The organism is Paenibacillus terricola (assembly GCF_014779765.1).
GTDB lineage: Bacteria > Bacillota > Bacilli > Paenibacillales > Paenibacillaceae > Paenibacillus_T > Paenibacillus_T terricola.
The window spans coordinates 53827-111497 of the sequence record NZ_JACXZA010000008.1; the positions used below are offsets into that span (position 1 = coordinate 53827).

Below are 57671 nucleotides of genomic sequence, written 5' to 3' on the forward strand. Positions count from 1 at the left end.
GTCCAGTAGTATAACGTCGAGTTCATAGATGGTCGTTAACAACATCCGTGTCATTGCAATGGCACGGATGTTGCCTCGACGCTTTTTCAAGCTCTGCCTTACGGGATTGTAGATTACATAGTACTTTTATCGCCTTTAGCGAAAGGAATGGGTATAAGAATGAAAAAAATAAAACTAATTGCCTGTGATATTGATGGCGTTCTATTAGTAGATACGTTTAGTCCTGTTCTTCATATTCTATCGAAGAAATACGGAGTTGAGTATACGGCTGAATTAGAAAGCAATACATTTTCTCAAAGAAGAGAGGATGCAGCAGCTTACGCGATACGTTACTTAGGACTTCCTGAAGAAACGTCCACTAAGGAACTGTTAAATGAGTTCTTTAATGAGAGAAAAAACTTTATCCAGGACGATGAAGATCCCATTATTCCAGGCGTTACAGAGTTTCTGGAAATGTTGAACAGCTTGGATGTGAAGGTAGTTTGCTATGGCGGATTAGAAGAAAACATGATTGATACAAGATTTAGACCGTATTTGAAATATTTTGATCAATATATTTGCACAAATTCTTTTAGACCCGGTCTTAAAGAAATCACGAAAGAAATATATGACCTAGATTTTTCTGAAGTTTTGTTCATCGATGATGTTAATCGTGTGGCTGAAGAAGCCAAAAAACATCAGATTCCATTCATTGGGGTGCCTGCTCGGCATTCGTGGGGTTTTCAAGAGAAAGAGATGAAGAAAACAGGTGTTAAATATCTTGTTCATTCCGTTAAAGAAATAACAAAAGATTATTTGGAAAATATCGATTCGGATAAGGCGATTTGGTAAAGGAGATAAAATCATTTATGCACAACTTCTACTTCGTGCGTCATGGTGAGACGCTTGCTAATGTTGAAAATAAAATTCAAGGGCAATCCGATGCATCTCTTACCGAAAACGGAAAAGATATGATTGAAAATTTAGCTCTAGAGTTGAAAAGCAGAGACCTCCAATTTGATTTAGTTTACTCTAGTAATCAAAAAAGAGCGATTGAAACAAAAGACATCATCCTAAAAACTTTAGCTAACGAAAGTATCGTTTTTCATGCGGATGCAGGGCTCAGGGAATGGGAATTTGGTACATTCGATGGACAAGATATTGAGGAAACCTTTAGTAATTTGAAGAAATTAAAGCTTCAGAATTTAACGGATGGAGAGCCATCGGAGCTGACTTTGAAAGAAGTGGCAAATGTCATTTTTAACATGGATAAGTCTGGTCAAGCAGAATCTTGGGAAGTTTTAAAAGATAGAGTATGGTCCAGTTTTTCTTCTATAGTTTCAAAGGCAACCGCATCTGGCGCTAAAAATGTTTTAATTGTTAGTCATGGTCTAACGATCTCAACGTTACTCTACATAATCGATAAAGATAGGGACAAATTTAAAAATATTTCCAATGGTTCAATCGTTGTAGTGAGCTATGAAGAAGGTATGTATAAAGTAAGCTAATAAATTCGATAAGGATGCATATTAACTGGAAAGGAGGACTTTATGTTCAGGCAAATCCAAAAAGAAATTAAATCCATACTCGATCGAGATCCTGCCGCGTCAAGTGTATGGGAAGTTATTCTTTGTTATCCTGGCTTTCATGCGATTATGTTTCACCGCGCTGCACATTTCTTATATAAGAGAAATTGGCGATTAATTGCAAGGATGATATCTCACTTTAGCCGATTTATTACAGGCATAGAGATTCACCCTGGGGCTCAGATTGGATTTGGTTTATTTATTGATCATGGCATGGGTGTAGTAATCGGGGAAACGAGTGTCATAGGAGATAATGTAACAATGTATCAGGGAGCTGTATTGGGGGGAACCGGTAAGAGCTCAGGCAAAAGGCATCCGGATATAGGGAATAATGTAATCATTAGTTCTGGTGCAAAAGTATTAGGATCCTTTAAAGTGGGGGATAACTCAAAAATTGGCGCTGGCTCCATCGTGTTGAAGGAAGTGCCACCGAATTGTACCGTTGTCGGCATACCTGCACAAATTGTAAAGATTGACGAAGAACCGATTTTAAATGGTGTTGGCAAAGAACTTAGAACCGCCGTTATGTAATTTCAGACGTACCGTATAAAATTGAATTGTAACTCAGATTGTGGGAACAAATTAAACAAGCCTATGCAACTAAAAGATGGCTTCTATATTCACAGGAGTCATTTTCTTTAATGTCCACGGAAATCGCTCGGACTATCGACATATATTTTTTGAAGTGTTATTGACCGGCGGTCAGTCAGTGGACTATAATTAGAAAAAACTGAGAGAGGTGTGAATCTATGGTCAGGACACGTGACGAAGGGTTTAACGAAATTATACAAACGGCCGAACGTCTATTTTTGGAGAAAGGCTTCGAAAAAACAACGGTTCAGGATATTTCGCAACGAATGGGCGTTGCAAAAGGAACGATTTATCATTATTTCAAATCGAAAGACGAGTTAGTGGATCACCTGCTTCAGCGATACTCTGATAGCCTTATTCACGAATTGGAAATAACTGCGCGTAACAGTCAAATAGATGCAATTCAAAAATTTGAACAGATGGCTAAATCTTTTATTTATTTTGAAGGTTGGAATAGCGACCTCATGCGTTACATCCATCAAGATGTAAGATTAGTGCTGAATCATTTGTTTGAAATTCGATGTAATAACGAGATTAAGCCACTTGTACACTCTGTTATCGAAGAAGGTGTTGAGGCCGGCTTGTTCAATGTGGAATTTCCAAAGCAAACCGCTTTTATGATCGTAGCGGTATTTGACTGTATTTTTGACGATGGCAGTTTACGGTCGGGTATTTTTGAACCAGATGTTCTTGCTGCGATGGAAGATTTTTTAAATCGATTACTAGGGACCAAACATAAATTCAATTTATCTAAGGATCAAGGATGACAGTAGTTACAGGGAACTGAGATAGCAGGACAACAAGGTTTGCAAAACAAACAACAATTTTATAGTGATGGAGATGGTGGCGAGTGAACAATTTGAGTAGGGGCAGAACAATGCTCACATTTATTGGAATCATTTTAGGGTATTTTATCGCACTGCTGGATACAACGATTGTGAATATTGCACTGCCGAAAACGGCTGAATATTTTAATCGTGATGTGAGTGATATTAGTTGGATCATGAATGGATACAACATAGCCTTTGCGGTATTGATGTTAACGGCTTCGCGCATAGCAGATCAATTTGGCCGCAAAAAGCTTTTCCTCATCGGACTAATTTTGTTTGCGTCAACTTCTTTTTTGTGCGGAATCGCATCAACACTTGATTTACTCATTTTGTTCCGTGTGCTGCAGGGCTTAAGCGCGGCCATTATTGTACCCGTCACCATTCCGCTTGCCATTCAACTTTTTCCGAAAGAAAAACATGGCGCTGTTCTAGGGATCTGGGGAGCAATAGCAGGCGTGGCTAGTGCAAGCGGGCCAGCACTAGGAGGAATTTTGACCGAGTACTTCAATTGGCAGTCTGTATATTTCGTAAATCTTCCGATTGCTATCGTTTCGTTTATCATTTCTTACTTGTTCTTACAGGAGTCTTACGACAAAACCGCTAGCAAAAGCATGGATTTTGCAGGTATGTTAACCATTTCAGCCGCCATTTTCTGTTTCACATTAGGCTTAATCGAGACATCGGATCATGGTTGGGGTTCCTTCTACGTCTTAGCGTTATTCGCAGGATCATTATTGTCACTTGCATTGTTTATAGTTGTTGAAAGAAGATCTAAAGATCCTATGCTACCCTTGTCATTGATGCGCATTTCAACCTTTAACGCTTCTTCCGCTGGACTATTCTTTACTTCGATTGGAACGGCTGCCGGAGGTTTTCTGCTCGCCTTTTTCTTAATGAGTTTACGTGATATGTCTGTGCTTGAAGCGGGAATGACGATCATTGCAAGTTCTTTGACTGCAACGGTATTTTCGGTCGTTTCCGGGCCGATGTCTGAGAAAATAGGTGGACGCTTTTTGGCAAGTATCGGTCTGGCCATTATCACTGCAGCGGTTTATTTATTTGGCAGCCTAGATGCGGATTCGTCTCGCTTTGAAGTGGTGTGGCGACTTTGTCTGTTAGGCGCAGGGCTTGGTATATCGGTTGTGCCGCTTTTTGGTTCAGCTGTTAACAACATTCCTGCCGACAAGCTCGGGATCGTTTCAGGAGTTACCAATGTGGCTCGTACACTCGGAATGGTAGTCGGTGTTGCTTTATTAGCTACGATGCTGAGCAGTAACATGAAGAACGAACTTTCAACTGCTTCTGACAAAGCAATACAAACGGTTCAAGCTTCCACACTTGATGCGTCTATGAAAGACGGATTGATTACAAGTATTCAATCCATGAACAATGAAGCGCTAGAAGGAAACGCTCAGCAAAAAATGACATTAGAGAAAGTTTTGGAACAGGTCGATCAACGTGAAAAGGAAGTAATTGATCAAGCGCCAAGTCAAACGCAGGAAACGAAAGCAGCTTTTGATCAAAATCGGGAAGATATTGCACAGTTGTGGCCAAGTATCAATGCTGAAATACGTTCGTATATGGCAAAGGGATTTAGCTCAACCTTTCACCTGGTTAGCTTCTTACTTATTCCAGGCATTTTCATCGCTCTCTTCTCAGATCAACGAAGGCAAAAAGTCAAAGGCGAAACCAAGGCTGTTATTACACATTAGAGGATTTAGATCCATATTTCTCCAGGTTAATTTGCAAATGTGATATATGTTTCACACCCCACCTCAAGATTACTACTTCCTAATTGTTTTCCCGCTTATAGAACTTCCCACTTATTTATACATCATTCATTTAACAAGTCAATGCGCAGTGCAACTAACATCCGACACCTGCTTAGAAGTAATCATATTTGAAAATGGAAGGTGGCAATTTGAATAGCATGTTTAAGGGATTAGGCAGAGGTGTTTATAAAGCAAGGTGGATTATCGTCATTGTATGGCTTCTGGCTATAGGGTTTGGCGGAATGAATGCCAGTGGGCTGGATGATGTTCTTAGCGGCGGAGGATATCAAGTATCTGGATCTATGGCAAAACAAGCAAATGAGCTATTGTCGAAAGAGTTTGCAGGCCGGTCTGAAACTTCACTGACGCTTCTTGTTCGTGATCCTGATCATGAGGCGGGCACTCCGGAGTATAATGATAAACTTCAGCAACTGATTACGCGCCTCAAGACGGAGGAGGGAGTATCCAGCGTATTAAGTCTGTTAGATGCATCTTCCGACATCGGGCAAGGGATGATCGGTAAGGATAAGCATGTCAGCATTGCCTTCGTGGACATGAGTATTGAATCAGATTATTTAAGAAAGAAGATGCCAGATTACCAAGAACGTTTAAAAGCGCAAGCTAACTCCTTGAATATCCAGGCTCATCTACTCGGTTCAGCTGCTTATGCAGGGGAAAGTGATAAACTATCAGATGAAGGGCTGGGTAGAGCCGAATTAATGGCTTTCCCGCTCGTCCTAATCGTACTTGTGTTTGCTTACCGCTCGGTAGCTGCCACGCTGACGTCCTTGTTCGTTACAATTGCTGCCGTTATCTTAGCCATGGGAATTATTAAAGGTGTGGCGAATCATGTAGAGCTTTCCTCCTTCGTTACAAGTTCCGCCATGATGCTAGGACTTGGAGTAGGCATCGACTATTCTTTATTTATTGTCAGTCGCTTTAAAAAGGAGCTTGAGAGCAAAAATACAGTGGAGGCAGTGGTGCGCACCGTACAAACGGCCGGGCACACCGTCCTGTTCTCTGCGATTACGGTCATCGCCGCATTGTCTGCTTTATTTATCGTCGACATGCCAGTGATTAAGTCGATAGCATTAGGCGGGATTGTGGTTGTAATTGTTACGGGCCTGGTAAGTATAACACTGATGCCAGCACTGCTCAGCATTCTAGGCAAGAATATCAACAAGTTCCAGATTCCTCTTCCGAAGCGTTCTGATCAAACGTCGAGCGGTTGGCAAAAATGGACTTATATGGTGATGAAGCGACCGTTTGTTTTTCTAATCCTATCGGTGGGGCTTCTATTACTCTTCGCTGCGCCTGCGTTAAATATGAAGCTTTACTCGCCGGACTTCCGCGTCCTCCCCGAAAACAACGAACTGCGTCACGGCTTTGAAACGCTCGAGGAATCTTTTGGAAAAGGTGTAACAAGCCCGGTCAATATCGTCCTAACAAATGATAAGCAGCAATTGGATACCTCAGATGCATACGCTAAGATTGTGGAATTGCAAGAGCAACTGAAACTGGAAGAACATGTTGACGCTGTGACGTCCGTAGCTTCTTTCCTTCCTGGTGTACCTTCATCTACTGCAGCAGAAGTTCTGCAGAATGGAAGCAATAACTTACCAACGGATGTACAGAAAATGCTAGGACGTTTCCTGAGCAATAACAAGCATGTGGCTGTACTCGAAGTGAAGCTGGATTCCTATGGATCAAGTGATACTAGTCGCGAGTTCGTCAAAAAATTACGGGATCACATATTGCCGAACTTCCAATTCAACGACGGCACAACTTTCCTTATTGGTGGGGAGACGATGTCGGGAATCCAGTCATCCCACGAAGTAAATAAAAGTCTATTCCCGGCTCTTGCGATTATGCTTGGTTTAATTTACGTGATCCTTTTGATTACATTTAGAAGTATTCTCCTGCCGCTAAAAGCAATCATACTCAACTTGATTTCAGTTTCGGCTACGTATGGAATTCTCGTATTCGTTTTTGCTGAAGGGCATGGAAGCAGCATTTTCGGGGTCGCGACCAATGGATACATCATTCTTTTTGTTCCACTCCTGCTGATGGCGCTTCTTTTCGGATTAAGTACAGACTATGAAGTGTTTCTTGTTTCACGAATTAAAGAAGAATATGATGATACTCGTCAGCATGAGCAAAGCATAGCGACCGGAATGGAGAAAACCGGTCCGTTGATTACAGGAGCAGCCTTATTGATGCTGGCGGTGTTTTTCGGCTTCGCATTCTCAGGGTCACTGCCTATTCAGATGATTGGATTTGGGATGGCCGTCGCTATCGCCCTAGATGCAACTATTATCAGGATGGTGCTTGTTCCAGTCACCATGAAGATACTCGGACGATTCAGTTGGTGGTATCCGGGTCAAGGAAGAAGCCATATGGACAAGAACCGGGGGAGTGCCGCTGCTTCAATAGAAAAACCCATTAAGCATTAGGCGAGATCGGCGCGGCTGGTCAATGTCATTAGGATAAGCTCATGACAAAATTGGGAATAAAAACAATCTCTTTGTTTGCGATATTTATAGAACATCATACCAGTCAATCTTTGAGTTAAGCTGGTACCTATAGACTGGACACTTTGACAAAAGGTGTTTGGGCTGTGGGTACTTTTTCATATACTGGAAGATGCAGCGGAGGGGATGACATGAGCAAGAAATATTTTAATGAGGCACAACGTGAAGTTTTATTAAACAACCCACACATCGCTAAAGTTAGTGAAAAATCCATTACTTTCATCGCAAGGTAGCCATTATACAAGCCCCACCGGTTATTTGTTATACGCTCATAGATATTGAAACGGCGAATCAGGAATCTGTAACTATGCTGCACAGTGGTAGTTTACTTAAACTGTATATTTCTAAATTGTTATATAGCTGGCCGTTTTCCGTCCCATTGGCGTTATATGCGGTGGTGTTTCCTGCGTTATTTCACAAGTTTGATAGAAATCCTAACTTTGAAGAGCTATGCATGTCCTTGATTTATCATGTCTGCTCATCCTGGTTAGGTGTCGCACTAGCTTGTTGGTTCAGTTCCAAATTTATCCGATCCCGAGTAATGTCTTTCTTATTGTTCAGTGTTGCCGTTGTCGTTACAATTTCCGCAGAGGGAATTGAAAACACTTTGCCTGAAGGCTTAAAAAAAGCGATTCTTTTGTTGCCTCCATTAAATAGCACATTAAATGTGCTGATGGATTATTATGCTGCGACTCTTTATAGTAAACTAGCTGTAATTGGAGCATCACTACTATATGGCGTGATTATTGCTGCGTTATTTCTGTTCATGCTTCATAAAAGGAAACTGGATTCACATTGAAGTTATTGAAGCTGCCAAACCACCACTTCGATTGCTTCTTGGCACAATTGCTTATCAAGCAGTAATGCATATATGTGGTTTTGCTCCTTTCATATGCATCCAGTTCCCCCTTTAGACAATTGATTTGGGACAAAAAACTGCACCCAATTGTTAGACTATATCTTACAATTGGGTGCAGTTTTTAGTAAATGCTCAATATTGTTTCAACTAACCAAACTATTATTTAACAAGAAAAGCAGCAACCTCAGCTAACCGAGAAGCATAACCCCATTCATTATCATACCAAGCGGCTACGGAGACGAGCTCGCCCTGCACTTGCGTCAAGGGCAGATCAATAATTGATGAGTGCGGATCCCCTACAATACGAGAAGAAGCCCATTCACCCTCCAATACATCGAGGACTCCCTTAAGCTCGCCTTCATGAGCAGCAAGGCGGAACATGTCATTGATCTCCTGAACGGAGCATGGTTTCTCTGTTATCAGATTGAGCTCCGCAATGCTGCCTGTGCGAGTCGGGATTCGGTATGCCTTCCCGGTAATCTGGAGATCGTTCCAAATGAACTTGAGAGCCTTAGCTGCGCCGGAAGATGATGGGATGATATTCTCAGCTGCCGCCCAAGAATCTCGACGATCCTTCATAGGCTGATCGGTTAGCGATTGCGTATTCGTATACGAATGAACCGTTGAGAACAAGCCGTGTTTAATGCCGTAATTTTCTCTAACTAATTTGACGACAGGAGCCAGAGCATTGGTCGTACAGCTCGCCATACTAATGATTCGATGCTTATCCGGATCGAAGCTGTGGAGATTGATGCCTTTAAGCAGAACGGCGTCGCAGTCTTCGAGACTTTTACTCGGCCCGCTGACAAGCACACGTTTAGCGCCGCGATCCAAGTGCATCTGCGCAACAGGCCTGGTTACAGCACGTCCCGTACAGTCTACGACCAGCTCGACACCTAGTTCTCCCCAATTCGGCACCTCGCTGGACGAATTAATATACCGAATCTCTCGGCCGCCAATGACGAAAGCCCCTTCTCGGCTGGAAACCTCTTCATGCCAACGCTTATAATTCGTATCCACCTCAAAGAGCGCAGCAAGCGTAGATTCATCTTTAATGTCAGAGACCGAGTAAGGTACGAAGAGTTTCTCTTGAAGCGCTGCTCTAAGTAATTGCCGACCGATTCGGCCGAACCCGAAAATTGCAATTTTCCCCATGATATCCTCCCATTGAATCATAATTTGTTGTGCTTATGGACGGAGCTGTAGATGCATTTCATATACTTATTTCTATTTCTTGCTAAGATATCCTTTCTCTAAGACCAGATCAAGAAATGTCGATGTTGTAAATGAATCGATCAACCAGATTTAACTTTTATGAGGGATCAATAATTTAATCCATGGGATAAGTCGTTGTCCTATGAACATGCCGAATAAACCGATCAATCCCAACATGGGTGGTGCGGGAGACGGTATACGGAGGGTCTGAAATACAATTCCGATCGCGAGACCAGTTCCTAATGCCATAGTCGTGCTTTGGCGTTTTGTCATGTACTTCCGACTCAAGGAGGTACACACCGCCGAATCTATAGTTTTTTGGTAATATTCTAAATTTTACTAACTGCAGTTTTAGAACGACCCTCTTATAATGAAGTGTGCAAGCGCTATCAAATAATGGGAGGAGGAATACGAGTGATTGGCGACTAGATTACCGCATCTTGCGCGCCCACAACTCAGGCATAATTTTGTTTAAAATATTTGCCCATTAAAAGGAGGCGACAATTATGTTATCGGTAAAATCAAAATCTATCCATTTGATGCTTGCGTTCGCGATGGTAGTATCCTCATTCCTGTTTGTAACATCGGCACAGAAAGCTCATGCGAGCCTCGCGTCAGGTTCTAAATTCCTCGGCAACGTCATCGGAAGCAGCGTGCCATCTAATTTCAGCACCTATTGGAATCAGATCACGCCGGAGAACGCGACGAAATGGGGCTCCGTCGAGGGCACGCGCAACACGATGAACTGGACGCAGGGAGACACGGCTTATAATTATGCGAAAACAAACGGCATGCCATTCAAATTCCATACGCTCGTCTGGGGAAGCCAAGAGCCGAGCTGGATCTCAAGCTTGTCGGCCGCCGATCAGAAAGCCGAAGTGATCGAGTGGATTAAAGCGGCAGGAACGCATTATAGCGGTGCGGAGTACGTCGACGTCGTAAACGAACCGCTTCATGCGAAGCCTAGCTTCCGTAACGCAATCGGCGGCGACGGAACGACGGGCTGGGACTGGGTCATTTGGTCCTTTGAGCAAGCGCGTACGGCATTTCCGAACTCGAAGCTGTTAATCAACGAATACGGCATCCTTAACGATCCGACCCAGGCTGCCAATTATGTCACCATTATCAATTTGCTCAAATCCCGTGGTTTGATCGATGGAATCGGTCTTCAAGGCCATTATTTCAACTTGAACGACGTGTCGGTCAGCACGATGAACAGCGTGCTGAGCACGCTTACCGCGACGGGGCTGCCGATCTACATTTCCGAATTGGACCTTACCGGGGACGACGCCACACAGCTGGCGCGCTATAAAGAGAAATTCCCTATTCTATGGGAAAATCCGAACATTAAAGGCATTACTCTCTGGGGATACACAGAAGGCCAGACATGGACGTCGGATTCATATCTGGTTCACTCCAACGGCACTGAACGTCCAGCTCTGACATGGCTGAAACAATACCTGAGCGGCAGCACGACGACGCCTACGGCACCGGCAGCGCCTACGGGTTTGACTGCAACGGCGGGCAACGCGCAAGTATCGCTCAGCTGGACGGCTTCGAGCGGCGCGACGAGCTATACGGTCAAACGGGCAACAACGAGCGGCGGCGCGTACACGAACGTAGCGACGAATGTCACTTCGACGAGCTACACAAATACGGGCCTGACGAATGGTACGACGTACTATTACGTCGTCAGCGCTGCGAATAGCACGGGCACAAGCGCCAACTCGACACAGGTAAGCGCGACCCCTGCGGCTGGCAGCACGGGCGGCGGTACAGGCACGCTAGTTGCACAGTACAAAGTGACTAACAGCAACGCGACGGACAACCAAATCTACGCCACGTTCAACATAAAGAATACGGGGACGAGCGCTGTCAACTTGAGCAGCTTGAAGCTGCGGTACTATTTTACGAAGGATAGCAGTGCAGCGCTCAATTTCTACGCGGATTATGCACAGATCGGGACTTCCAATGTGAGCGGTGCGTTCGCGAGCACGACAGGCACGAACGCTGATACGTATCTGGAGATTTCGTTCAATGCAAATGCTGGCTCGATCGCAGCTGGAGGACAGACAGGCGATATTCAGATCCGCGTCGCGAAGTCTGACTGGTCGAACTTCAATGAATCGAACGACTACTCGTTCGACGGAACGAAAACGGCATTCGCGGACTGGAGCAAAGTTACAATTCTCCAAAGCGGTACGGTCGTCTGGGGTTCGACGCCATAAACCATAAACCATAAACCGAAAACGATAGGATGAGGCAGCTATACTGCTGCTTCATCCTATTTTTTTGGGATTTCGTGCGAATCATGAGGACAGATGGTTACATCGGGTTGTGTTCATCGACTTTGAAAAATAAGTGTGATGCGGCACCCGACGCCCAGCGCGTGAGCGACTAAGGCATCGCCCTCCAACGATTGTCTCAAGCAAAGCAAGGATGACTTTACTTCCTGATAAAATTGTTGCGTTTATCATAGAAAATCCCTTTTTTTCAAAGACGTGATTTTTGTGATAGATTTCACCTTCAAGGTGCCCCTCTCTTGGTTGATGTTGTTCTGGAAGGGCGAACACTTTATCTACCAATCTGCGAACGAACGCAGCAATGGCTTGTTGAATCCACCTGCATTGTTATTGGACGATACGGTTGTGTTCTCGAGCGATAGTGATCAGTCTGTTATAGGCGGATTAGTAGTTCATCCATCGAAAACAGAGGTTGCTTTCCCGATATCCAACTCGAAGCAGCCGGCTATGCTTATTGTCAGTGGCATCGATAGGGCTAGAGCTAAACTAACTGTCATGAACAAGTATATTCTCGGTTTGTCGGAGGACGAATCCATTCTGGATATACGTTTGACTTCTCGACTGACAAAGGTTATTTGTATACGAATTCAACAAATAGCGGAGATATTAAACTTTATGCTGTCGAAGTAAACAAGCAGCCTGCAACAACATATATTACGACAATAGAGTCGGTTGATGAGTTAGGGGCTTTAAGCTACGAACAGGGTGAACTATATATGTCTACTCGAGAGGAGAAGAGATACCGTTTCAATTTTAGTCAATTGAGGTTCGAACATGTTGAGAATAACAAGACGGAAAAGCAATTGCTTATTCCAGTCATTCAGGAGCGACTGCCTCAAGACAACCAACCAGATCGATGGGAAGATATTCACCACTTGAAATTGCTTTAAATTACAGGAGTTTCGTGTCCACAACCTCAAGAAGTTCGAAAACACTGGAGAAGACCTGGAGGATCTTATTAGTATTGGAACCATCGGGCTGATCAAGGCAAAATAAATGTCCTTACACCCATGCAAGGGACAGGCATTTCAATGTTATGGACACTGATCTTTATTGCAGCAGCTATTGTATTGTACCGTAAACGAGATGCGTAAGTTTTGGTTTCATTACGGATGTAGCAGCGGTAGAAGAAGTTGTTGCGGGCGTGAAATTGGAACATCGATTGCCCTTTGGCGACTTATTCTATCAAAAGTGTAATCATCTGAAGCTTTTCTGGAGGCTCTTTTTGCAAGGTGGTTGGTTTAGGGTGTATTAAATGGTATAATAATGAAAATGGTGAAATTATAGGGGTAAAGCATTTGGGAAATATACTACCAATTATAGTAGCGACAAGCAGTGCGCTTTCTTGTCTTGTTACGTTTATCACAGTACAGAAAATGAAAGGTAAAAAAAATAAATAATCTTTAAATGCTAAAGGATTTTTAGGATTCTGACCTCGTAAGGGGTCCTTTTTCATGTTTATTTCTCTGGAACAGGGGGGAAGCAGTATGAAACATAAGACGGTGCTGAATATTCTCATCGTGGGCATCGTTCTGCTCATTAGCTCTTGTGGCGCTGACAGTAATCACAGCAATTCTAGTCCCGGCGAACGATTGCCAACCGGTTATACAATAGCGAATATCGAGAGCGCGATTGATGAATGCATCAATTATAACTTGTGGAATAATCCTGATGAAGTCTATCCAAGACCAGCGGGCTCTGAACCTTATGTCGGGCAGCAGATTTCGGTTGAAGTGAGATTATATACGGACCCGTCCGGCGTTCACAAAGTATATGCTCAATCAAATGTAGACAATTGGAAAGATGCTTTGTTCAAATTTGATCGATTCGGTGGCGATGTTTATTGTACGGGCCATACAACTCCGAAAGAAGATTTATGGCCGAAAGGCGATTATGAGGTAATCGATACGCTATCACTCAAAGTCCAGCCGGTTCGTGATCCGCATTTTGGAACATCGCCGGACAAAGATCGCTGAAGGCAACCGATAAGGAATTGACGGCGATGTGCGAAGATTCCTCAGGTTCGGAGGGGGAGTTGTGGCGGGATACCGATATTTACGTGGTGGATTTTTTTGAATATGAAAAGTACGTGGGAGTTTGGTTTGTTTATAAAGATGGGAATGCGCATCATACAGGGTTTATACTCGAATTGGATAAAACAACAATTGAATATGAAGCTAGTGGTACAAAAGGACATCCATTAGACAACATCAATTCCATACAAAAGGGTGACCCTGCAAGGTTTGAGTTTGATAGACAGATCCAGGCAGCGATCAAGCACTATAAGTGCGGCGAATCCGGCTTGAAATCCGCATAACCTCCTCTACTAGAGGTCAGCAATGGACTTGTTCAAGCTTGTTGACAATTGGTATATTTGTAATTTATATTGAAATAGCACTTTTTAAGGTTGTAATTCTTTTTGTGTAAATCCTCTTAGATGTAGAGCATTTTCAGCAGCGCCTCGTCGCTTTGGGAATGCTTTTTTCTTTAGTGCCTTTGCGAAGTTGGCGATGGTAACTCTCGATCAATTCCGCCTCCAGCATCACTTGCAGCTTCTCTGCTAACAACTCCTTCAGTGCTTTATAAAGAGATTATCGAACGGAGGGAACATGATGTCTAGTTCAATCGAAGATATTTTGAGAGACGAAATTTTTGCTGAGCTTGAAATTGAGTATCCAGATGACCGCAATGCCAATTTGTTGGAACTAGGGATCGATTCGGCTGGCTTCATCAAGCTTATTGTCTCGATGGAATCGAAATTTAACATCGCGATCCCTGATGAGGATCTATTGTTTGAGAAGTTCTCCACAGCTGGATTAATCATTCATTATTTGACCGAGAAAACGATAGCATAAATCTGCAACGAACCTAATCGAGGAGGAGATTATGACTATCATTGAGCGTTTATTGATGGAAGCTTGTGATCGTAAAGAACAAATTATCCTTCAAGATATAAAGCAACAGTGGACTTACGCAGAGATGATGACAGAAGCCTATTCGATTGCTTCGTATATTAAGAAGAACTTCGATCTCGAGGCCGGCAGTCATCTTGCATTGTATACAAATAATGAGCCCTTGTTCGTTTTTGCTGCGCTTGGCATTCAGTTCTGCGGCCATGTGCTAATACCGATTCCTTACTCGGCGTCCAAGACTGAGATTGAAAATATTCTGAATGCCAGCGACGCCAAGCTGGTCATCAGTAAATATGCACGGCCCGCCCATTTAAATAGCGACATCCCTTGGGTTACCGCTCAGGATCTATCGCAAGAACCGATGCCTTCGTTTGAATCGATCTCGGTAACGAATCAATCTGATCCCGATCAACGTGCGATTCTGCTGCCTACATCGGGCACGACCGGAAAATCTAAAATCGTTATGTTGTCTCATCGGAATGTATTGACGAATGCGTTGGCACATGGACAGAAGATCGGTTATACGGATCAAGACTCGTTTCTTGTAACGATGCCCGCTCATTTCAGTTCTACGATAGTCACGCAATTGATTTCTTGCATGCTTTATGGAACCCGAATTATCCTTATCAGCTTACCCTTGCTGCCGCGCACAGCGTTTAAACTGTTTCAGAATAAGGCGGTCACGGCATTCTCAGCGGTGCCTACGCAATTGATGCACTTTATTTCTGATTTTCATCAGACCCCCAACTGGAGTGCCTTTGATTCCATTAATTTGATTGTAATTAGCGGTGCGGCGGTTCCCGCGAAATTAGCAGATCATCTTCGGACAGTATTTCCTAAAGCGGACATTGTTCAAACTTATGGATTAACAGAAGCTTCTCCGCGGGTGAGCATGATGGAACGGGGAGACCGCATATTATCCTGTGGATCTCCCGTCAGTGATGTTTCGATTCGAATTGTTGACGAACAAGAGAATGAGGTTGAAGGAGCCGCCACCGGAGAAATTTGGGTCAAGGGCCCAAATGTGATGCTCGGTTATTACAGAAACCAAGCGTTAACGGACGAAACAGTTGTTGATGGCTGGTTAAAGACAGGCGATTTGGGATATTGGAATGAATCAGGGTGTCTGATGCTCTCCGGCAGAAAGAAGAATATCATTATCTCTGGCGGCATCAATATCTATCCGGAGGAAATCGAAGAGTTTCTGTATGGCGTACAAGAAATTGAGGAAGTCATCGTGCTTGGTGTGCATGATGTTCTATTAGGCGAAGTACCTATCGCGTTTCTGAAAGTGTTTGAAGAATGTCTGGTTGATATAGATGCGCTGAAGAAACATTGTAACTTGCATCTGTCGTCGTATAAAGTACCAAGACAATGGAGGATTATTGACGAAATTCCAAAAACGAAAACCGGTAAACTGGACAGAGCAAGTACGAAGTCCTTATTGCTAGATGAGATATGTAATTGAGAATGAAAACCGAATTTTTGCATGATTGAAAAAATATATCAAGAAGTCGACAAAAGGCATCTTTCTTTCGACAATTGTAATGTTTAGAATATCAGTTGAAAAAGGAATACGTACAAACAAGGAGCTGGACCAAGAGCCAGTCAAGTCAATAAGATTACGAGGGGTGAACGAAGAAATTGAATCATGCAACCCAAACAATAGGGAGGAAAATACTGCCGATAAGCTATCCGATGATTACAACCTATACGCAGCATGCTCATCTTTTGTCCATACTTACCTATCACGAGTGCGCACATCCATGGATATTCGGTAATTATATCCAATTATATATTAACAAAGATTATAAACATAATTGGGGAGATTTCTATTTCCCTCTGACTTATGAGCTGCGACCTTCGGATTCATGCAAATGGATTACGACTCAAAAGATACACAGAGATACGGTAACAAGTAAATGGGACTCCGTTATTCATTTTATTATTGAAAACATTAATTCACATCATTATGTCCACACAATGGTGAATTATTTCAACGTGCCCTTAAGCGATCGATATAATAGACTCCAATTACACCATGACATATTTGTTTATGGGTATGATCTGGATAGAGAGATATTGTATGTTTCCGATTTTTTCAAGAATGGGGTTTATAGCCAAGAAGAAATTTCATTCACAGATTTCAATCTTGCTTTCTCCACTAATCATTTAACTACAAATCATGATTATCTGAGAGAAATGGTGTATTTGTACAAATTCAATGATCATTATCAAGATAATTTCAGTGTAGACACCATATTGAATTCTATAAGAAACTATTTCGCTAATAAAACGCCGGAATACTGGGAAATGTTCAACTATGGAGGCGACAGGGAAAATCTTGACTTCGGCATGCAGATTTACACTACTCTCATAAATTATGTGAAAGAGACTTCGGACAATGAGTCTAAACTTGATGTAAGACCCTTTCATTTACTTCATGATCATAAGAAGATCATGACGTTAAGACTCAAGTACTTGTACGATAATCGGCTTCTAAGTCAATTAAACACAGAGCATATAGATGAATTCATATCAATAGAAGTTAAGGCGAAGATTATGGTGAACTTAGCGCTTAAATACAATTTGACTAGAAATAGAAGTGTTTTAGAAGGCTTACATACGATGATAAGCAATATACAAAATGAAGAATCAATATTCCTTGAACGATGGCTGCAGCAAGTCGGCATTCAGTAAGCGTCTGATGATTTAGGTATGACATATGGAGGGAGTGATGCTGGACTTAAACGCTTGTTCGCTTTCATGCGTGCAAGTCGTTTGTCGAACTTTAAAGCAGTTGTAGTATCCGGAACGATAAACGCTTAACCATTTACAAAAGTACCGAATCAGTCGTCCAAAGACTTCCTTCTCGTATTCCAACGATCAGCATGGCTCCATTCGCTTTATTCCAAGTATCTCTACATCGAACTCACTCACTTCGACAATCTCTCTTGGCACCATCCCTGCTTGTTTAATACCTATAATTTGTAAGGTAATATTTATGATTTTGTTGGGTGCTTAACTTAAATCTATTATGCTAATATATGTCTAGTAATGCAAATATTGGCCCCGCTCGAACATCTCCTCATCTGAATTCCAAGCATCTAGATGGAACATCGTTTGAATTGATAACGGTTTCACCAACCTCAAGTGAATGGGGGGATCATAATATTCATTGTATTAACAGGAGTCGCAGGATTCATCGGATCGAATCTTGCCGAGAGGTTGTTGCGGGAAGGCCATACCGTTATCGGTGTCGATAATTTTCTGACAGGGTCTTCCGCCAACATGGACAATCTCTTGCGGTCGCCAAATTTCAAGTTCATCGAACATGACGTCATTACTCCGCTCGTAATTGACGGACCCATCGATTGGGTGATGCATTTCGCAAGTCCTGCCAGCCCGCCCAAATATTTAGCCTATCCGATCGAAACGATGAGGGTCAACAGTGAAGGAACGATGCATTTGCTGCATCTGGCCAAAGAAAAACAGGCCGGTTTCTTCCTAGCTTCAACAAGCGAGATCTATGGAAACCCAACCGTTCACCCGCAGCCGGAGAGTTACTTCGGCAATGTGAATTCGGTTGGAGCAAGAAGCTGCTACAACGAAGCGAAGCGGTATGCAGAGGCGATCACCTACTGGATGAATAGGAAATACGGCATACCGGTAAGGGTTATTCGGATTTTCAACACGTTCGGTCCGAAGATGGATTTGAATGACGGACGAGTCATTACCAATTTCATTAATCAAATCATGGCAAAGCAAAACCTTACGATTTATGGAGACGGCAGACAGACGAGAAGCTTTCAGTATATCGACGACCTGCTGGAAGGGATTATGAGATTGCTGAGCACCACGTACGAACAGCCCGTCAATTTGGGAAATCCGGAGGAAGTCACCATCTTGGAGGTCGCCCAAATATTGAAGGAACTCATGGAGTCCAACGCGCAGATCGAGTTTCTCCCGCTGCCGGAAGACGATCCTAGGAGAAGAAAGCCGGATATTACCATATCACGGACGATTATGGACTGGGAACCGACGATAGGTTTGCAGGAGGCACTCGCTAGAACGATCCATTATTACCAAGGTCAATATATCCATTAAACGGGAGGTAACTATGGAAGAACAGATCATTGCGATGATATGTGAAATCAAGGACGACGCCCAGCTGGCACAGAGCTTGAACGAGCATTCCAACATCATGGAAGACGGGGGATTGGACTCGCTGCAACTGATTACTTTCGTATTAAAGGTGGAAGAGCGGTTCGGTATTGAAATCGATTTTGAACAATTTGACTTCGATCTTATGGAATCGGTCGCGACCTTCTGTCGTTACCTCTCGGAGCTGCAGAAGACGGCATCGGTATGAACGATAGACGCAAGCGCGAGCTTATTATCGGGACGTTTGACGCGGAACGCTTCTGGCGTGACCCCAATCTAGCCATGCTTCCGTCGTTTCGTGATCCCGAAATGGAGAATGTCGTGATGGCCATGGATGAGCTGCTCTTTCCATTGTGCGAGGCGGAGGATAGGCTCATTACTCGCTATCGAATGAACGTTTGCCACCAATCGTATTTGCATGCGATCGGATTTGATTTTATCTCCAATTCAACCGATCTCGAAAGGCCCGAAGGTGGAAACGCAGGCAGAACCGCCAATATATTCGACCTGATCACATCAGCCGATCGAATGGGCGACATGGATCCGCAATGGCTGGATGGCGCTCGGTTGTCACCATTTGCCGTCATTCCGGGGGCGGATCGTACTGCTGCACGTTACGGGTTGAAGCGGGATTTTCCAGCTATCGAAACGGTTCAAACTGTCAATTCGAAGCTGTATTCAACCGAATTGAACCGTCGCCTTGGTCTTCGGTCTGACAGCCAAACGGTCCATTCCCATGAAGAGCTGCTGGCAAGCGGCTTAACATTGCTGAACCAAGGACCTTTCCTGATTAAAGATGAGTTTGGCGTATCCGGGAAAGGGAATTTGCTGATCGAGTCGGAAGCGATATTGCGACGAGTGACATCCTATCTCGCCGATCAGTGCAGCAAGGGAAGAATGGTTCGGTTTATTATAGAGCCGTTCCTCCACAAGGAACTGGATTTCTCCTGTCAATTCCACATCGATCCGGACGGTACTTACCGACATATCTCGGTGCAGAAATTGGTCAATCACAATTTTGCTTACCAAGGCTCCTTTACAGCCGATGATAGGCTGCTTCAGCTGCTGCAGGAAGCGAAGTATTTTGAAGTGATGAAACTAGTGGCTCGCGAGCTTTACCAGGCTGGTTATCACGGCGATGTATGCGTCGATTCCATGCTGTTGACAGACGGCAGGATCGTTCCGATCGTTGAGGTGAATGCTCGAAGATCGATGAGTCTGATCAAGCATTATGTAGACCGTCACTTGGAGAAGCACGTTGCTGCAGGGAGCATGACGCATGTGACCGTACAATTTGCATCCGATATGACGTTCGATCAATTACTGGAAACGCTGGACCGCGAAGGTGTTCTATACAAGCCTGATCGAGGGTTCGGCATTTTGCCGTTAAGCGCCAATACGCTGCTTATTAACAAAGTCATCAGCGAAAGCAAGGGCATTCGGAATAAGCAAGTGAAAGGCAGATTGTATTATTCGTTGGTTGAGGGGGAACAGGGTTACGAACGATTGTCCGCTAAAGTCAAGGAGGTGCTGTCGTCGTTATCCTTCAAGATCGTCGGCTGATGCAGTCCGAAGCGCTGGAAACCATGAATGGGGGAAGAAAGTTTATGGATAGGCGGAAAGTAACGGTCCTTTGCTCGGGTTTCGGTCTGGGCTTCTATATTCCCGGCCTGTTAGCTGCAAGCGAATTCGAGAAAAGGGGTATCGCGACAGAAGTGCTCGTGTTCGAAAGCTACTTGGAACAAGACAAGATGGACCATATTGCAGACAGCAGGAAGGCTTACCACAACAATTTCGCACTTGCGAACTTATCGGCCCGAATGCCGATGGATATCCGGGGCAGCATTGATTATGCTCAGGTCGAGTTGTTGCTGGAAGCGTGGAAAGCGGAAGAACGGCGCGAATTCATTTCGTTATCCGGACATTGGGTCTATATTCTGGATTTGTATCGGGAGAAGATGCTGCCGAAACAAATTCATGTAGACCTGCTTTACGTCGATTCAGATCTGGCCCCGTCTTGGAAAAGCCTGAAGAAGTTTCATCCTCGCTACGACGACCATTATTATAACGCGTGTCTCTATGATACCGACAAGATGGAGATTCGAAACGAAATCTCGGTTTCTCTTGGCACGCCACTGCCCTTCGACTCGAGGAAGCGGCGGCTTGTTGTTCATGGCGGCGGCTGGGGGATGGGCACTTATCAAAGTAAAGTTCCGGAGCTTGTCGGTCGTAACTATGGGCTTGATATCGTAGCTTACGATTGGAAGGAAGCGAAGCCCGATCCCGATCACCGGTATTGGATGAATAATCCGGAATGGTGTGCATGGGTGAAGAGCGCGAACGGCCTGCACGAGTTTCCGCCATACATCGAAATAGCGGGAGATGTGACGAATGCATACGCCGCTAAGGCTGATCATCATTGGTTATTCGATGTCGCTTCGGAGGCGATGGCTATTGTGGCCAAGCCGGGAGCGGGCACATTAATTGATTCGCTTGCATCCGCTACCCCGCTTATTCTGCTGGAGCCGTTCGGAAGTCACGAGCAGAGCAATTTGGAATTATGGGAATCGCTTGGGTTCGGAATACGCTACGAGAAGTGGCGGGAGATGGATTTTGCCGAAGAGGTCCTTAAGAAGATGCATCAAGCGATCATGAACAGACCCGGAGAACGAACGAATTATGTGGATCATTATTGTGCGAGAGTCGCGTTAGCGAAGGGATAAGATCTCAATGGCAGAGGGGTTATGCGATGAGCGTGAACAAATTGAGCGTTGCTCAAGATACGATAAGCTACCCGAGATGGATCGTCTTGCAGCTGTTGGAAGAGTGCAATTTGCGATGCAAGATGTGCTACGAGTGGGGACTCGAAGGGCCCTACAAAAGTAAGAAAACGTTAGCGCAGCTGGATCCGGATGTGATCAAAAAGATCATCGTCGAGTGCAGCCCGAGCAAGCCGTATTACGATTTCTTCGGCGGCGAGCCGCTGATGTACCCTTGGCTGAGCGACATTCTCGCCATGATCAAGCACTATGGTAGCGTCGCGGACTTCCCCACGAACGGCACATTGCTAGAGCAGCATGCCGAGATGCTTGTCGAGACTGCCCCCAATAAGATCTGGATGTCGCTCGACGGTCCGGAGGAAATCAACGATCGGCAGAGGGGCAAAGGCGTATTCAAGAAAGTAATCAAGGGAATCGAGAAGCTTTATGAGCTTCGAGAAAGCAAGGGTCAGCAGTTTCCGAAGATGGGTGTCTCCTTTATCATTACACCCTTGAACTATATGTACATCGAGGAATTTTTCTTCAAGCATATCGACTTGTCGATGTTGGACCATATCAGCATGGAAGTGCAGCTCTATGCAACGGAAGAGCAGTATGCCCAATATGTGGAGGTTCTTAGCGATAAATTCGATGTGCATGAAGCTCCTTATGCCAAAGGGATGGTATGGCGGGACATCAGTTCGTTCAGCCAGATCGATATTCCGGAATTGACGAGACAGCTCAATAATGTCAAAGAGTATTGCTTGAAAAACAGCATTCATGTAATCACCTATCCGAAGACGATCGATGAACCTAATTTGCGCAACTATTTCTCGGGGCAATTCCATCAGATGGCTGATAAACGGAATCGGTGCTCCCTTCCTTGGGTTTATGCGGAGATTACGGCAAGGGGCGACGTTTCGCCCTGCCATGCCTTCTATGATTTGACCTTTGGCAACGTGAACAACGAGAATTTGATGGATATCTGGAATAGCGACAAGTACAAAGATTATCGCACGTATATGAAAAAAAATATGCTTCCGATTTGTACGGCTTGTTCAAGGTATTATATCTACTGATTCATGCGAGTGACCCAATACGTTTAGGAAGGGTGTGTAGATATGAATCCGAAATCAGAGATTAAACATTCCCCCAAGGATTTGCAAATATTGAAACGTACCATCAAGAATACGGTGGAAACAAAGCGGAACATGGAGAAAATAGCGGGTTACGCGACGCCATTGCCGGAGTCGGTCGGCATTAAACTGACGAACCAATGCAACTTGCGCTGCAAGCATTGCTATCAATGGAACGACTCCGGCTACCATCACTTCATGACGCCGGAGCAGCAGCGGGAACAACTCGATTTCGGGCTGCTGGAGAAACTGATCGTCGAGACGGAACCAGCCAAGTCGAGGCTCTATATTTGGGGCGGCGAGCCGCTTGTATACAGTCATTTCGACCGGTTGGCTGATTTGCTTGAAGCTTATCCTCGCGAAACGACGATCTGCACGAACGCGATGTTGATCGAGCGCAAACTGGACGCCTTGCTGCGAATTTCCGACAACCTGGAGCTGCTCATTGCGCTTGATGGATTCGAAGAAGAGAATGATGCGCTTCGCGGCAAAGGGGTGTTCAACAAGGCGATAGATGCCATCCGGAAGCTAGTCGAGCTGCGCAAGGAAAACCGATTCAGGGGCAAAATCTCGATCCATACCGTCGTTAACGATTCCATGACCGACAAGCTTTATGATCTGCTGGACTTTCTGGAAGGCGTCGGCGTAGATCTGGTTATCGTCTGCTTCCCGTGGTACATCTCGGACGAATGCTCACAGGGAATGGACGATTACTTCGACCAGAAATTCGACTTCCTTCCGGCGAGCGAGCACAAGGATGAACGAAGCTGGCACGCCTTTAAATACAAGCTTGATCCGGAGCGTATCCCTGCCCTGATGAGCGAGTTGGATCGGGTTAACAACCGGGTCTGGAAGATGCGTTTGCGCTACCAGCCGAATCTGGATCAGGACCAGATCGAAGATTTCGTACTTGGCAAAGAGGTGGAGGGCAAAGGCACGATGAACAAGAAGTGCCTCGCGCTCTCGAACCGGATGGACATTACGCCCGATGGAACGATTGTCGCGTGTAAATTTTTCAAGGAGTTCGAGATCGGCAAATTACAGGAAGCGTCCGTACAGGAATTATGGCATAACATGACTTACAGAAGGATAAGGGAAATGATGGACGAACGACTGACACCGGCATGCTCCAAGTGCAGCGTCTTGCATTTGCACGGTGTTTAGCTATTCTAAATCAACATAAATGAGGTGCACCAGTGAGCATCATCCAAGTGGAACGCTTATCCAAAAGCTTCAGTTACTATGAGAAAGAATTGGGGTTCAAAAAATCCCTGAAAAATTTAGTAAAGCGAAAATCGCTGATCAAAGAAGCGGTTAGCGAAATATCGTTCGCAATCGAGCAGGGCGAGATGGTCGGTTTCTTAGGCCCGAACGGATCCGGCAAAACGACTACGCTGAAGATGCTGTCCGGCATCTTGTATCCGACAAGCGGGCAGGCGAACGTATTTGGCTATGTCCCTTGGGAACGAAAGAAAGAATTCAAGATGCAGTTCTCGATCGTGATGGGGCAGAAATCGCAGTTGTGGTGGGATTTGCCGGCGAACGAATCGTTGTATCTGAACAAATGCATCTATGAGATCGAGGATAAGGCCTACAACCTTGTCCTGGATGAGCTTACGGAGATGCTTGACGTTAAGGATTTGCTCAACATCCAGGTGCGGAGGCTTTCGCTTGGCGAACGGATGAAGATGGAGCTGATCGCGTCGCTCATCCACCGGCCCAAGGTGATTTTCCTGGATGAACCTACAATCGGACTCGATCTGATTTCGCAGAAGCGCATACGGGAATTCCTGAAGCATTATAACCAGCAGACGAAAGCAACGGTCATTCTGACAAGCCACTATATGGCGGATATTGAAGATCTGTGCAAACGAACGATCATTATCAATCAAGGGAAAATCGTTTACGACGGCGACCTTCGGCGCGTGAACGAGCTGTTTCATGCGAAGAAGATCATCAAGCTGCAATTTACGGACGAAGTGCCGATGCAAGCGCTGATCGATTATGGCGTTATCATCCAACATGATGGCATGAATGCCGTTATGGAGATCGATAAGCATGATCTTCAGCGGCTTTCCAAGATGATCCTGGATCGGTTCCCGATCCTTGATTTCACAATTGAAGATATACCGGTCGAGCAAGGCATCGAAAGCTTGTATCAGAAGGATGGGGTCAGACATGAAAGCCTTGCAGAAGTATAAAAGGACGTACATCCTTGCGCTTCAGAACGCGATGGAGTATCGGGCTGATTTCCTGATGAGTTTCATCAGCGCCGGCTTCATCATTCTCGTTCAATGCTTTCTATGGACGGCCGTGTTTCGCAGCTCGCCGCACGAGATCATCAACGGCTATTCTTATTCGCAGATGATCATTTATTCCGTGCTGTCCGGCGTCGTCTCCAAGCTGGTTTCCGCCGGCTTCGAAGGGGAAATCGCGGATGATATCAAGACGGGCGGACTGAGTAAATTTATCGCGCAGCCCATCCATTATTTCAGTTATCGGATATGCAATTTTTTCGGCGGGAAAACGGTTCAGACCGGAGTCGTCCTTGTCCTGTTCGTCATTCTCATGACTGTATTTACCCAAATCTGGGGGCTTCATCTTAGAGTGGTGCAGGTCGTTATGTTCTTGGTCAGCATTCTGTTCGGACTGCTCATCAACTTCCTCCTTTTCTATTCGATTAGCGCGCTCGCGTTCGTCATTACAGAGGTTTGGGGCGTTTATATCGCGTTCAACCAAGGCGTCTATCTGCTGAGCGGCGCCATCTTTCCGCTTACTATTTTCGGAGATACGTTTGCTAGAATCTCCAGCTATTTACCGTTTCAATATGTCGTATTCTTCCCGGTTAACATCATCAATGGGAGCTTGGCGGATCATGAGATCGTACGCGGGCTTCTCGTACAGGTGGTCTGGGTAATGGCGCTGATGATGATTTCCAAGTTCTCGTGGGATTCCGGGATGAGGAAATATGTAGCCGTTGGAGGTTAGGTCGGTGAGTATCAGCTTATCAGAGATTCGGAAGCATGTACGTATGTTTTATATTTTCGCTAAGAACAGCTTGCTCGGCTACATGGAATACAAGGCGAATTTCTACTCCGGTTTAATCATGGAGACCGTATTTCTGTTCTCCAAGTTGATCTATATCGTCTTCGTATTCCGACTCGGGATCGAGATCAACGGGATCTCCCCGGACGAAATGATGATCTTCACAGGGACTTTTACCATCATGATTGCAATCTATACGGGGCTGTTCATGGATAACTTCTATCGATTCGCCGGCCATATCCGCAACGGGACGCTGGACCTGTATATGACGAAGCCGTTGTCGCTGCAGTTCATGGTTTCATTCCGGCGCGTCAACTTCGCGTTTCCGATCCCGAACCTGATCGCCGGGATTACGATGGTCGTACTGGCGTGGAAGCGTCTGGGCATCGAGCCAAGCTTGATTCACCTGGCAGGATACATCGGCGTGATCTTGAGCAGCACGGTCGTGACCTATTCGGTGCTTTTCCTTCCGCAAATTCTTGCCTTCTGGACGGTGAAATCCGGTGCGATTTTCGACATACTCGACAAATGCTGGGATTTGAACAATATGCCGATGTACATATACCCCAAATGGCTGCGGAGAATAGGGCTATATGTCGTGCCGATCTTGTTCATCACCAACATGCCGTCTGTTTATTTGATTGAACGATTGGATTTGGTCCTCGGGATATGGATTTTTGCAGCTCCGGTTCTATCGCTTCTCGTGGTCCGGATGTTCTGGAAGCTGGCAGTCAAACGCTATGAAAGCGCCAGCAGTTAGGGAAATGCCCAATAAACAGATTGTAGAGAAGGTGATTCGAATGAGCGGGACGGAGCATAAGCGCCATCCGTCGCAGACGGGGGCCATCGCACAGAAACGGTTGACCAACGGGATCGAAATCTATCAAAACAACGAAGGCGAGACCGAGTTTCTCTACAACGAGATTTTCCATAAGGAGATGTATTTCAAGCACGGCATTACGCTCCCGGATAACGGCACGGTCATGGATGTCGGGGCGAATATCGGCATGTTTACCTTGTATGTCAGCAGCAAGAGCAGCTGCAGGGTATATGCCTTCGAGCCGCTGCCTCCGACGTTTAACCTCTTGGAGATGAATACGAGCTCGCTTCCTCACGTGACGACGGTTAACGTCGGGCTTTCCAACGAGATCAAAGAAGCGGAGTTTGCCTACTTTCCTACGATGTCCACGGATTCCGTCCAGATCAAATACCGGGAGAACCACGATCAAGATCTCCGATACGGGTTAATCAACCATTACAGGGACGATTTCGCCGACTCGCGAATGCTAAATCGCTTCGTCGATCATCTGATGTCGCCGAAGCTCTTAAATGAACAAATCTATCGATGCAAGCTAACCACGATCTCTGCAATGATCCGTTATTATGATCTAAACCAGATTGATCTGCTCAAAATCGATGTGGAAAAGAGCGAGTTTGAAGTGTTGGAAGGCATCCATCCGGAAGATTGGGGGAAAATCAAGCAAATTGTAATGGAGGTACACGGACTTAACGGGGAGCAGATCAGCAGGTTAGAGAACATCTTCCGAACCAACGGCTTCGATGTCTTGATCGATTACTACGAAGATTTGAACATCCCAAATTACTATAATGTGTACGCATTGAATCAAATGCACAAGCCGGCAGTGAAAGAGATATAAGAAACGATTCTTGGGGGTAGTCATGTTACAACATTTGCATCTGCATGAAAGGTTGGTATGCTCCAGCTGCAAGGGCGAGTTGGTCCAGTCGTCGGATACCTATCTGCAATGCCGCCGCTGCCGTGCGACTTATACGATTGAGAGTCGTTATGTATCGATGCTCGATCGGCGCGAGCAGGATGACCGCCCTTTCGATTGGAATCGTAAAGAGGGCGAGATTCGAGACTATAGCGAGATTTCGAATTCCCTTGCGCTTTCGGGCATTGGCCGATTCGCGACATTTCTAAACTACGGTTACGTCTCGTCTGGGAATGAGCAGCACGCGGTGGTCGAGCCCGTCGATGTATGGAATCGAAATTCAGTCAAGCTGCTGCTCGAGGTAGTGGGCAGGACGGCGATCCGGGGGCGGGATGTTATCGACATCGGATGCGGCAGAGGAGGGAATATCGCAGCCTTGCATAAATATTTCAAACCTCAGTCCACTGTTGGTCTCGATATCTGCCCGGCGAATATTGCGTATTGCAGTGCCAAATCCCGACCGACTGAATCTTTCTATCTCGTCGGCGATGCCGAGAATATACCGTTCGCAGACGAGAGTTTCGATGTCGTATTGAATATTGAATCCGCGCATGCCTATCCGAATCGAAAACGATTCTATGAAGAGGCGTACCGGATACTGAGATATGGCGGCGTATTTCTGTATACGGAGCTGATGCTGGAAGAAGAGGCAGCGCAGAACGTGAGGCTGTTAGAGGAAGCAGGCTTGTCTGTGATCCGTAATCAGGATGTGACTTCGAATGTCCTTCTATCATGCGACGAGAACGCAAAGCAACGTACCGGCGCACAAGGGATTGCGAACGATGCCAACGCGAGCAGGAATATTGGAGATATCCATGATTTCATCGCATTGCCCGGTTCTAAGAAATATGAAGAGATGAAGGCTGGAAAGCGGCAATACCGTATGATGAACCTGGTTAAGAGGTATCCCTGCTTTACGAACGACAATAATTTAGTATAGGAGAAAAATGGTATGGAGGAAATTGTTTCTCTGGATACGTTTCAACCATTCGACGGAATGATCAAAATGTTTCCTCATCATAATTTTCCTTATTTTAATTGCGACTACAATTTGATGTTGACGCTTGCACATTTTTTCCGAAAAGACGAGCTGTCGATTTTAAATAATGTCGTTACTATTTACAAATTCGATAAACAAAAAATACAAACAAGAGGCTATTTCAAGCTGCAAGTGTTGGATCTCGAAGAGGGGGATAAGATTCTTAAGGAGATGGGTATCTCTATTCATAAAAAATCTCCTGAAATCGATTCACTACAAAATGAAATCATAAGCTCTATTGTAAAAGGCAATCCCATATCCATTTTTATTGATTTATTTTATCAACGCGGACGGGAATTTTACTTTAATAAGAAACATGGGCTGCATCCTGTGTTTGTCTATGGCTTTAATCTTACGAACAAGGAAATCTATACGGTCGATGATATTACAGAATACAGACAATATTCTTTGCCGTTCTCAGAATTTATAATTTCATGCATGAGTTCGGAACATATAAAAATGCCAAACTATTTTTGGGAATATTCACAAGAGTCCCCCGCTAATCATGATGGCTTGAGCAATAAGAAGCTAGCACAAACGCATATCAATAAATTTATTGAAAATATGTGCAGGTACGAAAATGAAATAACCGAAGGTTTGAATAATATATTGTTGTTGGCAGAAAATTTCGAACTGGTTATAACAAATGAAACTTTTATAGAAACACTAAGCAGCACGATTTACCGAAAATGTTCGGAGAAATATAGGTTAAATACGCTCTATAAGTACAACATTGATTCTATTGATGCCAGACCTATCCTTGACTCGTTATTGGACCAAATTATTAATGAATGGAAGTCAGTAAGGATCTATTCGAATAAAGCCATCATGTCCAAGAAGTTCACCGGGGAAATAATAGATAAGTGTAAAGGTATATTGAACAAAATATATACGAATGAAGTGAATTTCAATACTCAATTTTTTTTAATGTTAAAAGCTGCGAAATCGTTATGATCTTGCTGTAGAAACACCAATTGAGCCGCTCCGGTAGGAGTGGCTCTTGTCGTTGTCGGCCATCATCATGGGCGTCATCTATGGTGAAGATCCGGATTAGAGCCTGACAAGCGCCTACCATTCATTAGTCAAGAAAGGGTGTCTGCGGCGAGGATCGATCTCATAATTAAATAGTATGTTGATAGATGCATTGGTTATTGTATTATGGATAATAGAATGACTGCCTTAAGTGGGAATTATTAATATAGATAATTGGAGGATTATATGTCCTGAAGTTAGTTGAGATAAGATAATATTTATTTAATCGAAATGACAGCCGAGGATGAGTGATGAGATGAAGGAATGGACAATCGGCATTCTGACCCCCTATATGGACAGCTTCTTCTTTGGCGATGTTATTTATGGAATAGCACAAAGAGCTGCGTATCATAACAATAAGCTAATGAGCATTGTAACTGCTATCCATTATTCAACCGATAAGGAATATGAATTTAATTTCCGTGTAGGCTGGGACATGGTGGACGCATGGATTGTCATCAGCGAAGCGGTGAATGAAGACTATATGCAGCAGCTAGCTCAGACCGGTAAACCGATCGTCACGATCTCTACCGAGTTTCCGAACATCGAGGCTAGTAGCATTAAATCCGATAATCGTGCAGGCATGGCTGAAGCAACGAAGCATCTGATCGAACTCGGCCACACCCGAATTGCATTTATTGGAGATTTGACGAACAGGGATTTCTATGAAAGGTTCCAAGGATATAAGGATGCGCTTGAGCAGAGCGGAATTCCGTACGACGAAAGCCTGACTTATCGTATTGGATCATTCTATAGAGATACGGTTAATTGGGCGGAAAAAATGTCGGCGCAAAACGAGCTGCCATTCACTGCATTGGTGGGACAGGCAGATATTTACACGATTAAAGCAATGGAAGTGTTTCGACGACAAGGATATCGTATACCGGAAGACATCGCATTCGTCGGTTATGATGACAGCGGTCTGGCAACGAAATGCAAGCCTAAGCTCACAACGGTAAGGCAACCGATTATTTCACTGGGCATGCAGGCTATTGACCAGGTGAATCTCATATTATCTGGTCGTTCCGAACGAGCTGAATCTATCGTGTTACCCTCGAATTTGATTATTCGGGAATCAACCGCGGGGCGACTCATCGATAAGACTTCTAATGATCAGACGCTGACGACCGCCGATTTGGACGGCCATCAATTGGGCTCGATCATCGAGAGTCATCACCTTATGATCCAGAATATGTTCAAGTCGAATGGGCTTTCTTGGCTGAAGTGGACGAATCAGCATTGGGGTTGCTTATCTCTGTGGAGCCAAGCAAAGCTAGGTGCATCTCGAGGGCTTATGATCAGCCAAGCGTACAGCTCCAAGGATGATAAACTTCCACAGGTAGGGGCTGAATTTCGTGAAGAGCAATTTCCTCCGCTCGATCTCATGCCGGTTAAGTCTGACCCGAGCGGCGTGGAGATAGCAATCGTTCAACTCATTTATTCCGAGGCTCAACAATATGGCTTTATTGTAACAGTAGGTCCGGTTAACGATCGCTTGCTTCGATGCGTGGATACAAGGCAGCTTCCCCCTATGATTGCGATCATGAATGAGCATCAAATGCTGGTATCAGACCTTAAGGCTCGAGAAGCCAGCATTCATCAACTTGCCTATAATGACCATTTAACAGGGCTTGCCAATCGCAGATTTTTCTATGAGAAGCTGGATGAAGTTATTCAGATTGCGGAAGTGCAGAAGAACCGTGTCGCAATATTGGTTATCGATCTGGATCACTTCAAGGTTGTGAATGATAGTCTCGGCCATGACAAGGGGGATGAGCTGCTCTGCCACGCGGCGAAAGTGATCCGTGAACAGGTTGGAGATCGTGGAGTTGTTGCACGGATCGGAGGCGACGAGTTCATGGTAATCATCCCGAATGTCGGCCATAAAGGTGAAATCGATGAACTATGCGTCCGCATACACCTAGAGCTTCGGAAGCCAACTATGATTGATGGGAATGAGCTGTTTGCCGCAGCGAGCGTCGGAGTCAGTTGGTATCCCGATCACGGCCTGAACAGCAGTGAACTGGTCAAAATGGCCGATAACGCCATGTACTTAGCGAAGCAGCTTGGAAGGAGTCGAACCGAGACCTATTCCACTAATATGGATTTCGGCATGAATGACCGTCTTACGATCAGCAATAAGCTGCGCAGAGCGGTTGAAAGTATGGACAGCTTCAGTCTCCATTACCAGCCGCAGGTAGATCTGAATGCAGGCATGCTGGTCGGGATGGAAGCGCTGCTGAGGTGGGACAACCCGACCACAGGCGGCATTACACCTGATGTATTCATTCCGTTAGCCGAAACAATTGGTCTTATCGTACCGATAGGGTATTGGGTTCTCCGCGAAGCATGCAGCCAGTTGAAGGCTTGGGAGGATAAAGTCGGTGACGGACTTGTTATGTCCGTGAATCTCTCCGCGAAGCAGCTTCAACAGCCGGACTTTGTGGAAATGGTCGGCCAGATTATTGAGGAAAGCGGCGTAGACCCCACTCATCTCTGCTTCGAAATTACGGAAACGACGGCGCTAGGGGATATGGGACATGTTTTGAGCATACTCAATCAGCTCCTGAATCGCGGCATACATATTGCGCTCGATGACTTCGGAACCGGGTATTCCTCGCTCTCCGTACTCAATCAGCTTCCGCTTAGAACGATCAAAATCGATCGATCCTTCATCCGTGATATGCATGCTGGATCCGATCATATTGCAATTGTAACAGCGATTGTGGCCATGGCGAAGTCGCTGAAGCTTCACGTAATAGCAGAAGGTGTTGAAACGGAGGAGCAGAAACAGATTCTGAAGGACATGAATTGCGATGCTTACCAAGGCTTCCTATTGAGCAGGCCGATCCCGGCTGAGCAATTCGAGGACAAGTTTTTGAGTCATTAGTATCGCGAAGAAGTGAAGTGATGCCCCCGGCGTGTGTTACGCCGGGGGCATTTTGCTGTAGCAAGGGATTAGTTGAATATGACAAATACAATTCGATTTAAAAGATGTCCGATCCCTTTGTTTGAAGTCTATAATATTGGAGGTGACTATTGGAAAGGAATCGTCATTCATTGTACTAAGGAAGGGGGATTAGTAATTAATCAAGAAATGGGGCCTTCTGAAAAGTGTAGTATTGGGAGCAGCAATCATAGCGATCATATTTGTTCTTTTTTGGGCGAAATATGTTTTTTATCTTCCCCATTATTACCAAGACTCTCAAGGCGATTTAATCTATAAATCGGAAAGACTTGTTCTAGTGACTAAAACACCAAACGATTCGAATATAACGATCCCTAAACATTTACTCTTCTGGCGTGCAATTGGTGTCGTAGACGGATACAATTCGGGGACTCTGTTTGTTTTTCATGATCATAAAAGCAAGTATGTATTATTTCAATCCTCAGCAGAAATGCTTTGGCCTTGGATTTACAAATCTATTGAAAAGTAAATGTACACTTGAACGGAAGAACAGAGATATGGTTATCTCTTATCTTCCGTTTATTCTTGTTACGACAATGCGAAGTTACCAATCCCGATAAGCGCGGGGAGAGCAGCCGATCGTTTTTTTTGAACATTTTGCTGAATAGGAAAGGGCCGGTATAACCTACGGAGCGGGCGATGTCGCTGATCGTCAGGTTGTGGTTGGCGAGCAACTCCGCAGCGCGGTTGACACGGTATTGCAGCAGGAACGTTTGGAGCGAAACACCTAGCTGCTGCTTGAACAGGCCAGATAAGTAGGTAGAGTCGAGTCCGACGGATTGCGCGATATCAGCTACGGTGATTTTTTGAATATAACGATTCTCGATATAGACACTCGCTTCTTGGATGTAAGTTTCCTTGGAGCTGTTTTGCCTAGCCTCCTGAACACCTGATAGTTGCGGCCGTTGAATCAGCTCTGCCATGTAGCGGTAGAGCAGGCTTTGATGCAGAGCATCTGCAGCTGGGCTTGAATGAGCCTCAAGAAATAAGCTGTATGTGTCATCGAACCAGCTGCGATTCACGACTGCTCCCGGTTCACCTTGAAAGGGGCTGCCGGTGTTAAAAGTCGGACTCGAAACGCTAAGTCCGGCGCGCTGCAAGAATGCTCGTGCATGCAGACCTTCAAAGCCGATCCAGCTGTAGGTCCAAGGGTCGTGTTCGTCGGCGGTATAATGGACGAGCATGTTCGGTATGATCACAAAGCCTTGGCCAGGGCCAAGCAAGTAAGTCGTTCCACCTGTGCTGAACTGTCCGTGACCGCTGTGGATGAAATGGATGATATAGAGATCGCGAAGACCGGGCCCCCAGTTATGCAAGGACTCGCATTGTTCTGTGCCGTAAAAGCGAAGTCGAAGCTCCGTCTGGTGCTGCTTGGAGGTAGTGTTATGGCTGATTTCCATGCGATCACACGGTCCTCTCTGTAAATTGTGCTACTGATACTATGACATGACTAATCACGGTTTTCTCGAGGAAATCTCGTAATCTAATGGAATTATGACAGGTTTATCGGGAGTTGCGACATGTTCTTGCTGTCTCTTTCGGTCGTATAGTAAAGAAGTGAAAGCGCTGTACAAACCAGAAGACGACGGAGGGACTACAGTACCGTATTTGCTAAAAATGTACTAGGCGACGTTATGATGACCGAGGCGCTGCAAGGCTTCGAGCTGGCGTTGTTCGATATCGACGGCGCGCGGCTTCGGGAGTCGGAGCAGCTGCTCCTCAATATGAAAGAGTCACGAATCCGATGGCGGTGCTGACTAATGTACTGACCACGCATGGCGGAATCGACACGGTTGGTCTGTGTCACAGCGTCCAGGTATGCGTTTCGCATTTGTTCGAGAGCCTCGGCATCGAGACGGAAGGCGTGAAGACCCGGATTGCCGGTATTAATCACATCGCATGGCTGCTGGAAGCGACGAAGGATGGCGTTGGCCTGTACCCGGAAATCAAGCGCCGCGCGATCGAGAAGCAGAAGACGAAGCATCACGACATGGTCCGTTTCGAGCTGATGCTGAAGTTCGGCTACTATGTGACGGAGTCTTCCGAGCATAATGCGGAGTACCATCCGTACTTTATTAAAAGGAACTATCCGGAGCTGATCGACCGTTTCAACATTCCGCTGGATGAGTATCCACGTCGCTGCGTAGAGCAGATCAAGCACTGGGAGCAGCAGCGGGATTCCTTGCTGACCAATTCACGCATCGAGCATACACGCAGCCATGAATATGCTTCGCATATTATGGAGGCGATCGAGACGAACCGGCCTTACAAAATCGGCGGCAACGTCATGAACAACGGACTTATAACGAATCTGCCGCGGGAGGCTTGCGTCGAGGTGCCTTGCTTGGTGGACCGTTCCGGCATTTCGCCGACGTTCATCGGGGATTTGCCGCCACGGTTGGCAGCGCTAACCGGACGAACATCAATACCCAATTGCTCACCATTGAAGCGGCTATTACGGGCAAGAAAGAGCATATTTACCACGCTGCGCTGCTTGATCCGCACACATCGGCGGAGTTGTCGATCGACGATATCGTCTCGCTCTGCGACGATCTGATCGAGGTGCATGGCAGCTGGCTGCCAGCTTATTAATAAAGGAAAGCCGACACCTAGAACGTAATTTTCCTCGACGAAAAGGCGGGCCAATGTGGCGCTTGATTATGCGGGCGGATGGTGCTGCTATTGCCAATATTTAATTGCTAGAGGAGGAAAAAGGCACAACAAACCCAGTACCGCACTTCATACCGGTACTGGGCTTTGTTGTCTACATGAACAAGAAACGAACCGCATGGTGAAAGCTCATGGCGGCGGATGTGCTAATTGACGTAGCGGGTGAAATCCTTCGTCCGGCGTACAAGCCTGCAATGCTTCATATAGCTATGCGTGCTTTTTCGCTGCGTGTGGCGGTGCCAGTCTTTGCTGCGGATGCAGACATAGTGCCGCTTGGAGACGGAATAGATGCGAAAGCCTCGTCGAATGCAATTCGAGAGCCACCGGGCATCCGAGCCCGCCCTCCGATTGGTGGGAAATCGGACTCGGCGCCATACCGATTTGCGGAATACAAGCGTACCGCCTTTGACGTTGCGCTTGTATTTACGTTCGCCGCCGCGGCGAAACACCATCAGCGCCTTTTTTGCTTCGAAATAGAGGTAAGCGGTATGTTTGCCGACGATGGACGCTTTGCCGCGTTTGATTGCACGGGCGGCTTCTCTCAGAAACTTAGGACCGTAGTAATCATCGTCGTCAAACTTAGCGATGATGCCGTCATCTGCCAATTTGATGGCATAGTTCAGACAACTACCGAGTTTGTATCTCTGAGGAAGCTTAAATATACGAACTTCATTGTCCGGGTATTGACTTGCCCGCTCTTGATAGGCATTAATGTCCATATTGTCATTGTTCAAGACGATGATCATTCGTTTATTCTTCCAGAGCTGCCGGTCGTAATTGTCGAATAGGTTATCCATGCACGAGGATCTCATCGTACAGGCGATCACGGTGATCATCTTAGTCGTCATCTCCATCTGGCATTCGTACTCGAACTTTGATGTAGGATATGATTGGACTCCTGTACAGGGCACGGCGCATTAATCAATTTAGAAGCATGAACTCGTTCGGTGACACATCGTTCTTAATAATCATTGCCGATGCCTTGATAATAAAAGCCGATTTCCCGCATCTTCCGAGCATCCATCATATTGCGCCCATCAAAGAAATTGAGCTGCCTCATCAGCCCCTTCAGGCTCTCCCAATCCAGCTGTTCGAACGCTGCCCATTCCGTGCACAGGATGACGGCATCCGCGTCGCGTATAGCTTCTTCCGCCGAGGAACATTCTGTCACCGCCCCATAGGAAGCGTGTGCCGGCAATGTTGCAACGGGATCAAACAAACTTACGTTGGCTTGTTCGAGGAGCAGATCATGGATCATCCGAGTAGCGGGTGCTTCCCGAATATCGTCCGTATCCGGTTTGAATGCAAGTCCCAGTATGGCAATATTCTTATTCGCAAAGTCTCCCAAGCGCAACCTGGCCTTGTCGAGTAAATATGCATATTGAGTGCGATTGACTTCCATGACTTGTTCCAAGATATGAAGATGCACATCTTGTTCTCTTGCGGTCATGACCAGCTCCGAGACATCCTTGGGAAAACAGGAGCCTCCGTATCCTAGACCGGCTTGAAGGAAGCTTGGTCCGATCCGTGGATCCAACCCCATTCCTTCGGCTACCGCATTGACGTTGATTTTGAATTCGTCGCACAGTTTTGCAAGCTCATTCATATACGATATTTTCGTAGCTAGAAAAGCATTGGATGCGTACTTGATTAACTCAGCTGTTCTAGGGGTGGTTATGATCCTCGGGCACTGAAACGACTGGTAAAGTGTTAGCAGCTGCTCCGTTGCTCTCGCGCTATCGGTGCCGATTACGATACGGTCCGGACGCAAAGCGTCTTCCACGGCTTTGCCTTCTCGGAGAAACTCAGGATTCGATGCCACATCGAAAAGATGGGGCTGCCGCTGAGCCGCTTCGATCCATGCTGTGACCCGCTCTTGCGTGCCGACGGGGACGGTGCTTTTGGTGACGACGAGCTTATAGCCGTTCATCCAGTGCCCAATATCTGCAGCGACTTGTTGAATATAGCGCAGGTCCGCGCTTCCATCCGGTCGCGAAGGTGTTCCAACGCAAATAAAAATGATGTCGTGCCCCGCGATGGCCGTCTCTTTATCCGTCGTAAAGAGCAAACGACCGCTTCGCACATGCTTGTCTATCAATTCTTCGAGGCCGGGCTCGTGAAAATGCAGGTGTCCCTGCCGCAGCCGTTCGATTTTGGCCTCGTCGATATCCAGTCCGGTGACTTGCCAGCCCGATTCGGCGAATACCATGGCGGTCGTGGCTCCAACGTAGCCCGTACCGATGATTAGAATTTTCAAGACTTGTCCACTCCTTCGTCGGTCTGTACGCTAGTGATAATGGAATGATCGCCGATGATCACATTTTTCAGAAGGAATGGAAGGTTTCTTGAATGGACTCCGTTTAGAATAATGCTGTTCTCAATATGGCAGTTTTCCAGATTAGAACCTTCGCCAACCGAAACGTAAGGGCCGATCTGGCAATCCCTCAGTACACAGTCCTTCTCAATCGATACCGGTTCCACGATCGTGCAGTTCTCCAGCCTGACGGAACTATCAATCCGATTCTTTGACAGGTCCGAGCTGAGCAATTGTTGATTGGCCTTCAGCCACCTGTCCATTGTGCCGACGTCAATATTCAACTGATCGGTAACGTGATACGACACGACTTTCCGTTGCTCGGTCAACTGCTGAATCGCATCCGTGATTTCATATTCCCCCCGCTTGGAAGGCTGAATCTTATCAATCGCGTCAAAAATGTCTTTCGTGAACGCATATGCGCCTAGCACGGCTAGATTGGACTTGGGATTGATGGGCTTCTCTTCGATGCCGACGATACGCCCGTCTTGAATCTCCGCGATGCCGTAATCCTGCGCAACCTCGACTTCGGCAAGCAACAGGGATGCTTGTACGTCGTTAAGCTCGATGTCCTTCTTCAACGCGGATAACGGGGCGGAAATCAAATTATCCCCTAGAAGCAGCAGAAAAGGCTCATCCGAAATATAAGCTTGCGCTTGCTTGACCGCGTGCGCGATTCCTTTCGCCTCATGCTGATAGATGTACGAGATTGATATGCCCAACGCTTCTCCCTCTCCGAATTGACCGCGGATGCTCGTTTCTTGGGATGGATGAATGACAATGCCGACTTCATCTATGTCGAGCTCCATTAATTTCACTATCGCTAATTGCAGCAGAGGCGTATTGGCGACAGGTATGAGTGTTTTCGGCCGATTGTAGGTGAACGGGTATAAGCGGCTTCCTTTCCCCGCACAGAGTATCAATCCTTTCAACAGCCTCACTCCCCTCTTAATCTACTGCTCGTATTCTATGAAGAATGCTTTCATTTGGTATAGGCCTTATGCTAAAAGCAGTAAATAAAACCGCGATTAATGCCATTGAATCTGGTGAATGCGCCGTGACCTGCATAGTTGTCCGCTCATATCCTACACAGAATGCCTATGGACTATAAGGCCCTAAGGAGCTGAGGGACATTTGAGAATTGCCCAAATTTCGACGAATACGATTCCTGTCCCACCGAAGGATTACGGGGGCACACAGCGAGACGTTCATTATTTGACGGAAGAATTGGTTAAACGGGGGCATGAGGTATTTCTGTTCGCCAAGAAGGGCTCAACCTCGAACGCGACCCAAACATTCGAATACGAATCCAATGATCCGAAAGAACAGCTTGACTTCATTATTAAAAACCTCCCGCCTGATGTAGATATTATTCATGATCACTATGGTATCGTCGCCAAAGCGAATCCGCCGATTCCGACCATTTGCCAATCCCATTCCAAAGCGATTAAGAGCCGCGTTCAGATTCCGGTTTACGTCAGCAAATTCATCCTGCGCAAATACGGAAAACGAAGGGGCTACGCGGTATACAACGGTATCCGTATGGACGATTACACGTTCAAGAGCGCCAAACAGGACTACATGCTCTTCCTGGGGAGATTGATCAAGGAGAAAGGTGTCCATCTGGCCATCAAGGTGGCCAAGAAAACGGGCAAGCGGCTCATCATTGCCGGGACGCTGAACGACAAGAACTATTACAACACGAAGATCAAGCCGCATCTAGGCCGACAAATCCGCTATGTCGGCACCGTCGGCGGTGATCGTAAACGCGAATTGCTAGCCAACGCGAATTGCGTCCTGTTCACCTCGATATGGGATGAACCTTTCGGTCTTGTCCTCATCGAAGCGATGGCGAGCGGCACGCCTGTACTCGGTTTCCGGAAAGGCGGCGTCGCCGAGGTGCTTCGGGGTATGCCGCAGCTGTTGTGCCGAACGACTTCCGGTATGGCGGCTAAGGTCAACAACCGCAAGCGGCTGCCCACAGCGCGAAGGCTTCGGCGTTATGCCCGTACCCGTTATTCCGATATTGTCATGACGGACTCCGTTCTGAAGCTGTACCGAAAGGTTCTCGACAACAAACTGTACAAAATCAAAAGGAATACATTATGGAATAAGCGCAAAGCCAAGCTTCAACCTAAGCCAAACGGGGATGACGCCTAAATGATTACCGTGATCGCCTGTACGATGAGGGCCTCGTATATGGATAACCTATTCGACAATTACGACCGGCAGCTCTGGAAGGATAAACGAATGATCATCGTCTTGAACAACGACAAAATGGACATCGAGGCCTATCGACAACGGGCAAGTCAATACCCGGATAACGAAGTTCGTATATTTAAGCTTCCTCAGCGATACAAACTGGGCAAATGTTTGAACTACGCGATCAAATTAGCAGATGACGGCATCATCGCCAAGTTTGACGACGACGATTATTACGGTCCTAAGTATCTGAAGGAAGCCGCCCGCGCAATCAAGAACGGCAAAGGCCCCATCGTCGGCAAGCATACCGCGTTCCTCTACTTCGAAGCGAAGCGGGCGCTGATGGTGTTCCGCAGTGGAGGCGAACGAAGATACAGGCGCAGCGTCAAGGGAGGCACGCTAGTATTTCGCAAATCGGTCTGGAATCGTGTCCCTTTCCCTGAGTTCAAACAATCTGGCACCGATTCCGGCTGGTTAGGGCGCTGTTTCCGCAGAGGCATTCGCATCTATTCCATGTCCAAGCGGCATTATGTCTGCATTCGACGAGCAAACAACAACAGCCATACACAGAAGAAATCCACGCGCCTCTACATGTCGCAATGCAGGTTAGTTCGCAAAACCAAGTATTACAGCCGGTATGTCAATTAGTCTTGACCTTTCTCTAGGAGGCGCAAAAAGATGTCTGCGGACACTCGTGCAGGCGTAACGATTATTACCTCGACGATTCGTAAAGGGCTTATGCACAATGTGTTCGACAATTACAACCGTCAGAAATGGCCAGTCAAAGAGCTCATTATCGTCATCAATAACAACTGCATCGCCTTGCGCCCCTATAAGGAGCTTGCACGGCAATATGACAACGTCCGAGTCTTTCGCGTGAATGGACGTAAGAATTTGGGCGCATGTCTCAATTTCGCGGTTGCCCGCGCCAGCTATGGCTATATTGCCAAATTCGATGACGATGACTACTATTCGCCCCAATATCTGGATGAATCCATGCTGGTGTTTAACAAGAAGAAAGCAGACGTCGTCGGCAAGAACACCACGTATTTCTTCTTTCCTCATCGATCCTTGCTGCTGCTTCGCAGACGGACGGCAAAGCCTTACAGTCGGTGCAGAAGAATTGCTGGCCCTACTATCATGTTTCGCAAAAAAGTGTTCAAAAAGGTTGCTTTCTCGACCAAGGTGGTTGCGGGGTCCGATGCGCGATTTGTTCGAGCATGCTTGAAACGGGGTCTCAAAGTGTTCACAGCCTCTTCCTATAATTTCGCCCAAAATCGCCGCTCGAACCGAAAATCGCATACTTGGAAAGTTTCCGAGCGGCGGCTGCTCGCCTCCAAAGGAGCCGTCATTATTCGAACGAAGGATTTCAAACCGCATGTAGATCGGTCGCTTGATCTTCTGCCCTTACCGAACGGAATGAATTCGAATGACGTGGATGATATAAACCAAGGGTAGACGTGAAAGTAGGCAAATGGACTAGATGCACTAGCGGAGCTTTTGTCATACGTTATGCATGAACGATTATCGGCTTTTGACCAGTTTAGGCTGTCTCAATTGCATTTCCTTTAAGTGGACGCTGATGATCAACACATGAACATATAATGGAGGCTAATTAAAATGAATGAGTTTAAGAATGATCTTCAACATCTGAATACGGATGCTTTTCAAGTGAGCGGCATGACGCCGAATGCGGGTCAAGGTCAAGTTCAAGCGGATCCTCGTCTGTGTATTGGCTTTGGCTTTTGCATCGGTTTTTGTTCATGCGGCGGCTGCGGCGGCTGTGGCGGCTGTGGCGGTTGTTTCAGATGTGGAGGATGCGGTGGCTTCCGTTGCGGCGGCTGCGCACGCTGCGCTGGCTGTGCCCGTTGCCGTTAATAAGTTAGCTGTTAAATGTAAATAAAAGGATCAAGACACCCCTGCAAACGCTTTGCGTTTGCAGGGGTGTCTTTCTATGCATGTGCGGGCATGACGGACAAGTGGCTTTACATACCTTTATAGAGGAGCCATGTTACGAAAGTTAGATATCATGATAAGGAGGAATAAAATTTGGATCCTTCTACGCGTCTTAAAGTGAGAGGCGATACATTTTTTCTCCCCAGCTCGGACGGAAGTGTTTATTTCCGCAATAATATCGGTTCATTTCGGATGGAAGGCAGCTCGATTGATCAATGGATTGAGAAATTAATACCTGTATTTAATGGCGAGCATACGATGCATGATTTAACGGATGGATTGCCGGAACAGTATCGTACTTATATTTATGAGATTGCAAAAGTATTGCAGGCGAACGGTTATGTCCAAGATGTCAGTCAAGATCGTCCGCATCAGCTGCAAGAAAGCATTGTTAAGCAATTTGATGCTCAAATTGAATTTTTGGACAGCTTCAACGGGTCAGGTGCATACCGTTTTCAATTGTATCGTCAGTCCAGCGTGCTTGTTGTTGGAACTGGCACTTTTTTGGTTTCGCTTGTCAAATCATTATTAGAATCTGGCTTGCCGCAATTCCACTTGCTAAGCTTGGACGCGGAAACGGACAATCGAATACGGATTCATGAGTTGGAACAACATTATCGCGCGTTTGATTCAGAGGTCACGGTGGACGAGATCAGCATATCGGATAATGCGGGAGTCGACTGGTCTTCGATTGTAGAGCCTTATACGGCTATATTATTCGTCTCGAATCAAGACAGAGAACCGGAGTTAAGATTGCTTAATGAAATTTGCCGAGCGAATAACAAGTTTCTGCTGCCGGCTATTATTTATGAACAAACGGGTTTAGCGGTTCCGCTCTCCTATGCGAATTCGGAGGACGACTGGGAATCAGCATGGCGCAGAGTCCATCATTCCGCTATTTATAAGGATACCGATATCCATACTGCTTCGCCTATAGCGGAATCGCTGCTCGCTAACGTCATTGTCTTCGAATGGTTGAAGACGGCAGCAGAAGTAATAAAACCAGACAAAAACAATAAGCTGTTTCTGCTTAATTTGGAGACGCTGGAAGGGAATTGGCATTCGTTTCTTCCTCATCCATTGGTTCATGGTCAACCATTTATCGAGAAGATCGAAGAGGCCCGGCTGCAAGCAGGAACGGATTCGGAGAAACGAGCTGCAAGCGAGCTGTTGTCTTTCTTCAATCAGCTAACATCAACGGATACAGGCATCTTCCATATTTGGGATGAAGGGGAGCTGCGACAGCTTCCGCTTTCGCAGTGCCTCGTTCAGCCTGTTGATCCGTTGTCAGTTGGCCCTGCGATTCTTCTTCCTGAGATTATTTGCAATGGTTATAAGCATGAAGAAGCGCGAAGGGAAGCGGGTCTTCGTGGAATTGAAGCGTATGTGTCACGTATGGCGAGCCTGCCGCTCAATCAGGCGCGTGAAGAAAGCGGAAAATCGGACGTTCCAAGGTTCGATGAGATTGCCAGCGTAGGTGCCGGTGAGACGCTCGAGGAGGGCGTTTGCCGCGCCTTGCACAAGTATTTAATGAATGCGCGGATAAAGCTGTATGAAGCTCACACACCGTCTGTCACGCCGGTGAATCTGAGTCATGTAGAGGATGAACGCTGCCGTGCTTATATAAATGCGATAACTACGCTGCAAGGAGCGCCGACGTTCGGACTAGGCGAGGGCGTATTAGGTTTTCCTACAGTGTGGCTGCAAACAAATGGCAGGTGGTATGACGCCGCTGATCTCAATATAACTCGGGCGCTTCGGAGCGTATTAATGATGGCCTTGCATGATGTTCAGAACAAGGCTGGTCAAATTGCGGATAATGCGCACCATGTTTCAGTGCGTGTAAGAGAGTCCGCAGCGGAGGCTATTCCGATACCCGCTTGCGATCCATTCGAACATCGTGAGGTTGTGCAGTTGGCCATGCAGCAATTGAATGGCATTCACAAGCGTTTGCTCGTATTTGACCTAACCGTTGAACCTTTCTTGAAAGAAACGTTGGGCGTATACGGCATCTCGCTTCGGGAGGAGGCCCAAGAATGAGCGCCATTGTTGCGGTTGTTGGCGCAGGCCAGCTTGCGGACTACGTAAGCGATCTATTGTCTGCAAGTTGTCAGATTGCAAGGGTTAACGACATGGCTTCCGAGGTTCCGGAAACGGCTGAACTTGCGCTCGTGCTTAGCGATGGCAACGATTCCGCCTCTCATCTTCTGGCAGAGGAAATATTCAAGCAATCCGGTATTCCATGGCTGCGTGGGTTTGTAGCTTATGGTGAAGGCGTCATTGGTCCGCTTGTCGTTCCTGGGAAAGCAGGCTGTTCACAATGCGCTGATTTGCGGCGTTTAATGGCCGGAAACGATCGGAAGGAAATGTGGGAGCTGCAGAATTTGTTCATACATGGAGAAATTCATCCAGATATTTGGTCTTCGCGCAGCGGACTATTGCATATGGCTTATCATATCGCAGCAGAAGTCCACCGCTTTCTTACCCATCATACGACTCATCTTGAGCATCATATTAAGCTCGTGCATTTGCAGACGCTCAATAGCTCGTCTCATTGGTTTCTGCCAGATCCGCTGTGTGCCGTCTGCGGGGAATTACCGGATGACACAGCGACAGCTTCGCGAATAAAGCTGCAGTCCAGTCCCAAAATCAGTGAAAACAGTTACCGCACTCGTTCAATGGATGAGTTGAAGGAAGTGCTATCCAACCATTATCTGGACAATCGCAGCGGCTTGTTGAATGGCAAAATGATCGACCTGATCTCGCCATTTGCCGATGCAAGCATCATTCTACCGATGTTCTCGGGGGATGAAGGCTGCGCAGGGCGTACACATTCTTTCTCGCACAGTGAAATGACGGCGATATTGGAAGGTTTGGAACGCTATTGCGGCATATCGCCGCGAGGAAAGAAAACAGTGGTTCATGACAGTTTCAACAATTTAATAGAGATCGCGCTGAACCCTACTCGAGTAGGCGTACATGATAAGGCGCAGTATGAGCGGCCTGATTTTCCGTTCCAATCCTTTGATCCAGACAGGCAAATCGACTGGGTGTGGGGATATTCGTTTTTGCAGGAGAAGCCTATTCTTGTACCAGAGCTGCTTGCTTATTACAGCGCCGGATGCGGTCACGGCTTTGTATATGAAACCTCTAACGGCTGCGCATTAGGAGGAAGCTTGGAGGAAGCTATATTTTACGGCATATTGGAGGTTGTAGAAAGGGACTCTTTTCTAATGACATGGTATGCGCAGCTGCCGCTCGTTCCTCTGGATCCCTATTCCTCAGGCGATCTCGAAATGAACTTAATGTTAGAGCGACTGCGCGATGTCTTCGGTTATGATATCCATTTGTTCGATTCGACGATGGAGCACGGCATTCCAAGTGTCTGGGTGTTTGCGAAGAACAGAACAGATCAAGGCGTAAATATGATATGTGCAGCGGGGGCGCATCCTGATCCTGTGAGGGCGGCAAAAGGTGCGATACATGAGATTGCTGGCATGCTGCTTGCATTTAACGAGAAGTTAGAGGCGAACCGTGAGCAATATGAACAAATGCTTCATGATCCTTATCTCGTTCGGCAGATGGAAGACCACTCCATGTTGTATAGCTTGAAGGAAGCAGAAGAACGTCTGCATTTCCTGCTCAATAATGACCGTCCAATTCGCTCGTTTAAAGAAGCTTTTAAACCAAGGGTTCGGCATGCAGATTTAACGGACGAATTAATCCATATTCTCCAAACCTTCAGAGACCTTGATCTAGAGGTCATTGTTGTGAATCAATCGACGCCAGAGACGCTGAGAAATGGGCTTCATTGCGTGAAGGTGCTCATTCCAGGCATGCTCCCCATGACATTCGGTCAACATCTTGTCCGCTTGACTGGCCTAGAGCGGGTGCTGCGAATACCAGCAGAGCTGGGCTATGTGAAAGAGCCGCTTAAGCAAGAACAACTTAATCGTGATCCGCATCCGTTTCCGTAAGCAGCTTCTTATCGTATAAGTTGGTTGGTTTCCTTGCGCTGGGACTTAGGAGGCGGAGAAATGAGTCTGAAGGCATTTTTACACCAACTGCAATACGAGCCTGACCAAACGAAACCAAAGGACGTAGAGGTTGATTGGGAGAACGCGCCTTTGCCGTATAAGCTATATCGTCATTTGCCTGTATTTCCTCTTGCTTCCGATGTTCCGTTGCAGTTAACAGGGAAGCGGGGGCGAGAGATGCCGTCGCTTCGGGATATCGGGTACTTTCTTTGGTATACCTTCGGTCTAGCAAGGCTTAGTCATGGTGTTACGGAGCAATATACGGGGGAGGAATGGGAAAACTCCTTGCAGCTTATCAGACGGTATGTTCCTTCGGGCGGAGGGCTATATCCGAGCGAAATTTATATGTACTTGAAGCTCGAGGAGCTGCCTTACGGGATTTATCATTATGATGTGGCTCATCATCGTTTGATTTTATTGCGTGAAGGACTATTTGATTCCTATGTGGGCGAGGCGCTAGGCAATCGCTGCGACGTAACGAGAAGCTTCGCGACTGCTTTTGTATCGACCTTTTTCTGGAAAAACTTTTATAAATACAATAATTTCTCCTATCGTCTGCAAGGACTGGACGCGGGATTGTTGATTGGCCAGCTGCTTGAGGTGGCGAAGCGCTTTGATTGGGAAGCGGGCGTGTACTTTCAGTTTCTTGATCGTGCTATTAACCATTTGATCGGATTACCCGAGGCGGAGGAAAGTGTGTATGCTGTCATTCCGCTTACGGTAGATTCAAGCATGGAATGGTTCCGCGATGGCAGCAGCAATACCGCTCCGCTGTCGTCAACGGAATTATGCAAGGAGCTTCCAACCGTGAAGCATGAACACTATATGCGTTCAAGTAAAGCTGTGGACTATCCGATGCTAACCAAGCTGAACGAAGCGTCCATCATGGATTCCGCCCTTTCATTTAAGCAGCTAGGAAGCGAGCACAAGGCAGTCGATCAAAGCGATGATCACGTATTGCCTCAAGTAAATAGACTGGCATATGATCTGGCAGAGGTGTGCAGGAAGCGCTATTCACCGGAAAATGAATATGTATTGGGAGCAGTGAGCCAGACGGATTTGGCGGCGCTGTTGCAAGAGGTTACGAGATCTTATCACTATCGAAATGATCTGGATGGCTCGTACCGGCATCCAATGTCTCGCGTACGATTATATGTCTGTTGTTATGGCGTCGAAGGAATTTCTGATGGTGCCTATCATTATGATGAGGTATCGCATGCATTGCAGCTTGTTAAGAGCGGTGATCAGAGGCAATGGCTTCAGTATGGGATGTCCTTGGATAATGTGAACTTATTCCAGGTGCCACTCTGTTTCCATGTGGCAGGTGATCTGGGACATCTTCATGCCGAGCTTGGTTATCGTGGTTATCGGATTCAACAAATGGAAGCGGGAATGTTGGTTCAGCGCTTGCTGCTTGCTGCCGGTGCATCCGGAATGGAAGGACGTCCGCTGTTAGGGTTTGACGTTCATGCCATGAATGAGTTGTATGGATTGACTCCCTTTGGACAAACGAGCTTGATCCAAATCCCGATCGGCCCATGTCGGAGTCGTCCAAGGCTTGAGGGCAGTTTATCATAATAAAATAAAAGGCAGATTGAATGATACTACCATTCAATCTGCCTTTGCTCATTCTAACCACTATAAGGCTGGTAAGCGGGTGCCTTCTTATGCTTTTCACCTTTGTGTTCCTCTGCGACCGGGTGGTAGTGATGATGAAAGTGATGATGCATATGCACGATAGGATGATACCAAGCATGATGATAATCTAATTCTGAGAGCTCATATCCATCGTGATGATGATCGTAATGATGATCGTGATCGAAGTGCATGTGCTCATCCCACATTTCATGCATCGCCGGGTCGTAATGATCGTCCATCATCGGATGGTAGGGATGCATGTGGTGGAAGTCGTCGTGCGTGTAAGGGACGTGTTGCATATGACTATAATCATATGCGGGGTAAGCAGGCTGCTCATGAATAGCTTGATGGCCCCAATTCCCTTGATTCGGGCTTGCTTGCATTTGAGGTGCCCAATTGGCCTGACTCGGGCTTGCTTGCATTTGTTGCTGATACTCAGGCATTACAGCCGATTGTATATAAGGTTGATTGTGTATCATGGTGTGCCTCCTTAATATTATACCCCTACAATATGCCTTGAACGAAGAAAGGGCACTTATCCCTGTAAAATAGGCTAAAGGTAACCGAGGGCAATAAGCAGAGAAGGCTGTTGTTGATGATTTGGTCATATACGAATGAAGGCGTTAATGATTAATGTCGAATGGCCGAGAGCTCGATGAGCTGCTCGGCTATTGATCATGTAATCCATTATCCGGCTAGGGCATTCCAAGACAATCGGCTCCGAGCCTTTGCCTAGAAAATCCCTATTCTTGAAAGAGATCCGGCAAGATGTCGTAAATGTACTGGTTCACCCAATTCCATGCATGCGTGCCGCCATCGGCTGCGATAAAGTAGAAATTCCCTTTCTTCGTATCCGATGAATATACAAAGACATCGGTTAACTGCTTCATCGCGTCGATCTGAGGCTTCAAATTCGGATATGCGATGTCCTGCGTGCCCGTTGCGCTGAAAATGTAGTAATCCTGCGGTTTATACCCGGACGCTCTTGCAACGTTGGCCAGGTATTCCGCCGTTTCCTTCGGCTGGAGGCCGCCGCCTCTTTGCTCGAGCACCCAGCTGTCGCCGCTTAACGGCAAGTAGTACTTGAAATAGTCCAGAGCATGGATAAAGGTATACCAAGTCGTTACCGAACCCATGGAGAACCCGCCGAATGCCCGATGCGCTCGGGATGCTTTCATATCGTCCAAGCTTCCGGATTTGGCATAGGTATTGTATTTGGTTTCCACAAGCGGAACAACCGTATTGATCAGCTCTTCATGGAAGAAAGCGACATCATTTTTGCCGCCGTAGAACGTAGGCGTCACTACGATAAGCGGTTCGATGTCTCCATTCGCGATCATGTTGTCGAGTATCTTCTTCAGTTCTTTGTTCTGGCCAGGTCCGCCGAAGAGGAGATTCTCATTCTCGCCCCCGCCATGCATCAAATAGAGGACATTGTACTTCTTATTTGGGTTGGAAGCGTCATACCCGTATGGAAGATAAACATTTAGTTTCTTGTCGTCCATGCCGCCGGTTAAGTTAGCCGCTTTATACGATAAACTTTCAATCGTCCCTGATTTGCCGGATTCCATGCGATATTCATTCGGTACCGGCTTGAAATATTTCTCATTAGCCGCTTCGTCCGTCATTTCCAGCTTGCTGACCGCATCCTTGATGGCGGCATATTGATGATCGATTTGCTCCTGGGTGACTTTTTGGTCTTTGAGAACATTTTCGGCGAAAGCTGCGGCAATCGCATCCGTGACGACGTTTGCATTCTTGTAAAGCTTGAGATCAAGCTTCAGCGTGCTTTTGATCAGATTGACGAGATCGTAGGGATTCAGCCCGCTGACATCGCCTTTTGCCTTGCCCGTAAGCAAGACTTCGCCGAACTTCGTCGTATCGTTCCAAGCGCTGCCGGTCGAATCAAATACGTTAATGGTGCCGACGCGTTCCGTTCCTATTGCATCGTTCACCTGCAATTCGATGCCAAGCACCTTTCCGTTATCAGGCTTCGTATTCAATGCGATTCTTGCTTCAATGATATAACCGTCTTTCGTTCTTCTTGCAGAAGTGTAGAAACGGTCGGCATTTCCGTTGTCTACGGATAGCACATTCTCATAATTCACGCGAAAATGCAAATCGTCTACGCCGTATTCCTGTGTTTTGTTATTGTTCTCATCGAGAAATAACTCTATGGAATCTTGCATGTACGGCGTTCCGGATTGCACGGATAAGTGAGGATCTTTAACCTCTGCAAGAATGTAAAGCGCGCGGTCATCCCATAGCGTCTTGAACGTTGCCGATGTTTCGATATTGCTTGTTGGATATTTAGGTGAAACCGCTTGCGCTTTGTTCCATACAGGATCCGTATTGCCGTCTATGACGGGCGATCCGAAATAAGCAACCATTCTTCCGTTGGAATCGAATCCGTTCTTGTCGACAGGTACTTGTACTTGTTCTGTTGATGGGTTCACAGGAGCCTCCTTGACAATGACTTTTACGGAGAGAATATCCGTTGTATTGTTAACCGTTATTTTACAAGTGATAGTGGCAGAGCCCGCTGAAGCCGCTTTAACGAGTCCGTCCTGATCCACCGCTGCCACTGATTTTTTGTCGCTGTTCCAAGTATTACTTGCGCCGGAAGGCTTGTTGACGATCTCCAACGCAAAGGATTCGCCGGCCGACATGACGAGGGCTCCGTTATGTTTAAATGCAGGTTTGTCTTTTGCAGCAGCAGCGGAGACGTCAGGCCATAGACCGAGAAAACTTACAGATAACAAAGAAACAATTGCTACAAGCATCATAATGGGTTGCAGTAAAGGCTTTGTTCTCGTCTTCAAAATAATCTCCTCCTCTTTCTATTCGGAGGACCCGTGTCCTCAGCTCGGGTAGCTCTAGCTGCCTTTCGGATTCCTGCATCTATCACATCCCTTCATAATAGTTGCAATTTCGTTTTAGCAAAATAGCCTTACGCGTGAATCGTAACGCCACTTGATTAATCTGTCAATATGAAATTCGGAGATAGATGCATGTAGGTAGAACGGTTAATCTACACGCCTGCATTGTTCCGCCGTGAGCTTTCCATATAAGCGAACGCCGATAAAGCGACGATCATGAGGGAGCCGGCAAGCAAGAAGATCCACCGCATCTCGAAGAGGTCAGACAATACCCCCCATCCCGCGGCGCCTGCGCCGATTCCGAAGTCCATCGCGATATAGAATGTAGCGTTCGCCTTTCCGCGGTTTGCTTTATCCGTGTTCGTGATGGCCTTCGCATTGAGCTGAGGGATGAGGCATCCGCTCGTAAAGCCGAACAAGACAGCCCATATGACCAGTTCCCACAATTTGCTCGAGAAACTGATTCCGACAAGCGCAATCCCGAGCGTAAGGAGATTGATGAACATGACGAGGCGGGGACCCATCCTTGCGATCCAAGGACCGACGATGAAGCGGGAAAGCGCAAGCGCAGTCGCTTGCACGACGAAAACCACGCCGATATGACGGATGCCGTTGCCGATCGCGAATGACGGGAGGAATACCATGAACGAGCTGGTTGCCAGAGAAACGAACAGGACGATAACCGAAGGCGGGATGGCCCGAGGTTCCAACAGTTTGTACCAGTGGCTTGCCGCCTCCGGCGAATGCCGCTTCGATAGGGATGGCTCGGCGTTCGCCGCCGACTCCTTGCGCCGCTTGTTCTTCTCGGATTCGATGCGCACGCTGATCAGGAGGGCGATCAAGGAGACGGCACCGGTCAAGTAATAAAGTACGGCATAATCGGATACTTCCAATAGGTAAAGCGTAGCAGGCGGCGCAATCGCCACGGCTAACGTTCCGAACAGTCCGAAATAAGAGATGCCCTCTGTCATTTTGTCTTCCGGCAAGACGTCAGAAACCATTGTGCTAGTCGCTGTCGAACTTGCTGAGAAAGATATGCCATGCATAATTCGCAGGAAGATTAGAGCCGGAATGAAGGCAACAAAACCGTACAACACAGTGGAGATCGTATATACGACGACACCCCACAGAAGAATGGGCTTGCGCCCGTATGTGTCGAGCGTTATGCCGATAAGCGGTCTCGTCAGAAGAGCTGCTAGCGTGAAGAAGGTCATGGACAGCCCGGCAAGCGCGTTGCTGCCTCCCAAGTGAAGGAAGAACAACGGCATTGAAGTAATCTGAACTTGCGTACAGATTCGAAGCAGTGTTGTCGCGATCGTTAGTTTAATAAATTCGGCCGTCCAAATTCTCTTATCATTTAACGGCTTATTAATTGCAGTTGCGGGGGGCGTCGGCATGCTTTAACCTCCTGAGAAATAAACCATTCGTTGCTATAACGTTTTAGCAACTAGCCACTAAATCGTAAGTAGATCTTGTGGAAATGTCAAGATCGATGACCCATTCTGGCCGGCATTCAAAGACGCAGCAATTGACATTCCCGATGCTTTTCCGTATTAATGGAGTATTAAGAATAGGGAGTGGACGGATGGGTATGTCTACGATTAAGGAAATCGCCGAGAAAACGAAGGTTTCCGTAGGAACGGTATCTATCGTTCTCAACGGCCGCGGTGACGAAATGCGCATCTCCAAAAAAACGCAGCAGCGCATCCTAGAAGCTGCGCAGGGAATCGGTTATGTACCCAATATATCGGCAAGGCGATTGAGACAAACCGGTGGTCGCAGCCTTCCGGTTATCGCCACGTTCTGGCCGTCCGACCTCTCTTCCGACTTGTTGGGACGTTTCTTCACTGGAGCCCAGAGTTCGATACTGGAACAAGAGCATGCGTTCGAGATGACGATCCAGCCTTTCAAGCGAAAGCACATCCATAGAATAAAGGAAATATGCGACAGCGGCATGTACCATGGCGTGATTCTAACGGGCATCTCAGCAGAGGACCAACGTTATCTTGAAGACAATCCGCTAAGCGTGCCGACCGTGCTGTTCAACCGCAAGAGCAGTACCTATAGCTGCGTTCATGTCGATACGTATGAGATCGGACGCAAATCGGCAGAATTGTTTGCGATCCGCGGGCACAAGAAGGTCGGTACGATCGTGCCTGAACATCTCATGAGGTCGGAGAACAATTTGCGCTTCAGGGGGTTCGTCGAGTCATGCGCCAAGTACGGACTCGAACTGGAGGAGCGGCATATCCAGGCTGCTCCGATGACAATGGAGGGCGGATATGCGGCGGCCAAGACGCTTGTGGAGGGAGGCGGCGAACTGCCGACAGGCCTATTCTTTCCGCTGGGAATTATGGCTGTCGCAGCTCTTCCTGTGTTTCATCGCGCAAATATCCAGATTCCCGATGCAATGGAGATTTTGACGTACGGAGACCATGATGCCGAGAAATACAGCGTTCCGTCCCTCTCGACGGTTAAGCTGCCGGTTGAAGAGATGGCTGCCGCATGCATCCGCTTAGCAATGGGACGAATTCTTGATCCCAAGTCGAAGCCTAAAGCAGTCGTGTTCGAGACCCCGTTCATCTTCCGCGAGTCTTGCGGGGGCTTCATCCAGGCCAGTATCCAATGAAGATGTTAAAACAAATAAGGCTGCGTGTAGACGCAGCCTTATTTGTTTTATATAAGTCGTTTGACTTTTCTAGTCATATTCTTTCAATGAACTAAATTATTCTGTAATTAATAATAAGCCGGTATGTTTATCGTCTGACTGTCTGTAGAAAGTAATGGTGGCTTTCCTATCTTTAGTAATTAATACGTAAGAGTAGGGCTCATCATCTGTCGTGATATTAAAAGTCCAGCCTTCTTCTTTAGATTTATTATCATACCAAGCTATTGTTGCATTGTGTGCTTCGGGTACGGAGTAGCAAGCCCCGCCCAAGTGAACAATTTCTTCAGGACAAATGGATTTGGATTGACTTGCTCCGGGAGGAAGAGGGATTATTGTATTAGAAGAACATCCAACTAAAACTAAGAATAGTAAAAATGGAAACCAAACAAAATATTTTCTCATATATACCACCTCCATTGATTAGACGAAGATGATCTTTGAAGTGTTTCAGTTCGTTAATTTAGGAAGTAGAATCACAAAAGCGAGGACGGTGTTTGTGGTGGGCGAAAACAATGTAGTTGATTTAGTCATGTTCATGGGGCAATCCAATATGGCCGGCCGGGGTACTGCTGCTGATGCTCCAATTGTACCTAACGGCTGCGGTTTCGAGTTTAGGGCGATATCTGACCCGACGAAACTTTACCCCATTACGGAACCATTCGGAGTAAACGAGAACAATGCGATCAGCGGGGTCACAGAATCAACGAAAACAGGCTCGATGATCTCTTCCTTTGCTATAGAGTATTACAAAATCACGGGTCGTCCCCTTGTTGCGGTTTCATGTTCCAAAGGAGGAACATCAATCAACTTATGGCAGCCGAACGGGGCATTTCTGGACGATGCCATTGCCCGGTTTAATTCGGCTAAATCCTGGCTCACAGCTAACGGCTATACCATTAAGAATAAATTCATGGTTTGGTGCCAAGGGGAGACAGACGGCGATAATGCGATGACGACGGCAGATTATACAGCCCGAATGAAGGCAATGATTAATGGCATGGCGGAGGCCGGAATCGATCGATGCTACGTCGTTCGAATCGGGAACCATCGAGACGATGCTTCCCTTTATGAACCGATCATTCAAGCGCAAACCGATCTGTGCAATACATACGAGAAAGCGGTTCTTGTCTCGACCAAATTTGCAGGAATGGCTGCAGCGGGGTTAATGAAGGATCCGTTCCACTATACGCAAGCCGGCTATAATAGGACTGGTGCCGACGCTGGCATGAACACAGCGCTTCATATTGAATCACTATCTATTAATTTATTTAATAGCTGATATCACGAATATTAATTTCATCTATATCAGTGTCATGGATATAATTAACTATAGCTAAGCGCTAATGAGTTGATTAACGCCATTTATGGTCAAACCTATTTACACTGACGGGAGAGTTGGTCCATGGGGCATCATACAGATTTTTTGAACATGAATATAGAGCAATTAAACCAGCATTATGCGTCTCTTAAAGAAAGATATGATGAGTATAAGAATCAGAATATGAAATTAGATATGTCTAGAGGGAAACCATGTCCTGAACAGCTAGAGTTATCAAAGAGCATGCTCGATACGGTCACATCCAGTGATCGTTTACAAGCATCGGATGGATCGGATTGTCTCAATTATGGCGGTGTTGATGGGATACCCGAAGCGAAAGAGCTTTTTGCACAAATACTTGGGGTAAGTTCAAATGAAGTTATTATCGGTGGAAGCTCAAGTCTTACGATGATGCACGATACGATTAGCCGAGCGATGCTTCACGGTGTTTATGGCAGCGAGCAACCGTGGGTGAAACAACCAACAGTTAAATTCTTGTGTCCAAGCCCGGGTTACGACAGACATTTTGCTATATGTGAACTGTTGAATATTGAGATGATCGTAGTGGATATGCTTCATGATGGTCCGGATATGGATGCGGTTGAGGCACTGGTTAGTCAGGATGATTCGATTAAAGGAATATGGTGTGTTCCCAAATACAGCAACCCTGATGGGATCACGTATTCGCATCAGGTTGTCAATAGGCTTGCCAACATGAAGACGAAGGCGAGAGATTTTAGAATTTTCTGGGATGACGCGTACAGTGTACATCATCTGACTGACCAACCAGATCCGTTGACGAATGTGCTAAGCGCATGTAAAGAAGCCGGAAATCCTGACCGTGTATTTCTATTCTGCTCCACCTCCAAGATCACTTTCCCAGGAGCGGGTGTTGCTGCTATGGCCGGAAGCGTCGAGAACATCAATTACATGCGGAGCCTGATTTCTGTCCAGACCATTGGTCCCGATAAGATTAACCAGTTGAGACATACCCGATTCCTGAAGGATATGGATCATGTAAGAAGTCATATGGCCAAACATGCCGCTATTCTTAAACCTAAATTTGAGATGGTCTTGGGTAAGTTAGAATCAGAACTTGACGGGAAGAATATCGCATTCTGGAACAAACCAAACGGAGGATATTTCATTAGTTTGAATACACTGGACGGTTGTGCCAAGATTGCGGTGAAAATGGCAGCCGATGCCGGGGTTACATTGACTGCGGCAGGAGCGACATTCCCTTATGGACGAGACCCACGTGACCGTAATATACGCATTGCCCCCTCATTTCCATCTGTGAAAGAACTAGAGAAATCGATCGAGGTATTAAGCATTTGTATCCAACTGGCAAGCATCGATAAAATTTTGTTAGAGCAATAGTGGCTACTTCGGCCTTGCAAGTTTAACCGGAGACTTTCAATCTGTCGACAGATTGGAAGTCTCTTTTTTTTTCAGCCGGATTGTAAATCCACATTGCTTGTTTCATAAAACCGGTACCTCTGGAAGCGCTTGTATTGAAAATATGAAACGCATATAAAAGTTATCTATTATGGAAGCAATTGACTGATAGGGGTTCGAATGTTAAAGTGAACTCAACTTTCAATTCTAACTTAGCCGCTGGGAATTGTAAGTTTAAGCTAAGGGGAATAGAGGTTGATCTTATTGGGCTCACAAATTGAGGGAGGTGCAAGGATAATGGCAGATTTGAGCTGCTTGGTTTGCAAATCGGAAATCGAGCTGGGAGAGCAAGTATCGACAGGTGAAATCGTAGAATGCGAATCATGTGGTCAAGAGCACGAGGTACAAGTCCAATCCAATCTCGTAACGATCGCTCTGGCTCCGGAAATCGAAGAAACTTGGGGAGAGTAGGAGAGTGAATATGGATCAGCGGATTTTATTGTGCGTAACGAAGCTGCGCGAAGAGGAGCAGCTTATCATACAGCATCTGAACGAAGAGGGCATTCAGGTCGAAGTCAATTTGGACTCTATGGATCTGCCGCTTGGAGCGGGGGCTGCCGATTCCTACGGCCTTGCGCTTATCCGCTGCCTATCACAGAAAAATGCGCTTAGTCGATCCCATCTGCTTGATCTAGCCGGTTATGACACTTTGAATACGAATCAGGCCATAGCCGTATGCACGAATAAAATTCATCAAGCCATTGTGTTCGATAATGCCGGCGTTCCTCAACCGAGATTTCAAATTGCTTTCACGCCTGCGAAGCTCTCCGAAGGTTTGCAAACATTCGGAGACTTATGCGTCATTAAGCCGGCCACCTCGTCATGGGGAAGAGGAATCGCGCGAATTACCGGCAAAGAATGCCTGGATGGATGGCTGGCCGCAAGGGAATCTGTAGACCCTGCACACCAATCGTTCCCAGTGCTAGTGCAGGAGTATATAGAGAAGGGGGATTATGATATACGGGTCGTCATTGTCGGTCGAACTCCGATTGCAGCATTCCGAAGAGTATCGGCCGAGAATTGGAAAACGAATACGCATCTTGGCGCGGAAATTGAGCCGATTGCCGTTAACGAGGAAATCGCGGCCATTTGCAACCAGTTGGTGGAAGTGCTGGGCGAAGGAATATATGGCGCCGATCTGTTCTTCGACTACACGCAGTTGCGCTATGTGGTCTGCGAAGTCAATCAAAACCCGGAATTCGCCAAGTCATGGAAAATCCATGGCGTCAATGTCGCGAAGCATATAGCGCTATATGTCAAAGATACAATCGAACAGAAAAAAGGAGCTCAACTCGCGCTAAATACCAAGTAAATGGGGAGGCAATATTGTAAATGAGCGGTGTGCTGACCAAACCTGAAGACGTGATCCGGAAGGAAGATTATTTTTCGTTATCCTTTGTGCTTTCTAGAGTTTTAAACTCCGGCGTTATTATGAGCATCGAGAAAAACGACCACGAATTGAAGGGCTTGGAGAAAAGCATCGCTAAACTGACAGGACTGAAATATGTATCCTTATTCAACAGCTTTACAGGCGCTATACACGGTGCATTGTGGGGGCAGGATCTGGGCTATGGTTCTTCCGCGCGGCTTGATCATCCGAGTGAACAGGAGAACAAATTCGTGCAGTGGCTGGGAGTGCTCACCTCCTCTGATCCGCATGTGAATGCTGCTTATACGTCCATCTCCGTTAATTGGGGCAACATTGACCAGTTGGAACGGCTAATTGCCGGTGCTGTAGGCAGGGCGCAGGTACTTGTGATCGACTTTACAGGGTTAGGCTTCGGGCCGGCAGCGTCGATCGCCGCTAATGACGAGAACATCTGGAAAAAAGCGGAGCGGCTCAAAATATTCGGCGCCTTCGATTTGCAAACGATGTGGACGCAGGAAGAGAGCGAGCCTGAGCTGCAGCCGGCTGCGCAGTTCAACTATAGACTGAGCCCGCTTGTTGCGGCATGCGTGAAAATTGCTCTACTAAGGAGGAATTCGAACGGATGAAAACAGACTTTATCCGCAAACCGCTTGATTTGCCATCGGACGAATGGATACAGGCTCCGCTTGCTTATCAAGGGGGACC

General features: G+C 46.5%; 51 protein-coding genes and 2 pseudogenes (2 of these 53 only partly in view). 43 read left to right on the top strand and 10 right to left on the bottom strand.

The annotated features are described in order from the left end of the window. The 8 genes from H8B09_RS25970 to H8B09_RS30780 all read left to right on the top strand — a co-directional run. Positions 1-14 carry the 3' end of an HAD family hydrolase gene (locus H8B09_RS25970; protein WP_191206513.1) on the top strand. Its footprint begins 676 nt before the window's first position, so the window shows 14 of its 690 coding nt (coding positions 677-690); its start codon lies off the left edge, out of view; its stop codon occupies positions 12-14. Positions 15-159: 145 nt separating this feature from the next. Beyond that, positions 160-831 (top strand): HAD family hydrolase, encoded by a 672-nt coding sequence (locus tag H8B09_RS25975; RefSeq protein ID WP_191206514.1) that lies wholly within the window; start codon positions 160-162, stop codon positions 829-831. A gap of 17 nt (positions 832-848) precedes the next feature. Then, complete coding sequence (locus H8B09_RS25980) at positions 849-1487, top strand: histidine phosphatase family protein (protein ID WP_191206515.1); 639 nt, start codon at positions 849-851, stop codon at positions 1485-1487. Between the two features lie 42 nt (positions 1488-1529). Continuing rightward, positions 1530-2096: a serine O-acetyltransferase gene (cysE, locus tag H8B09_RS25985; protein WP_191206516.1), complete on the top strand. Its 567-nt coding sequence runs from the start codon at positions 1530-1532 to the stop codon at positions 2094-2096. Positions 2097-2314: 218 nt separating this feature from the next. After that, a complete protein-coding gene (locus H8B09_RS25990; RefSeq protein ID WP_191206517.1) occupies positions 2315-2923 on the top strand; it encodes a TetR/AcrR family transcriptional regulator in 609 nt (202 codons plus the stop codon). An 83-nt stretch (positions 2924-3006) separates the two neighbouring features. After that, positions 3007-4698 (top strand): MFS transporter, encoded by a 1692-nt coding sequence (locus H8B09_RS25995; protein WP_191206518.1) that lies wholly within the window; start codon positions 3007-3009, stop codon positions 4696-4698. 194 nt (positions 4699-4892) lie between these two features. Continuing rightward, positions 4893-7211: an MMPL family transporter gene (locus H8B09_RS26000; protein ID WP_224754047.1), complete on the top strand. Its 2319-nt coding sequence runs from the start codon at positions 4893-4895 to the stop codon at positions 7209-7211. 385 nt (positions 7212-7596) lie between these two features. Next, positions 7597-8088, top strand: a complete 492-nt coding sequence (locus H8B09_RS30780) for a hypothetical protein (RefSeq protein WP_224754027.1) — start codon at positions 7597-7599, stop codon at positions 8086-8088. A 219-nt stretch (positions 8089-8307) separates the two neighbouring features. Here H8B09_RS30780 and H8B09_RS26010 read toward each other — a convergent pair whose 3' ends face one another. Further along, positions 8308-9303, bottom strand: a complete 996-nt coding sequence (locus H8B09_RS26010; protein WP_191206521.1) for a type I glyceraldehyde-3-phosphate dehydrogenase — start codon at positions 9301-9303, stop codon at positions 8308-8310. 150 nt (positions 9304-9453) lie between these two features. Further along, the gene (locus H8B09_RS26015) at positions 9454-9636 is read right to left on the bottom strand and encodes a XapX domain-containing protein (RefSeq protein WP_318152774.1); all 183 of its coding nucleotides are present in this window, start codon (positions 9634-9636) and stop codon (positions 9454-9456) included. A 233-nt stretch (positions 9637-9869) separates the two neighbouring features. On the opposite strand from H8B09_RS26015, the gene H8B09_RS31415 reads away from it, so the two are divergent. The 20 genes and pseudogenes from H8B09_RS31415 to H8B09_RS26110 all read left to right on the top strand — a co-directional run bounded on the left by H8B09_RS31415 (position 9870) and on the right by H8B09_RS26110 (position 32379). Continuing rightward, the gene (locus H8B09_RS31415) at positions 9870-11591 is read left to right on the top strand and encodes an endo-1,4-beta-xylanase (RefSeq protein WP_191206522.1); all 1722 of its coding nucleotides are present in this window, start codon (positions 9870-9872) and stop codon (positions 11589-11591) included. Positions 11592-11909: 318 nt separating this feature from the next. Beyond that, on the top strand, positions 11910-12296 hold the full coding sequence (locus H8B09_RS26025; protein WP_191206523.1) for a hypothetical protein: 387 nt from the start codon (positions 11910-11912) through the stop codon (positions 12294-12296). A gap of 279 nt (positions 12297-12575) precedes the next feature. Continuing rightward, positions 12576-12656, top strand: a pseudogene (locus H8B09_RS31350) (RNA polymerase subunit sigma); the annotation flags it as partial. A 497-nt stretch (positions 12657-13153) separates the two neighbouring features. Further along, positions 13154-13642, top strand: a complete 489-nt coding sequence (locus H8B09_RS26030; RefSeq protein ID WP_191206524.1) for a hypothetical protein — start codon at positions 13154-13156, stop codon at positions 13640-13642. A 26-nt stretch (positions 13643-13668) separates the two neighbouring features. Continuing rightward, positions 13669-13983, top strand: coding sequence for a hypothetical protein (locus tag H8B09_RS26035; RefSeq protein WP_191206525.1), 315 nt, complete (start codon positions 13669-13671; stop codon positions 13981-13983). Positions 13984-14278: 295 nt separating this feature from the next. Beyond that, positions 14279-14521, top strand: coding sequence for an acyl carrier protein (locus H8B09_RS26040; protein WP_191206526.1), 243 nt, complete (start codon positions 14279-14281; stop codon positions 14519-14521). A gap of 31 nt (positions 14522-14552) precedes the next feature. Continuing rightward, the gene (locus H8B09_RS26045; RefSeq protein ID WP_191206527.1) at positions 14553-16046 is read left to right on the top strand and encodes a class I adenylate-forming enzyme family protein; all 1494 of its coding nucleotides are present in this window, start codon (positions 14553-14555) and stop codon (positions 16044-16046) included. Positions 16047-17731: 1685 nt separating this feature from the next. Next, entirely contained in the window at positions 17732-18685 is a 954-nt protein-coding gene (locus H8B09_RS26050; RefSeq protein WP_318152775.1) for an NAD-dependent epimerase/dehydratase family protein, read from the top strand. Positions 18686-18698: 13 nt separating this feature from the next. Continuing rightward, positions 18699-18950: an acyl carrier protein gene (locus H8B09_RS26055; protein WP_191206528.1), complete on the top strand. Its 252-nt coding sequence runs from the start codon at positions 18699-18701 to the stop codon at positions 18948-18950. Further along, on the top strand, positions 18947-20305 hold the full coding sequence (locus H8B09_RS26060; RefSeq protein ID WP_191206529.1) for an ATP-grasp domain-containing protein: 1359 nt from the start codon (positions 18947-18949) through the stop codon (positions 20303-20305). Before H8B09_RS26055 ends, H8B09_RS26060 begins: the two co-directional genes overlap by 4 nt. Positions 20306-20349: 44 nt before the next feature. After that, positions 20350-21465 carry a UDP-glucuronosyltransferase gene (locus tag H8B09_RS26065; RefSeq protein WP_191206530.1) on the top strand — a complete coding sequence of 372 codons (1116 nt, stop codon included), beginning with the start codon at positions 20350-20352 and terminating at the stop codon, positions 21463-21465. 26 nt (positions 21466-21491) lie between these two features. Then, positions 21492-22580: a radical SAM protein gene (locus H8B09_RS26070; protein ID WP_191206531.1), complete on the top strand. Its 1089-nt coding sequence runs from the start codon at positions 21492-21494 to the stop codon at positions 22578-22580. A 42-nt stretch (positions 22581-22622) separates the two neighbouring features. After that, entirely contained in the window at positions 22623-23801 is a 1179-nt protein-coding gene (locus tag H8B09_RS26075) for a radical SAM/SPASM domain-containing protein (protein ID WP_191206532.1), read from the top strand. 32 nt (positions 23802-23833) lie between these two features. Further along, positions 23834-24838: an ABC transporter ATP-binding protein gene (locus tag H8B09_RS26080; RefSeq protein ID WP_191206533.1), complete on the top strand. Its 1005-nt coding sequence runs from the start codon at positions 23834-23836 to the stop codon at positions 24836-24838. Beyond that, positions 24816-25625: an ABC transporter permease gene (locus H8B09_RS26085; protein ID WP_191206534.1), complete on the top strand. Its 810-nt coding sequence runs from the start codon at positions 24816-24818 to the stop codon at positions 25623-25625. The genes H8B09_RS26080 and H8B09_RS26085 overlap by 23 nt, the downstream gene beginning before the upstream one ends. A gap of 4 nt (positions 25626-25629) precedes the next feature. Next, positions 25630-26442 (top strand): ABC transporter permease, encoded by an 813-nt coding sequence (locus H8B09_RS26090; protein ID WP_191206535.1) that lies wholly within the window; start codon positions 25630-25632, stop codon positions 26440-26442. Between the two features lie 4 nt (positions 26443-26446). Further along, complete coding sequence (locus H8B09_RS26095) at positions 26447-27340, top strand: FkbM family methyltransferase (RefSeq protein ID WP_191206536.1); 894 nt, start codon at positions 26447-26449, stop codon at positions 27338-27340. 22 nt (positions 27341-27362) lie between these two features. Further along, positions 27363-28358: a class I SAM-dependent methyltransferase gene (locus H8B09_RS26100; protein WP_191206537.1), complete on the top strand. Its 996-nt coding sequence runs from the start codon at positions 27363-27365 to the stop codon at positions 28356-28358. 12 nt (positions 28359-28370) lie between these two features. Beyond that, positions 28371-29411 (top strand): hypothetical protein, encoded by a 1041-nt coding sequence (locus H8B09_RS26105; RefSeq protein ID WP_191206538.1) that lies wholly within the window; start codon positions 28371-28373, stop codon positions 29409-29411. Positions 29412-29745: 334 nt separating this feature from the next. Beyond that, positions 29746-32379 carry an EAL domain-containing protein gene (locus H8B09_RS26110; RefSeq protein ID WP_191206539.1) on the top strand — a complete coding sequence of 878 codons (2634 nt, stop codon included), beginning with the start codon at positions 29746-29748 and terminating at the stop codon, positions 32377-32379. A 533-nt stretch (positions 32380-32912) separates the two neighbouring features. Here the strand turns inward: H8B09_RS26110 and H8B09_RS26115 are convergent. After that, positions 32913-33857, bottom strand: a complete 945-nt coding sequence (locus tag H8B09_RS26115) for an AraC family transcriptional regulator (RefSeq protein WP_191206540.1) — start codon at positions 33855-33857, stop codon at positions 32913-32915. Between the two features lie 198 nt (positions 33858-34055). Here H8B09_RS26115 and H8B09_RS26120 point away from each other — a divergent pair. Further along, positions 34056-35049 (top strand): annotated as a pseudogene (locus H8B09_RS26120) (family 4 glycosyl hydrolase); the annotation flags it as partial. Between the two features lie 224 nt (positions 35050-35273). Here the strand turns inward: H8B09_RS26120 and H8B09_RS26125 are convergent. The 3 genes from H8B09_RS26125 to H8B09_RS26135 form a co-directional block, all read right to left on the bottom strand. Next, positions 35274-35924 carry a glycosyltransferase gene (locus H8B09_RS26125; protein ID WP_191206541.1) on the bottom strand — a complete coding sequence of 217 codons (651 nt, stop codon included), beginning with the start codon at positions 35922-35924 and terminating at the stop codon, positions 35274-35276. A 164-nt stretch (positions 35925-36088) separates the two neighbouring features. Further along, the gene (locus H8B09_RS26130; RefSeq protein ID WP_191206542.1) at positions 36089-37384 is read right to left on the bottom strand and encodes a UDP-glucose dehydrogenase family protein; all 1296 of its coding nucleotides are present in this window, start codon (positions 37382-37384) and stop codon (positions 36089-36091) included. Beyond that, positions 37381-38373, bottom strand: a complete 993-nt coding sequence (locus H8B09_RS26135) for a sugar phosphate nucleotidyltransferase (protein WP_191206543.1) — start codon at positions 38371-38373, stop codon at positions 37381-37383. The genes H8B09_RS26130 and H8B09_RS26135 overlap by 4 nt, the downstream gene beginning before the upstream one ends. A 202-nt stretch (positions 38374-38575) precedes the next feature. Here H8B09_RS26135 and H8B09_RS26140 point away from each other — a divergent pair, with 202 nt between their 5' ends. The 7 genes from H8B09_RS26140 to H8B09_RS26170 all read left to right on the top strand — a co-directional run bounded on the left by H8B09_RS26140 (position 38576) and on the right by H8B09_RS26170 (position 47214). Beyond that, entirely contained in the window at positions 38576-39601 is a 1026-nt protein-coding gene (locus H8B09_RS26140) for a glycosyltransferase (RefSeq protein WP_191206544.1), read from the top strand. Further along, a complete protein-coding gene (locus H8B09_RS26145) occupies positions 39602-40291 on the top strand; it encodes a glycosyltransferase family 2 protein (protein WP_263576158.1) in 690 nt (229 codons plus the stop codon). 30 nt (positions 40292-40321) lie between these two features. Then, positions 40322-41101, top strand: a complete 780-nt coding sequence (locus H8B09_RS26150) for a glycosyltransferase family 2 protein (RefSeq protein WP_191206546.1) — start codon at positions 40322-40324, stop codon at positions 41099-41101. Positions 41102-41263: 162 nt separating this feature from the next. Further along, positions 41264-41521 (top strand): heterocycloanthracin/sonorensin family bacteriocin, encoded by a 258-nt coding sequence (locus H8B09_RS26155; RefSeq protein WP_191206547.1) that lies wholly within the window; start codon positions 41264-41266, stop codon positions 41519-41521. 171 nt (positions 41522-41692) lie between these two features. Then, positions 41693-43639 (top strand): putative thiazole-containing bacteriocin maturation protein, encoded by a 1947-nt coding sequence (locus H8B09_RS26160; RefSeq protein ID WP_191206548.1) that lies wholly within the window; start codon positions 41693-41695, stop codon positions 43637-43639. Next, positions 43636-45576 (top strand): TOMM precursor leader peptide-binding protein, encoded by a 1941-nt coding sequence (locus H8B09_RS26165; RefSeq protein WP_191206549.1) that lies wholly within the window; start codon positions 43636-43638, stop codon positions 45574-45576. The genes H8B09_RS26160 and H8B09_RS26165 overlap by 4 nt, the downstream gene beginning before the upstream one ends. Before the next feature lie 60 nt (positions 45577-45636). Continuing rightward, positions 45637-47214: a SagB family peptide dehydrogenase gene (locus H8B09_RS26170; protein WP_191206550.1), complete on the top strand. Its 1578-nt coding sequence runs from the start codon at positions 45637-45639 to the stop codon at positions 47212-47214. A 53-nt stretch (positions 47215-47267) separates the two neighbouring features. Here the strand turns inward: H8B09_RS26170 and H8B09_RS26175 are convergent, their stop codons facing one another. From H8B09_RS26175 to H8B09_RS26185, 3 genes are all read right to left on the bottom strand, one after another. Then, positions 47268-47753 carry a hypothetical protein gene (locus H8B09_RS26175; RefSeq protein WP_191206551.1) on the bottom strand — a complete coding sequence of 162 codons (486 nt, stop codon included), beginning with the start codon at positions 47751-47753 and terminating at the stop codon, positions 47268-47270. A 264-nt stretch (positions 47754-48017) separates the two neighbouring features. After that, a complete protein-coding gene (locus tag H8B09_RS26180) occupies positions 48018-50096 on the bottom strand; it encodes a sugar-binding protein (protein ID WP_224754028.1) in 2079 nt (692 codons plus the stop codon). A 209-nt stretch (positions 50097-50305) separates the two neighbouring features. Continuing rightward, entirely contained in the window at positions 50306-51550 is a 1245-nt protein-coding gene (locus H8B09_RS26185; protein WP_191206552.1) for an MFS transporter, read from the bottom strand. Positions 51551-51744: 194 nt separating this feature from the next. On the opposite strand from H8B09_RS26185, the gene H8B09_RS26190 reads away from it, so the two are divergent. Further along, on the top strand, positions 51745-52782 hold the full coding sequence (locus H8B09_RS26190; RefSeq protein WP_224754029.1) for a LacI family DNA-binding transcriptional regulator: 1038 nt from the start codon (positions 51745-51747) through the stop codon (positions 52780-52782). A gap of 96 nt (positions 52783-52878) precedes the next feature. On the opposite strand, the gene H8B09_RS26195 is transcribed toward H8B09_RS26190, so the two are convergent. Beyond that, positions 52879-53223 carry a putative periplasmic lipoprotein gene (locus tag H8B09_RS26195; RefSeq protein ID WP_191206554.1) on the bottom strand — a complete coding sequence of 115 codons (345 nt, stop codon included), beginning with the start codon at positions 53221-53223 and terminating at the stop codon, positions 52879-52881. 97 nt (positions 53224-53320) lie between these two features. Here H8B09_RS26195 and H8B09_RS26200 point away from each other — a divergent pair, with 97 nt between their 5' ends. The 6 genes from H8B09_RS26200 to H8B09_RS26225 form a co-directional block, all read left to right on the top strand. Next, positions 53321-54100: a sialate O-acetylesterase gene (locus H8B09_RS26200; RefSeq protein WP_318152776.1), complete on the top strand. Its 780-nt coding sequence runs from the start codon at positions 53321-53323 to the stop codon at positions 54098-54100. 123 nt (positions 54101-54223) lie between these two features. Next, positions 54224-55519 (top strand): aspartate aminotransferase type Ic, encoded by a 1296-nt coding sequence (locus H8B09_RS26205; RefSeq protein WP_191206555.1) that lies wholly within the window; start codon positions 54224-54226, stop codon positions 55517-55519. A gap of 315 nt (positions 55520-55834) precedes the next feature. Beyond that, positions 55835-56008, top strand: a complete 174-nt coding sequence (locus tag H8B09_RS26210; RefSeq protein WP_191206556.1) for a lysine biosynthesis protein LysW — start codon at positions 55835-55837, stop codon at positions 56006-56008. Between the two features lie 10 nt (positions 56009-56018). Beyond that, entirely contained in the window at positions 56019-56909 is an 891-nt protein-coding gene (locus H8B09_RS26215; protein ID WP_191206557.1) for a RimK family alpha-L-glutamate ligase, read from the top strand. 20 nt (positions 56910-56929) lie between these two features. Further along, entirely contained in the window at positions 56930-57592 is a 663-nt protein-coding gene (locus tag H8B09_RS26220; RefSeq protein ID WP_191206558.1) for a degT/DnrJ/EryC1/StrS aminotransferase, read from the top strand. Beyond that, a protein-coding gene (locus H8B09_RS26225; RefSeq protein WP_191206559.1) for a DegT/DnrJ/EryC1/StrS aminotransferase family protein crosses the window boundary here: on the top strand, positions 57589-57671 show its beginning. 1243 nt of this gene lie beyond the right edge of the window; only the first 83 of its 1326 coding nucleotides appear in the window; it begins with the start codon at positions 57589-57591; its stop codon lies off the right edge, out of view. The genes H8B09_RS26220 and H8B09_RS26225 overlap by 4 nt, the downstream gene beginning before the upstream one ends.

What these genes read in the sequence shown, in the direction of transcription:
- H8B09_RS26220 (WP_191206558.1), top strand. Translation starts at nt 56,930, where the DNA reads ATGAGCGGTGTGCTGACCAAACCTGAAGACGTGATCCGGAAGGAAGAT.
- H8B09_RS26060 (WP_191206529.1), top strand. Translation starts at nt 18,947, where the DNA reads ATGAACGATAGACGCAAGCGCGAGCTTATTATCGGGACGTTTGACGCG.
- H8B09_RS26075 (WP_191206532.1), top strand. Translation starts at nt 22,623, where the DNA reads ATGAATCCGAAATCAGAGATTAAACATTCCCCCAAGGATTTGCAAATA.
- cysE (WP_191206516.1), top strand. Translation starts at nt 1,530, where the DNA reads ATGTTCAGGCAAATCCAAAAAGAAATTAAATCCATACTCGATCGAGAT.
- H8B09_RS25990 (WP_191206517.1), top strand. Translation starts at nt 2,315, where the DNA reads ATGGTCAGGACACGTGACGAAGGGTTTAACGAAATTATACAAACGGCC.
- H8B09_RS26115 (WP_191206540.1), bottom strand. Translation starts at nt 33,857, where the DNA reads ATGGAAATCAGCCATAACACTACCTCCAAGCAGCACCAGACGGAGCTT.
- H8B09_RS26195 (WP_191206554.1), bottom strand. Translation starts at nt 53,223, where the DNA reads ATGAGAAAATATTTTGTTTGGTTTCCATTTTTACTATTCTTAGTTTTA.
- H8B09_RS26170 (WP_191206550.1), top strand. Translation starts at nt 45,637, where the DNA reads ATGAGTCTGAAGGCATTTTTACACCAACTGCAATACGAGCCTGACCAA.
- H8B09_RS25980 (WP_191206515.1), top strand. Translation starts at nt 849, where the DNA reads ATGCACAACTTCTACTTCGTGCGTCATGGTGAGACGCTTGCTAATGTT.
- H8B09_RS26030 (WP_191206524.1), top strand. Translation starts at nt 13,154, where the DNA reads ATGAAACATAAGACGGTGCTGAATATTCTCATCGTGGGCATCGTTCTG.
- H8B09_RS26040 (WP_191206526.1), top strand. Translation starts at nt 14,279, where the DNA reads ATGTCTAGTTCAATCGAAGATATTTTGAGAGACGAAATTTTTGCTGAG.
- H8B09_RS26210 (WP_191206556.1), top strand. Translation starts at nt 55,835, where the DNA reads ATGGCAGATTTGAGCTGCTTGGTTTGCAAATCGGAAATCGAGCTGGGA.
- H8B09_RS26105 (WP_191206538.1), top strand. Translation starts at nt 28,371, where the DNA reads ATGGAGGAAATTGTTTCTCTGGATACGTTTCAACCATTCGACGGAATG.
- H8B09_RS26190 (WP_224754029.1), top strand. Translation starts at nt 51,745, where the DNA reads ATGTCTACGATTAAGGAAATCGCCGAGAAAACGAAGGTTTCCGTAGGA.
- H8B09_RS26085 (WP_191206534.1), top strand. Translation starts at nt 24,816, where the DNA reads ATGAAAGCCTTGCAGAAGTATAAAAGGACGTACATCCTTGCGCTTCAG.
- H8B09_RS26000 (WP_224754047.1), top strand. Translation starts at nt 4,893, where the DNA reads ATGGAAGGTGGCAATTTGAATAGCATGTTTAAGGGATTAGGCAGAGGT.
- H8B09_RS26055 (WP_191206528.1), top strand. Translation starts at nt 18,699, where the DNA reads ATGGAAGAACAGATCATTGCGATGATATGTGAAATCAAGGACGACGCC.
- H8B09_RS31415 (WP_191206522.1), top strand. Translation starts at nt 9,870, where the DNA reads ATGTTATCGGTAAAATCAAAATCTATCCATTTGATGCTTGCGTTCGCG.
- H8B09_RS26215 (WP_191206557.1), top strand. Translation starts at nt 56,019, where the DNA reads ATGGATCAGCGGATTTTATTGTGCGTAACGAAGCTGCGCGAAGAGGAG.
- H8B09_RS26015 (WP_318152774.1), bottom strand. Translation starts at nt 9,636, where the DNA reads ATGACAAAACGCCAAAGCACGACTATGGCATTAGGAACTGGTCTCGCG.
- H8B09_RS26150 (WP_191206546.1), top strand. Translation starts at nt 40,322, where the DNA reads ATGTCTGCGGACACTCGTGCAGGCGTAACGATTATTACCTCGACGATT.
- H8B09_RS26175 (WP_191206551.1), bottom strand. Translation starts at nt 47,753, where the DNA reads ATGATACACAATCAACCTTATATACAATCGGCTGTAATGCCTGAGTAT.
- H8B09_RS30780 (WP_224754027.1), top strand. Translation starts at nt 7,597, where the DNA reads ATGCTGCACAGTGGTAGTTTACTTAAACTGTATATTTCTAAATTGTTA.
- H8B09_RS26155 (WP_191206547.1), top strand. Translation starts at nt 41,264, where the DNA reads ATGAATGAGTTTAAGAATGATCTTCAACATCTGAATACGGATGCTTTT.
- H8B09_RS26100 (WP_191206537.1), top strand. Translation starts at nt 27,363, where the DNA reads ATGTTACAACATTTGCATCTGCATGAAAGGTTGGTATGCTCCAGCTGC.
- H8B09_RS26045 (WP_191206527.1), top strand. Translation starts at nt 14,553, where the DNA reads ATGACTATCATTGAGCGTTTATTGATGGAAGCTTGTGATCGTAAAGAA.
- H8B09_RS26185 (WP_191206552.1), bottom strand. Translation starts at nt 51,550, where the DNA reads ATGCCGACGCCCCCCGCAACTGCAATTAATAAGCCGTTAAATGATAAG.
- H8B09_RS26035 (WP_191206525.1), top strand. Translation starts at nt 13,669, where the DNA reads ATGTGCGAAGATTCCTCAGGTTCGGAGGGGGAGTTGTGGCGGGATACC.
- H8B09_RS26145 (WP_263576158.1), top strand. Translation starts at nt 39,602, where the DNA reads ATGATTACCGTGATCGCCTGTACGATGAGGGCCTCGTATATGGATAAC.
- H8B09_RS26010 (WP_191206521.1), bottom strand. Translation starts at nt 9,303, where the DNA reads ATGGGGAAAATTGCAATTTTCGGGTTCGGCCGAATCGGTCGGCAATTA.
- H8B09_RS26095 (WP_191206536.1), top strand. Translation starts at nt 26,447, where the DNA reads ATGCCCAATAAACAGATTGTAGAGAAGGTGATTCGAATGAGCGGGACG.
- H8B09_RS26165 (WP_191206549.1), top strand. Translation starts at nt 43,636, where the DNA reads ATGAGCGCCATTGTTGCGGTTGTTGGCGCAGGCCAGCTTGCGGACTAC.
- H8B09_RS26065 (WP_191206530.1), top strand. Translation starts at nt 20,350, where the DNA reads ATGGATAGGCGGAAAGTAACGGTCCTTTGCTCGGGTTTCGGTCTGGGC.
- H8B09_RS25975 (WP_191206514.1), top strand. Translation starts at nt 160, where the DNA reads ATGAAAAAAATAAAACTAATTGCCTGTGATATTGATGGCGTTCTATTA.
- H8B09_RS26070 (WP_191206531.1), top strand. Translation starts at nt 21,492, where the DNA reads ATGAGCGTGAACAAATTGAGCGTTGCTCAAGATACGATAAGCTACCCG.
- H8B09_RS26125 (WP_191206541.1), bottom strand. Translation starts at nt 35,924, where the DNA reads ATGGATAACCTATTCGACAATTACGACCGGCAGCTCTGGAAGAATAAA.
- H8B09_RS26110 (WP_191206539.1), top strand. Translation starts at nt 29,746, where the DNA reads ATGAAGGAATGGACAATCGGCATTCTGACCCCCTATATGGACAGCTTC.
- H8B09_RS26205 (WP_191206555.1), top strand. Translation starts at nt 54,224, where the DNA reads ATGGGGCATCATACAGATTTTTTGAACATGAATATAGAGCAATTAAAC.